42 protein-coding genes, 3 tRNA genes and 1 pseudogene (1 of these 46 cut by a window edge) are annotated in these 57671 nt (G+C 48.2%); 23 read left to right on the top strand and 23 right to left on the bottom strand.

The features are described from left to right. From C3V43_RS06170 to folE, 5 genes are all read left to right on the top strand, one after another. A protein-coding gene (locus C3V43_RS06170; RefSeq protein WP_106069056.1) for a DUF1599 domain-containing protein crosses the window boundary here: on the top strand, positions 1 to 512 show its 3' portion. It extends 31 nt beyond the left edge of the window; the window shows 512 of its 543 coding nt (coding positions 32-543); its start codon lies beyond the left edge, outside the window; it ends in the stop codon at positions 510 to 512. Then, positions 502 to 1836, top strand: a complete 1335-nt coding sequence (locus C3V43_RS14905; RefSeq protein ID WP_106069055.1) for a BT_3928 family protein — start codon at positions 502 to 504, stop codon at positions 1834 to 1836. Before C3V43_RS06170 ends, C3V43_RS14905 begins: the two co-directional genes overlap by 11 nt. Before the next feature lie 45 nt (positions 1837 to 1881). Continuing rightward, entirely contained in the window at positions 1882 to 2637 is a 756-nt protein-coding gene (gene tpiA / locus C3V43_RS14900; RefSeq protein ID WP_106069054.1) for a triose-phosphate isomerase, read from the top strand. A gap of 145 nt (positions 2638 to 2782) precedes the next feature. After that, positions 2783 to 3244, top strand: coding sequence for an SPOR domain-containing protein (locus C3V43_RS06155; protein ID WP_106069053.1), 462 nt, complete (start codon positions 2783 to 2785; stop codon positions 3242 to 3244). A 10-nt stretch (positions 3245 to 3254) separates the two neighbouring features. Beyond that, entirely contained in the window at positions 3255 to 3842 is a 588-nt protein-coding gene (folE, locus tag C3V43_RS06150) for a GTP cyclohydrolase I FolE (protein ID WP_106069052.1), read from the top strand. 63 nt (positions 3843 to 3905) lie between these two features. On the opposite strand, the gene dnaG is transcribed toward folE, so the two are convergent. The 8 genes from dnaG to recJ all read right to left on the bottom strand — a co-directional run bounded on the left by dnaG (position 3906) and on the right by recJ (position 15640). Further along, on the bottom strand, positions 3906 to 6023 hold the full coding sequence (gene dnaG, locus C3V43_RS06145; RefSeq protein WP_106069051.1) for a DNA primase: 2118 nt from the start codon (positions 6021 to 6023) through the stop codon (positions 3906 to 3908). Positions 6024 to 6508: 485 nt separating this feature from the next. Further along, positions 6509 to 7282 (bottom strand): prephenate dehydrogenase/arogenate dehydrogenase family protein, encoded by a 774-nt coding sequence (locus C3V43_RS06140; RefSeq protein WP_106069050.1) that lies wholly within the window; start codon positions 7280 to 7282, stop codon positions 6509 to 6511. A 55-nt stretch (positions 7283 to 7337) separates the two neighbouring features. Further along, complete coding sequence (locus C3V43_RS06135; protein ID WP_106069049.1) at positions 7338 to 8405, bottom strand: bifunctional 3-deoxy-7-phosphoheptulonate synthase/chorismate mutase type II; 1068 nt, start codon at positions 8403 to 8405, stop codon at positions 7338 to 7340. A 17-nt stretch (positions 8406 to 8422) separates the two neighbouring features. Then, entirely contained in the window at positions 8423 to 9607 is a 1185-nt protein-coding gene (locus tag C3V43_RS06130; RefSeq protein ID WP_106069048.1) for a pyridoxal phosphate-dependent aminotransferase, read from the bottom strand. Continuing rightward, the gene (locus tag C3V43_RS06125) at positions 9582 to 10430 is read right to left on the bottom strand and encodes a prephenate dehydratase (RefSeq protein ID WP_106070485.1); all 849 of its coding nucleotides are present in this window, start codon (positions 10428 to 10430) and stop codon (positions 9582 to 9584) included. Before C3V43_RS06125 ends, C3V43_RS06130 begins: the two co-directional genes overlap by 26 nt. 368 nt (positions 10431 to 10798) lie before the next feature. Beyond that, entirely contained in the window at positions 10799 to 11758 is a 960-nt protein-coding gene (locus tag C3V43_RS06120) for a tetratricopeptide repeat protein (protein ID WP_106069047.1), read from the bottom strand. Between the two features lie 77 nt (positions 11759 to 11835). Continuing rightward, a complete protein-coding gene (locus C3V43_RS06115) occupies positions 11836 to 13839 on the bottom strand; it encodes a RecQ family ATP-dependent DNA helicase (protein WP_106069046.1) in 2004 nt (667 codons plus the stop codon). A 61-nt stretch (positions 13840 to 13900) separates the two neighbouring features. Beyond that, a complete protein-coding gene (gene recJ, locus C3V43_RS06110; RefSeq protein ID WP_106070484.1) occupies positions 13901 to 15640 on the bottom strand; it encodes a single-stranded-DNA-specific exonuclease RecJ in 1740 nt (579 codons plus the stop codon). 223 nt (positions 15641 to 15863) lie between these two features. On the opposite strand from recJ, the gene C3V43_RS06105 reads away from it, so the two are divergent. The 11 genes and pseudogenes from C3V43_RS06105 to C3V43_RS06055 all read left to right on the top strand — a co-directional run bounded on the left by C3V43_RS06105 (position 15864) and on the right by C3V43_RS06055 (position 34213). Further along, a complete protein-coding gene (locus C3V43_RS06105; protein ID WP_106069045.1) occupies positions 15864 to 16631 on the top strand; it encodes a YaaA family protein in 768 nt (255 codons plus the stop codon). Positions 16632 to 17077: 446 nt separating this feature from the next. Further along, on the top strand, positions 17078 to 18043 hold the full coding sequence (locus C3V43_RS06100) for a phosphatidylinositol-specific phospholipase C (RefSeq protein ID WP_106069044.1): 966 nt from the start codon (positions 17078 to 17080) through the stop codon (positions 18041 to 18043). 192 nt (positions 18044 to 18235) lie between these two features. Further along, positions 18236 to 19087, top strand: a complete 852-nt coding sequence (locus tag C3V43_RS06095; RefSeq protein WP_106069043.1) for an ROK family protein — start codon at positions 18236 to 18238, stop codon at positions 19085 to 19087. A gap of 111 nt (positions 19088 to 19198) precedes the next feature. After that, entirely contained in the window at positions 19199 to 22342 is a 3144-nt protein-coding gene (locus C3V43_RS06090; protein ID WP_106069042.1) for a SusC/RagA family TonB-linked outer membrane protein, read from the top strand. 21 nt (positions 22343 to 22363) lie between these two features. Continuing rightward, positions 22364 to 24004 (top strand): RagB/SusD family nutrient uptake outer membrane protein, encoded by a 1641-nt coding sequence (locus C3V43_RS06085; protein ID WP_106069041.1) that lies wholly within the window; start codon positions 22364 to 22366, stop codon positions 24002 to 24004. Positions 24005 to 24337: 333 nt separating this feature from the next. Next, the gene (locus C3V43_RS06080; RefSeq protein ID WP_106069040.1) at positions 24338 to 27271 is read left to right on the top strand and encodes a GH92 family glycosyl hydrolase; all 2934 of its coding nucleotides are present in this window, start codon (positions 24338 to 24340) and stop codon (positions 27269 to 27271) included. 12 nt (positions 27272 to 27283) lie between these two features. Continuing rightward, a complete protein-coding gene (locus C3V43_RS06075) occupies positions 27284 to 28147 on the top strand; it encodes an endonuclease/exonuclease/phosphatase family protein (RefSeq protein ID WP_106069039.1) in 864 nt (287 codons plus the stop codon). A 65-nt stretch (positions 28148 to 28212) separates the two neighbouring features. Then, entirely contained in the window at positions 28213 to 29349 is a 1137-nt protein-coding gene (locus C3V43_RS06070) for an alkaline phosphatase (protein ID WP_373722200.1), read from the top strand. A 16-nt stretch (positions 29350 to 29365) separates the two neighbouring features. Further along, positions 29366 to 30967, top strand: a pseudogene (locus C3V43_RS06065) (MGH1-like glycoside hydrolase domain-containing protein); the annotation flags it as partial. Positions 30968 to 31294: 327 nt separating this feature from the next. Then, the gene (locus C3V43_RS06060) at positions 31295 to 32746 is read left to right on the top strand and encodes a glycoside hydrolase family 125 protein (protein ID WP_106069036.1); all 1452 of its coding nucleotides are present in this window, start codon (positions 31295 to 31297) and stop codon (positions 32744 to 32746) included. An 18-nt stretch (positions 32747 to 32764) separates the two neighbouring features. After that, complete coding sequence (locus C3V43_RS06055) at positions 32765 to 34213, top strand: PA14 domain-containing metallophosphoesterase (RefSeq protein WP_106069035.1); 1449 nt, start codon at positions 32765 to 32767, stop codon at positions 34211 to 34213. Positions 34214 to 34227: 14 nt separating this feature from the next. On the opposite strand, the gene C3V43_RS06050 is transcribed toward C3V43_RS06055, so the two are convergent. Continuing rightward, entirely contained in the window at positions 34228 to 35406 is a 1179-nt protein-coding gene (locus C3V43_RS06050) for an AraC family transcriptional regulator (protein ID WP_106069034.1), read from the bottom strand. Positions 35407 to 35462: 56 nt separating this feature from the next. Then, on the bottom strand, positions 35463 to 35903 hold the full coding sequence (locus tag C3V43_RS06045) for an acyl-CoA thioesterase (RefSeq protein ID WP_106069033.1): 441 nt from the start codon (positions 35901 to 35903) through the stop codon (positions 35463 to 35465). An 80-nt stretch (positions 35904 to 35983) separates the two neighbouring features. Here C3V43_RS06045 and C3V43_RS06040 point away from each other — a divergent pair, with 80 nt between their 5' ends. From C3V43_RS06040 to fmt, 3 genes are read left to right on the top strand one after another with little or no spacing between them, the layout of a single operon-like run. Further along, entirely contained in the window at positions 35984 to 36547 is a 564-nt protein-coding gene (locus tag C3V43_RS06040; RefSeq protein WP_106043416.1) for an L-threonylcarbamoyladenylate synthase, read from the top strand. A 12-nt stretch (positions 36548 to 36559) separates the two neighbouring features. Beyond that, on the top strand, positions 36560 to 38350 hold the full coding sequence (locus C3V43_RS06035; protein WP_106069032.1) for a chloride channel protein: 1791 nt from the start codon (positions 36560 to 36562) through the stop codon (positions 38348 to 38350). Between the two features lie 22 nt (positions 38351 to 38372). Beyond that, complete coding sequence (gene fmt, locus C3V43_RS06030; protein WP_106069031.1) at positions 38373 to 39344, top strand: methionyl-tRNA formyltransferase; 972 nt, start codon at positions 38373 to 38375, stop codon at positions 39342 to 39344. 395 nt (positions 39345 to 39739) lie between these two features. Here the strand turns inward: fmt and C3V43_RS06025 are convergent, their stop codons facing one another. Both C3V43_RS06025 and C3V43_RS06020 read right to left on the bottom strand, forming a co-directional pair. Next, positions 39740 to 40987 carry a 3-phosphoshikimate 1-carboxyvinyltransferase gene (locus tag C3V43_RS06025; protein ID WP_106069030.1) on the bottom strand — a complete coding sequence of 416 codons (1248 nt, stop codon included), beginning with the start codon at positions 40985 to 40987 and terminating at the stop codon, positions 39740 to 39742. Between the two features lie 18 nt (positions 40988 to 41005). Further along, on the bottom strand, positions 41006 to 41392 hold the full coding sequence (locus C3V43_RS06020) for an A1S_2505 family phage non-structural protein (RefSeq protein WP_106069029.1): 387 nt from the start codon (positions 41390 to 41392) through the stop codon (positions 41006 to 41008). 140 nt (positions 41393 to 41532) lie between these two features. Between C3V43_RS06020 and C3V43_RS06015 the strand changes: the two genes are divergently transcribed. Further along, positions 41533 to 41928, top strand: coding sequence for a DUF2721 domain-containing protein (locus C3V43_RS06015; RefSeq protein ID WP_106043418.1), 396 nt, complete (start codon positions 41533 to 41535; stop codon positions 41926 to 41928). A 72-nt stretch (positions 41929 to 42000) separates the two neighbouring features. On the opposite strand, the gene C3V43_RS06010 is transcribed toward C3V43_RS06015, so the two are convergent. The 5 genes from C3V43_RS06010 to C3V43_RS05990 all read right to left on the bottom strand — a co-directional run bounded on the left by C3V43_RS06010 (position 42001) and on the right by C3V43_RS05990 (position 48185). After that, positions 42001 to 42594, bottom strand: coding sequence for an aminotransferase class IV family protein (locus C3V43_RS06010; protein ID WP_106069028.1), 594 nt, complete (start codon positions 42592 to 42594; stop codon positions 42001 to 42003). After that, complete coding sequence (locus C3V43_RS06005; protein WP_106069027.1) at positions 42578 to 43564, bottom strand: aminodeoxychorismate synthase component I; 987 nt, start codon at positions 43562 to 43564, stop codon at positions 42578 to 42580. Before C3V43_RS06005 ends, C3V43_RS06010 begins: the two co-directional genes overlap by 17 nt. After that, positions 43561 to 46833, bottom strand: coding sequence for a S41 family peptidase (locus tag C3V43_RS06000; protein ID WP_106069026.1), 3273 nt, complete (start codon positions 46831 to 46833; stop codon positions 43561 to 43563). The genes C3V43_RS06005 and C3V43_RS06000 overlap by 4 nt, the downstream gene beginning before the upstream one ends. An 82-nt stretch (positions 46834 to 46915) precedes the next feature. After that, positions 46916 to 47698, bottom strand: coding sequence for a DnaJ domain-containing protein (locus C3V43_RS05995; protein ID WP_106069025.1), 783 nt, complete (start codon positions 47696 to 47698; stop codon positions 46916 to 46918). A gap of 94 nt (positions 47699 to 47792) precedes the next feature. Beyond that, on the bottom strand, positions 47793 to 48185 hold the full coding sequence (locus tag C3V43_RS05990; RefSeq protein ID WP_106069024.1) for a hypothetical protein: 393 nt from the start codon (positions 48183 to 48185) through the stop codon (positions 47793 to 47795). A gap of 233 nt (positions 48186 to 48418) precedes the next feature. Here C3V43_RS05990 and C3V43_RS05985 point away from each other — a divergent pair. Next, a tRNA-Pro gene (locus tag C3V43_RS05985) sits at positions 48419 to 48493 on the top strand. A 163-nt stretch (positions 48494 to 48656) separates the two neighbouring features. On the opposite strand, the gene C3V43_RS05980 is transcribed toward C3V43_RS05985, so the two are convergent. Continuing rightward, positions 48657 to 48729: transfer RNA gene (locus C3V43_RS05980), tRNA-Pro, on the bottom strand. Between the two features lie 10 nt (positions 48730 to 48739). Further along, a tRNA-Phe gene (locus tag C3V43_RS05975) sits at positions 48740 to 48812 on the bottom strand. A 1000-nt stretch (positions 48813 to 49812) separates the two neighbouring features. On the opposite strand from C3V43_RS05975, the gene C3V43_RS05970 reads away from it, so the two are divergent. After that, a complete protein-coding gene (locus C3V43_RS05970) occupies positions 49813 to 50649 on the top strand; it encodes a CvfB family protein (RefSeq protein ID WP_106069023.1) in 837 nt (278 codons plus the stop codon). A 543-nt stretch (positions 50650 to 51192) separates the two neighbouring features. Next, positions 51193 to 52371 (top strand): MalY/PatB family protein, encoded by a 1179-nt coding sequence (locus C3V43_RS05965; RefSeq protein ID WP_174704383.1) that lies wholly within the window; start codon positions 51193 to 51195, stop codon positions 52369 to 52371. A 147-nt stretch (positions 52372 to 52518) separates the two neighbouring features. Here C3V43_RS05965 and C3V43_RS05960 read toward each other — a convergent pair whose 3' ends face one another. The 4 genes from C3V43_RS05960 to C3V43_RS05945 form a co-directional block, all read right to left on the bottom strand. After that, positions 52519 to 53850 carry a TolC family protein gene (locus C3V43_RS05960; protein WP_106069021.1) on the bottom strand — a complete coding sequence of 444 codons (1332 nt, stop codon included), beginning with the start codon at positions 53848 to 53850 and terminating at the stop codon, positions 52519 to 52521. A 28-nt stretch (positions 53851 to 53878) separates the two neighbouring features. Further along, positions 53879 to 54985 carry an efflux RND transporter periplasmic adaptor subunit gene (locus C3V43_RS05955; RefSeq protein ID WP_106069020.1) on the bottom strand — a complete coding sequence of 369 codons (1107 nt, stop codon included), beginning with the start codon at positions 54983 to 54985 and terminating at the stop codon, positions 53879 to 53881. Positions 54986 to 55084: 99 nt separating this feature from the next. Further along, positions 55085 to 56329: an ABC transporter permease gene (locus C3V43_RS05950; RefSeq protein ID WP_106069019.1), complete on the bottom strand. Its 1245-nt coding sequence runs from the start codon at positions 56327 to 56329 to the stop codon at positions 55085 to 55087. 41 nt (positions 56330 to 56370) lie between these two features. Next, positions 56371 to 57624 carry an ABC transporter permease gene (locus tag C3V43_RS05945; protein WP_106069018.1) on the bottom strand — a complete coding sequence of 418 codons (1254 nt, stop codon included), beginning with the start codon at positions 57622 to 57624 and terminating at the stop codon, positions 56371 to 56373. Between the last annotated feature and the right edge of the window lie 47 nt (positions 57625 to 57671).

Below are 57671 nucleotides of genomic sequence, written 5' to 3'. Positions count from 1 at the left end.
TCATAGCGGTGTGTCGTGATTTGTTCTCTAAGAAACTTCATGATTATGGTCCGGCGTGGCGTATTCTCCGTCCTTCTTCTGTGACAGATCAGATATTCATTAAAGCCAATCGCATTAGAAGCATTGAAACAAAAGGGGTCACTCTGATTGACGAAGATATCCGTGCAGAGTTCATTGCTATCGTCAATTATGGAATAATCGGCTTGATACAATTGGAATTGGGCTATGCCGAAAAGGCTGACATAACGAATGAAGAGGCTTTGGTATTGTATGATAAATATGCCGGAAGGTCATTGGATTTGATGCTTGCCAAAAATCATGATTATGATGAAGCGTGGCGTAGTATGCGTATTAGCTCGTACACCGATTTGATTTTAATGAAGATTGGACGAACCAAGCAAATTGAGAGCCTTTCCGGGCAAACTTTGGTTTCAGAAGGGATTGACGCCAACTATATGGATATGATTAACTATTCCGTCTTCGGCTTAATTAAGATTGAATTTGGAGATTGACAAGACACATATTGTCGAGAAGATATGGGTTAACTTCTGCCGTTTGCTGCTTGGAGCCTTGTTTGTATTTTCCGGTTTTGTAAAAGCGGTCGACCCATTAGGTTTCTACTATAAGATTGAGGACTATCTGGCTGCTTTCGGCATGACTTCTTGGATTTCGCCCGGGTTCTCCTTGCTGATGGGAATAGTATTGCCTGCTATGGAATTCGGCATCGGTGTTTTCTTACTTTTGGGCATACGGCGTAAGATGGCAGCCGCCTTGGTATTGCTGTTCATGCTTGTAGCTACTCCCTTGACATTCTATCTGGCCTTGACTAATCCGGTTTCTGATTGCGGATGTTTCGGTGATGCTTGGGTTTTGACCAATTGGCAGACTTTCGGTAAGAATGCAGTGCTATTGATGGCGGCAATCTCAGTATTCAAATGGCAGGAGCTGCAGGTACGTTTTATCACTCCCAAGATAGAGTGGATGATTTCCATGTATACGTTTCTGTTTGTGTTTTTCTTATCTTTTTATTGTTTGCAGAACTTGCCGATACTGGATTTTCGTCCTTATAAGATCGGAAAGAATATCAGGACAGGCATGGAGATTCCGGAAGGAGCCAAACCAAGCGTCTTTGAGAGTCGGTTCGTTTTAGAAAAGAATGGCGAACGTCGGGAGTTTACATTGGAGGATTATCCTGATAGTACATGGACTTTTATAAAGGCGCGCACCATACTGAAAGAGAAAGGATATGAGCCTTCCATTCATGACTTTTCGATGACAAGTCTGGATACATGGGAAGATATAACAGACAGTGTCTTGTCCGATAAAGGATATACGTTTTTGCTGATTGCACATCGCATAGAAGAAGCTGACGATAGCAATATCGACCTTATCAACGAGATATATGATTACAGTGTGGAGCATGGTTACGGCTTCTATGCCCTGACTTCTTCGCCGGCGGATGAGATAGATGTGTGGCGTGATAAAACCGGAGCGGAATACCCGTTCTGTCAGATGGACGACATTACATTGAAAACCATTATCCGTTCCAATCCGGGGTTGTTGCTGATAAAAGATGGAACGGTATTGAACAAATGGGCCGACGATTATCTGCCGGATGAATATGTTCTGACCGACCGTTTGGAGAACCTCCCTTTAGGGGAACAGAAACAGGAAAGCGATGTACGCACCATAGGCTATGTGTTGTTGTGGTTCATCATCCCTTTGCTGATGGTGATCGGTCTTGATATCTTGGTTGTGAAGCGACGGGAAAGAAAAAGAATGAGAAAAGGTAATATAAATGCCGATTCATCCGGCAACTCTTTAAATCATAAATAGTAATTCAAACAAGAAATATATTAACCCTTTTAATAAATAAACAAGATGAGAAAAAACATTGTTGCAGGAAACTGGAAAATGAACAAAACCCTTCAAGAGGGTGTTGCTCTTGCAAAAGAACTGGATGAAGCATTGGCTAATGAAAAGCCCAATTGTGATGTAATCATTTGTACTCCATTTATTCATTTGGCGTCTGTTACTCCTTTGGTAGACGCCGCCAAAATCAGTGTAGGTGCAGAAAACTGTGCAGACAAGGCATCGGGTGCATATACGGGTGAGGTTTCTGCCTCTATGGTTGCTTCTACCGGAGCAAAGTATGTGATTTTGGGACACTCGGAACGTCGTGCATACTATGGCGAAACTGTTGCCATTCTCGAAGAAAAGGTAAAACTGGCTTTGGCCAACGGCTTGACTCCGATATTCTGTATCGGCGAGGTGTTGGAAGAGCGCGAAGCCGACAAACAGAATGAGGTTGTGGCTTCGCAATTGACTTCCGTTTTCTCTCTGCCTGCCGAAGATTTTTCTAAGATTGTTTTGGCATACGAACCGGTTTGGGCTATCGGTACCGGTAAGACTGCCACTCCGGCTCAGGCTCAGGAAATCCATGCTTTCATCCGTTCGGCAGTGACTGCGAAGTACGGCAAGGAAATAGCGGAAAATTGTTCTATTCTTTATGGCGGCAGTTGCAAGCCTTCTAATGCGAAGGAGTTGTTTGCCAATCCGGATGTAGACGGCGGTTTGATTGGCGGTGCTGCCTTGAGTGTTGCTGACTTCAAGGGCATTATCGATGCTTTCAAGTAAAAAAACTTTTGCATTATGATATAATGTTCTGGTGCGGATTTCACGGGTTATCTGAGTTTTTTATTCAATCCGTGAAATCCGCCCAATTCGAGCCAACGATAGGCCATTGGCTGCGTTATTTATAATTATCATTTAATCAACTGTTATGAAGAAGTCTGGTTTGCTTTTGATTGTATGTTTTGTTTTTGCAACCTTTTCTATTGCGCAGAATAATATTGTGAAAAGCTTGGAGCGCAATGTGCCGGGACAAGGCAAGGTGACCATTCATCAAGATGCCCGTATTGCGGCTTTGATAGGTATGGAGGCTGTTCCCGCTGTCGGTACGGATGAACCGAGAACGATTAAGAGTTCGGGCTATCGCATACAGGTTTATGCCGGTAACAATACCCGTCAGGCCAAGAACGAGGCTTATGCGGTAGCTGCCCGCATCAAAGAATATTTCCCGGACCTTACGGTATATACTTCTTTCAATCCTCCCCGTTGGTTGTGCCGTGCAGGAGACTATCGCAGCATTGAAGAGGCAGATGCCATGATGCGTCGGTTGCGTGCTACCGGTGTGTTTAAAGAAGTATCGATTGTAAGAGAGCAGATAAACATTCTTCTATAAAAAAAGAATCATGTTAGGAAAAGAAGAAATCGTATCTCCTTCATTGGACGAGCTGAAGGAACATTATCATCGCATCCTCACTTTGTTGGGCGAAGATGCCGAGCGTGAAGGTTTGCAGAAAACACCCGAACGTGTGGCAAAAGCCATGCTGTCGTTGACGAAAGGGTATTATATGGATCCGCATGAAGTACTCCGTTCGGCCAAGTTTCAGGAAGAGTACAGTCAGATGGTTATTGTGAAAGACATTGATTTCTTCTCGCTTTGCGAGCATCACATGCTTCCATTTTATGGCAGGGCGCATGTGGCATATATTCCTAACGGCTACATTACGGGGCTGAGCAAGATAGCCCGTGTGGTAGACATCTTTTCTCATCGCTTGCAGGTGCAGGAACGCATGACGCTGCAAATCAAGGAATGCATTCAGGATACTCTTAATCCACTGGGCGTAATGGTAGTAGTAGAGGCCAAGCATATGTGTATGCAGATGCGTGGTGTTGAGAAGCAGAATTCCATTACCACCACTTCCGATTTTACCGGAGCCTTCAATCAGGCCAAAACCCGTGAAGAGTTTATGAATTTAATTCGGAATAACTCGTAAAAGGACTCTTTTATTCTCGGTCTTATCTCTTTTACTTGTCTATTCTGCTTGAATTTCTTGGAATCAGAAACTTATCACGACTCTGTCTCCCAATCGTTTGGCCATGAGGCTTTTCACTTCGCGCAATTCGTTGTAGCGCTTCATGGTGCTGTCGCAACGTGCTTCGTCCTTGATGACGGCAGGGTCTTGCAGGGCACGCATGATGTGCTTCAGTTCCTCGCTGACGATGGCATATTTGAAGTTTACCATCAGCAAAGGGACCAATTCGTAGAGGCGTTCTTCGTCCGTTACAATCTTCTGGCTTTTCGAGTGGTATTTGCTTAGATGATAGCGATTGCTGATAAGCTCCACGCTCAGTTTGCTGATAGTGGGGTCGGGATGCGACATGAAGTACCGTTCGGCAATGAATCCTTCGCTGTGGATGTGGGCGGCCGCTTCGGCCAGCAGTTGCCGATGAAGCGGATTGTGAAAGGCAAGGTCGTCTTCTTTCAGGTCGTCGACGATGTATTCGATTACGGTGATGGGGACTTCCTGTCCCTCTTCATTGCTGACATTGCACATCACTCTCTCTCCGTAGCGCACCACCATTTGGAGAATCAACCGTTCGTACTTATAAAACTCCTGTCCTTCTTTTCCTTCCTGCGGAATGAAAGATACGTACGCTTCTTCCTGCTGCGAAAAAGGAGGTGGAGCCACACCGGGAAAATCGGAAGGCGGAACGTTTTCGGGAGGATAATCACTTCCCTGCTGCGAAGTCGGTTCGGAAGGAGGCATATCGGCATTATTGCCGTTGCTGCCTGCCTCTGCATTTCCTCTTGCGGCATTGGCTGCCCGCCGTTCGCGTTCGGCACGCTCCGCTTGTTGTTCGGCCTGCTTTTCGCGCCGTTTGGCAACTTCAGAAACCAGGAGTTTGTCCTCCACATGCAGCAGTTGGGCGCATTCCTTGATGTAGACATCGCGCACAATGGCCTCGGGGATGATGGAGATGCTTTGCACAAGGCTTCCTATGAGTTCGGCACGCTTGATGGGGTCTGTCCCTGCGCTTCCCAGCAACAGATTGGTCTTGAAGCGGATGAAGTCCGTTTCGTTTTCTTGTATGAAAGCCTGAAACTCCGTCGCATTGTGCTTGCGGGCAAACGAGTCGGGGTCATCGCCGTCGGGCAGCAGGCAGACTTTGATGTTCATGCCTTCTTCGAGCAGCATGTCTATGCCTCGCAGGGAGGCATGTATGCCCGCTTCGTCGCCATCGTAAAGGATGGTCATGTTGTTGGTGAAGCGATGAATCATGCGGATTTGTCCGGGAGTAAGCGCGGTTCCCGAAGAGGCCACCACGTTCTCTACTCCCGACTGGTGCATGGAGATGACGTCCGTATAGCCCTCGACCAGAAAACAGCGGTCTTGCTTCACGATGGCTTGCTTGGCGAAGTAGATGCCATAAAGCTCATTGCTTTTGTGATAGATTTCCGATTCGGGAGAGTTGACGTACTTCACTTTTACGCCTTTCGTGGCACCGGCCAGCACACGCCCGCCGAAGGCCACCACTTTGCCCGAGAGTGTGTGTACGGGAAAAATGACCCGTCCCCAGAAGCGGTCGCGCAGACGGTGGTCGTCCGTTTCGTAGCAAAGGCCGGTCTTGACGAGGAAGTCTTTCTTATATCCTTTCTTCAGTGCCTCTTGCGCAAGGGCATCGTGGCTTTCGGTGGAGTAGCCTAATTGGAATTTTTCGATGATGTCGTCGCGGAAGCCGCGGCTGCGGAAATAGGCCATGCCGATGCTCCGTCCGTCCGCATGGTTTTTCAGGATGTTCTGAAAATAGTCGCGGGCAAAGTTGTTGACGATGAACAGGCTTTCGCGCTCGCTCTGCGCCTGCTTCTCTTCGTTGGTGAGTTCCCGTTCCTTGATCTCGATGCCGTATTTCCTGGCAAGATACCTCAACGCTTCAGGGTAGGACATCTGTTCGTGCTCCATGATGAAGTGAACGGCGTTTCCGCCCTTGCCGCAACTGAAGCATTTGCACAGTCCTTTGGAAGGAGACACGCTGAAAGAGGGCGTCTTCTCGTTGTGGAAGGGACAGAGCCCTACATAGTTCACACCGCGTTTGCGCAGGGTGACGAAGTCCGATACGACATCTACAATCTGAGCCGCATCCAAAATCCGGTCTATGGTGGCTTGGTCTATCATGCCTGCAAAGGTACATATAAAATCGACCCTTGCAAAGAAAAAAATGCAAGGGCCGGAGTACGGGCAGGATTTCAGAGCCTGTCTGCTTTTGAATTTCTTGAATAAGGGCCTGCCTGGGGGGCTTGTCTGAATGCGGGTTCGACAGTCGGAGAAGAAGTTTGCGGGATGCCTTCCGAAAGTTGACGGCTCCTGCACGAAAACATCCGCTTCTAACGGAAGTGTTCTCCATCGCAGGGCTTGCGTTGTACATCTTGCGCCCTGCGATGTACATCTTAGCGCTTGCGATGTACAACGCAAGCCCTGCGATGGAGTTTTCTCCCCGTTCTCTTCCTATTTTAGATAAGGGCGCGCCGGACTTTACTTGCAGGCGACAGGATTTTCTTGTACGTACGACGCCCACCCCTCAAGCCTTGTGCCGGGACTCGGGTCCTTTCGGCTTTCTTTCGCGCGTTTCAGCAACGGCTGATGCGGCAGCTTTCCGCCGCTTACTTGATGTTCGCCCTGATTTTTGTCAGATACTTCTTCATGCCTTCGGCATCTTTGTTGCTGATGATGGTGAGCAGATTCTTCAGCTCCAGACGGATGTTCTCCACCTGCGAGGGGGTGCGGGGGTTGAAAAGAATCTCCTGCAACAGGTAGTCGTCTTCGTTCAGCAGGCCTTTGGCAATGGCCATGTGCTTTTTGAAGGTGGTTCCCGGCGCTTCCTGATGCTTCATCACCGCCGCAAACACGAAGGTGGAGACGAACGGGATGGACAGGGAGTATGCCACGGTTTCGTCGTGCCCGTCGAAGGTATATTCGAAGATGTTCAGCTTCATGGTCTGATACAGGTCTTTGAAGAAGATTTTGCCCAAGTGGTCGCCTTCGCTGATGATGATGGCATTTTCGGTATTCAGGTTGTTGAGGCTGGCAAAGGTGGGGCCGAACATGGGGTGGGTAGACACGTAGCGGAAACCGCTCTCTTCGTAGAATTTCTTCAGTCCGGTCTTCACCGAGGCAATGTCGCTGATGATGCAGTCTTTGGGCAGCACGGGCAGCACTTGGCGGAAGGCGTCGAGCGTGTACTTCACCGTGACGGCATTGATGACCAGCTCCGGCTCGAAATCTTTTATTTCCTCCGGCGTGGTGAAGCGGTAGGTGTTGTAGACGAAGCGCAGCTGATGCGGGTTGACGTCGAACACGGCCGTCTCGTGCTGAAAGCTCAGGATGTCTGTGAAGAAAGAGCCCATTTTTCCGGCTCCAAGTATAAGTATTCGCATAACTTCTTCTATAGGGGGTGGATGCGGTTGGCCGCCTTGCGGCGGCAACCGGCCTTTATTTGTTGATGATTTCCATTTGCTGTCTCACGCTCTCTTCGTGTATGGCCTCGAATACTTTCTTTATGAATTCGGAGTCCATGCCGCAGAGCGCACCTTGCGAACCGCGCTTTTCAAGAATCTCGTTGTAACGTCCGGTCTGCAGGATGGTCATGTCGTGCTCTTTCTTGTAAGTACCTATTTCGCGGGCGATGCGCATGCGCTTGGCCAGCTCCTGTATGAGGTTGTTGTCGCATTCGTCGATCTGCTTGCGCAGCTCGTTGAGGTTCTCCGTGCTTTGCGTCTCCTTGCGGATGACGAGCAGGTTCAGGATATAGTCCAGCACGTCCGGTGTCACCTGCTGGGCGGCATCGCTCCATGCGCAGTCGGGGTTGCAGTGGGTTTCCACAATCAGACCGTTGAACCCCAAGTCCATGGCTTGCTGGCAAAGGGGAGCTATCAGCTCGCGTTTCCCGCCGATATGGCTGGGGTCGCAGATGATGGGCAGGTTGGGGATGCGGCGGCGCAACTCGATGGGGATGTGCCATTGCGGCAGGTTGCGGTATATCTTCTTATCGTAGCTGCTGAAGCCGCGGTGAATGGCGCCCAGCCGCTTCAGACCGGCATTGCCGATTCGCTCCAAAGCTCCGATCCATAACTCAAGGTCGGGGTTTACGGGATTTTTCACCAGTACGGGGATGTCTACGCCTTTCAATGCGTCTGCTATTTCCTGCACGGCAAAGGGGTTGGCAGTGGTGCGCGCACCCACCCAAAGGATGTCTATGCCTGCTTTCAGGCACTCGTACACATGCTTGGCGGTGGCCACCTCGGTGGATACGTACATGCCTGTCTCTTTCTTTACCTCTTTCAGCCAAGGCAGACCTTCCACACCGATGCCTTCGAATCCGCCCGGTTTGGTGCGCGGCTTCCATATTCCGGCACGGAATATCTTGATACCTTTGTCGGCCAACTGCTTGGCGGTGGTCATTACTTGCTCTTCGGTTTCGGCACTGCACGGGCCGGCTATTACCAGCGGCCGTTTGTTTTCTACGCCGGACAGTGTGATGGGTTCTAATTCAAGTTCCATATCTTTCTTTATAAATATTATTCGTTTATTTTCCTGATTCTTTCCAATGCTTCGGCCAGTTTATCGTCTTTGCAGCAAAGCGAAATGCGGATAAACCTTTTCCCGTTGCTTCCGAAGATAAAACCGGGTGTGATGAATACCCGGGCTTTGTGAAGCACGCGCTCCGTCAGTTCTTCCACATCCGTGCAACTCTCCGGAATCTTTCCCCAGAGAAACATTCCCGTCTGGTCGGGGTTGTAGGTGCATCCCAAGGCATGCATGATTTTTCCTGCCAGCCGGCGGCGGTTGCGATAGTTGGCGTTGTTGCCGTCATACCACTCTTTTTCTGCTTCCAGCGCGGTGGCCGCAGCCAGTTGCATGGCGCGGAACATGCCGCTGTCTATGTTGCTCTTCACCTTCAGTATCCATTGAACGAAGTCGGCGTTCGAGGCCAACATGCCGATGCGCCATCCCGGCATGTTGTGGCTTTTGCTCATGGAGTTGAGCTCGATGCAGCAGCCCTTGGCTCCCGGCACGCTGAGTATGCTGATGGGGTGTTCGTTCAGGATGAAGCTGTACGGATTGTCGTTTACGATGACGATGTCCTTTCGGCGGGCAAAGTCTACCAGTTTTTCATAAAGTTCAGGGGTGGCGTTAGCTCCCGTCGGCATGTTGGGGTAGTTGGTCCACATCAGTTTTACACGGCTTGTGTCCATCTTTTCCAGCTCATCGAAGTCGGGCATCCAGCCGTTTTCTTCTTTCAAGTCGTAGTTCACCACCTCGGCGCCAAGTATCTTGCTGAGCGACGTGTAAGTGGGGTAGCCGGGATTGGGAATCAATACCTGTTCGCCCGGATTGACAAAGGCCAGCGTGACATGCAGGATACCTTCTTTTGAACCGATGAGCGGTTGTATCTCCGTATCGGGATTCAGTTCCACGCCATACCATTTCTTATACCAGCCGGCAAATGCCCGGCGCAGTTCGGGAATGCCCGTATAAGGCATGTAGCCGTGTCCGTCCGGATTCTTGGCCGCTTCGCAAAGGGCTTGCACGGTTCTTTCGGCAGGCGGCATGTCGGGACTTCCTATGCCCAGACTGATGACATCCTTTCCTTCGGCATTCATCTGTGCCACTTCTTTCAGCTTCTTCGAGAAGTAGTATTCGCTTACGCTTGCCAGACGGTGGGCCGGCTTTATTTTAGATGCTTGATTTTCCATCTTCATATTCTCCTAATATTTTGAGTTCTTTCGTCAGGGGGGTGATAGCCGTAATGGACTGTTTGTATCTGAGTACATTGTCGAAAACGATATCCACATAGAATTGATATTCCCATTCGCGCCCGATGATGGGCAGAGACTGTATCTTGGTCAGGTTGATGTTGTAGAAAGAGAGGATGGACAATACCTGCGAGAGGCTTCCTTCCGTATGCGGCAACGTGAATACCATGCTCGCTTTGTCGACTTCCTTCTTGCGGTGGCGGTTCAGCTCGTCTGCCTGCCAAGGGTCGGCCACCACCAGAAAGCGGGTGAAGTTGTGCTTGTTTGTCTCTATTCCCTCTTGCAGGATTTTCATTCCATAACGCTCGGCTGCCGTTTTGGAACAGATGGCGGCATGCCCTTTCAGGTTCTTTTTCCTGATGATTTCAGCGCTCAGCGCGGTGTCTTCGGCCTCCACCACTTTGATTTCGGGATGTTTGCTCAGAAATTCGCGGCACTGCATCAGGGCAATGGGGTGGGAGTTGACTTCCGTGATGTCTCTCCAGTCTTCTTCGGGCAGGCATACGAAACTGTGCGAGATGCGCAGTTTATGCTCTCCCACGATTTGCGCTCCGCTTTGTCGCAGCAGTTCGTTGTTGTACAGCAGACTTCCTGCGATGGTATTCTCTATGGCCAGCATGCCTATCACTTTGCTGTCTTTCTTGACGGCGGCAAACACCTCTTCGAAGCTTGCGCAACAAATCAGCTCTATTTCTTCTCCTTCGAAGTATTTGTGGGCGGCTATGTCGTGAAAAGAGCCTGCTGTTCCTTGAATGGCAACCTTTTTCATTCTTTTTATTTCTTCGGGTTCTTTATTGCTATAAAAAAATCCCGCTTCCATACGGATGGAGCGGGATTCAGTATTTTTACTTGTTCTCTCTGTTCAGTTCTTAAGCATCACTGTCACTTGACACATACAAACTCCCGCTCTACTTTCCGACCAAAGTAAAAGTAAAAAAAGAAGTAATATGCGTAAGCAAATGATTTCATACTTATTATTCTCTGTTTTTTCTGAATTATGCGGCAAAAGTAATGCTTTTCTTTTACATACAAATAAAAAAGGATGTTTTTTATTTCAGACCGGTATCTTTTTTAGAAGGCGGCATGTTTTTGCAAACCTTGCAGATTTGCTTTCCGGCATCTCTCTCATCCTCTTTTCTATAATCCCAATATGTCCGTCTGTTGTCCGCCCGGCTGCCCGTTATATTGCCCGGTGATGTTCTTTACCTCTTTGGGATTAAGCTCCAAACCTTTCTTCATATCTTCCGTAGCGCCTTCCTTATCTCCGTTCAACAGCTTGGCACGTCCGCGTTCGTGATAGGCTGTCGAGAAATCCGGATTCAGCTCAATGGCTTCGGTGAAGAGTTCAATGGCTTCTGTCAGCCTCTTGCGGTTGATGTAAAGCTGGCCCAGATACAAGAATGCTTGTTCGTTGAAGGGGTTCAGCTCTGTCACGAGGCGATAATCGGCTTCCGCCGCATCTTCGTCTTCGGTGGCTTCTCTGATTTTTCCGCGCAGCAACAGCGCAGCTTCTTCTTCGGGGTCTTGTGCCAGAATGGCGTCGATATCCTCCATCGCCTCCTTGTATTGTTTCATCCTGGTCAATGCTTCGGCACGCAGCAAGCGGGCTTCCGTGAAATCCTCTTTCAACACGATGGCTTTTGTGAGGTGGGCAACGCACATTATCCCGTCTCCCCGGCTGTCGTCGGCCTTGCCAAGCAGGTAATGGGCCATGGCATTGCCTTCTTCTATCTCGATGGCTTTTGTTGCCGCTTCGGCCATGGCTGTATAATCTTCCAGCATGTAGCACACGTTGGCAAGGCTGATGTAGGTAGCTGTATGTTCCGGTTCTATCCGGGTCATCTGCTCCAGCAATTTGCGCGCATTGTCCGCTTCTCCGGTCTGAATATAGACTTGTGCCAGATAGCCCATTGTCTCGAAGTCTTCATAAATGGCAAGGGCTTCCGTGAAACATTTCACGGCATAGTCTGCGCGGCCCATGCGCTGTGCACGCATACCGTCGTACTTGAATATTTCAAAATTCTTCCGGTCGCTTTTCTGTTTCTCATCTGCCGGGCTTTCTGTTTTGCCTGAGAAGAAAGATGTAAAGAATCCCATATTTTAAAGTCTTAAAAGGATAAAATATAATAGAGTGAGAAGGAGGGATACCTCCTTTTTGCGGCAAAAGTAATGATTTATTTCTTAACTTCCAGCATCCCGTTGACGGCAATTACTCGTCCTTCGTCCAATAGCCCGTGCAGAACACGGGTTAGTGTTTCCTTGTCCGTGGATAACCGTTCGGACAAAGCAGCGGGTGTCATGGCTTGTTCGGAAAGTGCCCGGAGTACATCCTCGACGAGTTCCTTTGCAAGGTCGTCTTTATGTGCCCCTTCTTTTTTCAGGCTGATGCAGGTGTCGCATTGTCCGCAGTTATGCTCGTTCTTCTCATCGAAGTAGCGCAACAACATGCGGCTACGGCATGCCGTAGCGTTGCCGGCGTAATCGAGCATGGCGGAGATGCGCTTTTCGTAGCGTGCCTTTCGCTCTTCATATACCGAAGGAGGAATTTGCAGATGATGTTTCTCTACTCGTTCGCGCGCGTATATTATATAAGGTGTCTTTTTTCGGGGAATATAACTGACGATACGGAGCTTGGCAAGATGGATTAGCAGCTCGTACACTTGCCGCCTCATGAGTCCGCTACGTGTGGCAAGCGAATCTTCATTAATGAAAGCATAATCGGTGAATATACCGGTGTAGGAGCGCAATATGATTTGAATGAGCTTGTCCGTCTCCTCGTCCATCTCTTTCAGTTTGTAGAGTTCGTCTCTTCGGATGGTGAACAGCAGTCGGGAAGCGTTGTCCTGTTCGTCCGTGTATTCCAAGTAGCCGGCCTGTGTCAGTATCTTCAAGGCACTGTCTACGGGGACGGGGAAATATTTGAATTTCCTGCAAAAATCCTCTATGTTGAACTCGCGTACGCAACCTTGCCCGTCTCCCATTGCCATTTGATAATAGTATTGGAGGTGCTCGTACACGTCCTTGATGTATTCTTTCTCCGGAAAGGTGTCGGGAATGCGTTTATGGAGAGTTGCATGATCTGATTTGGCATACAGGATGACGGCATAGGCTTTTTCCCCATCCCTTCCTGCCCGACCGGCTTCTTGAAAATAGGCTTCTATGGAGTCGGGCAGATCCATGTGGACAACAATGCGCACGTCGGGTTTGTCGATGCCCATGCCGAAAGCATTGGTGGCAACCATGACTCGACTCTCACCTGTTTGCCAGCGTTGTTGGCGGATGTCTTTGGTGGCATCGTCCAGTCCGGCATGATAGAAGTCGGCAGTGATGTGTTCGTTATGCAGCAGTTCGGTGATTTCCTTTGTGCGGCGGCGGTTTCGCACATAGATGATGGCGCTGCCTGACATGCGGCGCAGTATATGCAACAACTCTCCTGTCTTGTTTTCCGTTTTCCGGACGATGTAGGCAAGGTTTTGGCGCTCGAAGCTCATGCGGAACACGTTTTCTTCGCGGAAGTTCAGGCGCTTTTGAATGTCCTTGATTACCTCAGGGGTGGCGGTGGCTGTCAGTGCAAGTACCGGTATGCCGGGCAGTAACTTCCGTATTTCGGCTATTTTCAGGTAGGCGGGACGGAAGTCATACCCCCATTGCGAGATGCAGTGGCTCTCGTCTACCGTAATCATGCTGATTTTCATCTTCTGCACCTTGCTACGGAAAATATCGGTATCCAGTCGTTCGGGTGAGATGTAGAGAAACTTGAAATTACCGAAGATGCAGTTCTCCAATGCGACGATGATTTCCTGCCGACTCATGCCGGAATAAATGGCAAGTGCTTTAATTCCTCGCTTTTTCAGGTTTTGCACCTGATCCTTCATCAAGGCAATCAAGGGAGTGATGACCAAGCACAGCCCTTCTTGGGCGAGTGCCGGAACTTGAAATGTGATGGATTTGCCTCCGCCCGTAGGCATCAGTCCCAAGGTGTCCTTACCGGCAAGAATGCTGTTGATGATGTCTTCCTGAATGCCACGGAAAGAGGTGTAGCCCCAATATTGCCGGAGGAGAAACCTCGGCTCTGAAGCCTCTTCCCTCTGTTCCCCTCCTCCGCAGGGAGGGGGAGAAGATACCTCCTCTTGTCTTTTTTCCCATAGGGAACGGGAAGCAAAGTTACTTTTATTCATAGCAATCGGTCTGTCTGCTCCCCTCCCTACGGAGGAAAGGGTAGGGGGAGAGGCTTTCAGTCTATTGGATGGAATCGGGAGAAGAGGCTTCCGGCCTTATATCCTCAATCTGCAACTGTATTTCTCCTCGTTTATGGGTATTCTCCTCGATGGTATAACAGATGTCGAACGACCGCTTGGTTTTGATGAAACGCACGTGCGAACTTTGTCCGAAAGCAATGCCGTTCATCACGTTGTTCGATTTGTTGTCCACCAATTCTAATTTGATGTGCTCCTGATCGCGACCCACTACTTTGCTGGTGCCGTAGTCGTAGACATTGTGCGTGCAGAATACGGGTTTGGTATTGTCCGGTCCGAAGGGATTGAACTTCTTCAAATCGTTGCAGAATTTGGGAGTGATGTCTTTGAAGTCGATTTCTGCATTGATGTCGATGACGGCACAAGTCTGTTCGGGCAGGATGTTCTGCGACACAAATTCCTCGAAGCGTTCCATAAAAGCCGGCACGTTTTCCACTTTCATGGAGAGGCCGGCCGCGTAGGTATGTCCACCGAAGTTTTCCAACAGGTCTCGACAATATTCGATGGCTTTATATACGTCGAAGCCCGATACGGAGCGGGCCGACCCGGTGGCCATGTCGTCCGTGCGTGTCAACACTACGGCCGGGCGATAATAAATCTCCGTCAGGCGGGAAGCCACAATGCCTATGACACCTTTGTGCCAGTCTTCGTTATACAGCACGATGGAACGGCGGTCGGCCAGTCCGTCCAGACCAGCCACGATTTGGTTGGCCTCTTCGGTCATGGTCTTGTCCAAGTCTTTGCGGGTTTCGTTGTACTGGTTGATTTGGCCGGCTTTCTCCAGAGCCACGGAGAAATCTTTCTCCGTGAGCAGGTCGACAGCCTCTTTCCCGTTCTGAATGCGTCCGGAAGCATTGATTCGGGGACCTATCTTGAATACGATGTCGCCCACGGTGATGTCCTTATCCGTCAGTCCGCAAACGTCGATGATTGCTTTCAGTCCTACGCTGGGGTTGCTGTTCAACTGCTTCAGCCCGTGGTAGGCCAAGATACGGTTTTCGCCCATGATGGGCACGATGTCCGATGCGATGCTGACAGCACAGAGATCCAGCAAAGGTATCAGGTGGTGAAATTCGATGCCGTTGCTGATGGCGAATGCCTGCATGAACTTAAACCCTACGCCGCATCCCGATAGGTGCTCGTAGGGATAGGTGTTGTCTTCCCGTTTGGCATTCAGGATGGCTACGGCGGGGGGCAACACTTCGTCGGGTACGTGGTGGTCGCAAATGATGAAATCGATGCCTTTCGCCTTGGCGTATGTGATTTCCTCTACGGCCTTGATGCCGCAATCCAGAACGATAATCAGGCCTACGCCACTTTCTGCGGCATAGTCCACCCCTTTGAACGAAACTCCGTATCCCTCGTTGTAGCGGTCGGGAATGTAATAGTCGATGTTCGAATAGAATTGTTGAATAAACTTGTAGACCAGCGCCACGGCCGTAGTGCCGTCTACGTCATAATCTCCATAAATCAGAATACGCTCTTTTTTCCCCATTGCCTTGTTCAGACGTTCCACGGCCACATCCATGTCCTTCATCAGGAACGGGTCGTATAGGTCGGGCAGTTGCGGGCGGAAAAACTTCCGGGCATCCGATGCCGTTGTTATTCCCCGCTCCACCAACAATCGTCCGAGTATCGGGCTAATCCCCAATTCTTGGGCCAACTGCCGGCTTGCTTCTGTCTGTTCGGGTGTAATGGGTTGATAATTCCATTTGTGAGTCATTTTATATATTATTTTTTCTTTTTCTTGTCTCAGGCACACAGCTTTCCGGCCATGTGGGGAATAACGGGCTTTTCCGCCCTGAATGGGCACGCTATACTCCTGCAAGCTGTAAAGGTATGAAAAACTCTTGAAACTAAGACTAATTCTAAAGAAAATATTGAGAGCTTTTGTATTCTTTGTTGAAAAGGCTTTATTTTGCACGAAAAACCAAAGAGGCTTCCTTATGCTTAGTTTTATATCTTGTGCAAAGACCATGACACCGTCGTGCGGTTCCATAGCCGTGCCCCGTGTCACTGTTCCCCGGTTTGAGGCGGAGGCTGTGCTACATGCGCTGGAGATGTCGCAGTATTCGGCATCGGAGTTGGCGAAACTTTTGCGGGTGAATGCCAAGATTGCCGCTGAGAACAGCCTGCGCTTCCATGATTTCTGTTCGGCGGACAACCTTCCTGTTCCCGCCATTTGTGCTTATACGGGCGCTGTGTTCAAGCGTATCTTGCCGGAAGATTTTACGGAAGACGATTTTTGTTACGCCCAAGACCATCTGCTTATCACCTCTTTTCTCTACGGATTGCTTCGCCCTTTGGATGGCATCAGGCTCTATCGTATGGAGGGCGATGTACGGCTGCCGGAAAAGGGAGGCATCTCTATGTTCGACTACTGGAAGCCTTTGCTGACGGATTATTTCATTGCCGAAATCAAGCATCGGGGCGGAGTGCTTGTCAATCTGGCAAGCGGCGAGATGAAGGACTTGTTCGACTGGAAACGGGTGGAGCAAGAGGTGCGTGTGATTACGCCCGATTTTCAGGTGATGAAAGGCGGCAAGCGGAAGACGGTGGTCGTCTATGCCAAGATGTGCCGTGGCGAGATGGTGCACTATATCATCAAGAACCGTATCGATTGCCCGGAAGAACTGAGGACTTTCGCATGGGAAGGCTTTGCTTTGGACGAGGAGCAGAGCACGGATAATCATTTGCAGTTTGTTTTGGGATGAGGCTCCGTTGGAGCCACCGAACCCGCTATGAAGCCTTTTCCGCCCGTTTTTTTTGACCGATTGTTTGGTGGCCAATAAAGCGCCACTCGCAGGGTTTCACCCCGTCAGAAGTGTTTCCTGACGATTGAAACCTTATTTCCCACCTGTATGTGTATGATAGGGAAGCGATTTCCCAATACAACTTAGGATACCTCCCAATACGACTGAAGTACCCCTAAGTCGTATTGGGAGGTATCCTAAGTTGTATTGGGAGGTGAGTTCCATCCCGAAGACGGAGGGTGAAACTTTTAGTTTCAGGGCGGGAAGAACAGTGGCACTCATCCCAAATCTGGATAAGAGACATCGCATTGATTTGCGCAAAATGAGGATTTATATGCGTTTTTCGGACCGAAATCGATGAATGGATTTTCTATATTTGTGAAAGTAAAGCATTTATAAGAAACACCATGAGACAGAACTGGAAGCGAATCTTTGCTATATGGATGCTGGCTGTATGGATGGCTGTTCCTTGCATCTGTGCCGTAAGTGCAGGCTTTTTGACCGAAACCGGAAAGGAGGAATGGATGAAAGCACTCCATGACACATTGCCGATGTGCAAACTGTCTGTCCCCGGCACGCACGACAGTGGGAGCACGAGAGGGGGACGTACGTTGAGAACGCAAACCCTGAGCATCGCCGGACAGTTGCAACAAGGCATACGTGCTTTTGATATCCGTCTGCGGAAAAGGAAGAATAAGCTGGGCATATTCCACAGCCATGCCTTTCAGGGCATCTATTGGGAAGAAGACGTGCTACTCGCTTTCATCGCCTTTTTGCAGGCACATCCTTCTGAAACGCTGGTTGTGTCGCTGAAGAAAGAAGGGGGTGCGTCGGAAGACTACGCATCTCTTTTATCCTCTTCTTTGCTTATCCCTGCCCATCAACGCTATTTCGTGACGGATTTCCATCCGGGGCTGACGCTCGGAGAGTGTCGCGGCAAAATCCTCTTTTTGCATAGAGACTTTGTCATGGAACGCTATCCGGGAGCTGCCTGCATCGGGTGGGCTGACAATGCGTCCTGCCTGCTTACGCTTCGCGGTAAAGATGGGGTGGAGGGTAAAGTCCTGCTTCAGGATGAATATCAATACGAATCGGATAAGGAAGCGGATAAAAAAATTGCGTCCTGCATCCGCCACTTCGATAAGGTGGTTGCCGAGCCGGCCGCCTCGCGTCGTTGGGCAATCTCTTTCACCAGTGCCACCGGTCTGCCTTCGGGCACGCCTTTGGCCTTTGCCAACCGCATAAACCAACCGGTGGCGGCTTGTCTGGCGAAAGGCCGTAAGCGGAAATGCGGCATCGTCTTCATCGACTTTACAGACTTGCAAGGCGGGAAAGCGTTGGCAGATTATTTGATTCGCTGCAACAGCTATTGAAATGTTTTTGAATTAAGCCGTAAAACGAGGCAAAACATTCGGCATCTTTCTTGCCGCTCTTTGAAGGCAACTTTTGGGGAACACGTCTTTATTTTTGCGCAAAATGAAGATTTATATGCGCAATTGGCGGCATGGAAGAAAAAGAGTGTTCTTATTTTTGCAAATACCAAAACCGTTTAAACCTAATATACAATGAAATTATCAATCGATTTGGGAGGTACGAATATAAGGATAGCCCAAGTGGAAAACGGGCGCTGCCTGAAAAAAGTGTCGGTGGCCTGTCTTGCACAGCAAGAGGCTACGGTGGTGCTCGGCCAACTGGTTCGGCTCATCAAAGACATGATGAACACGCAGGTAGACGGCATCGGCATAGGAGTTCCTTCCATCGTCCATCCCCAAAAAGGTATTGTATATAATGTGGCGAACATCCCTTCGTGGACAGAAGTTCACTTAAAAGAAGCTTTGGAGAAGGAGTTCGGACTGCCGGTTGCCGTCAACAACGATTCCAACTGCTTTGCCTTGGGCGAGAGCCGGTTCGGTAAGGGGAAGCCCTATGCTGATATGGTGGGCGTGACTATCGGAACCGGCATAGGTGCGGGAGTCATTGTCAATCATCGCTTGTACGGAGGTCAATACATGGGAGCCGGTGAAATAGGCTCGTTCCCCTATCTGGATGCCGATTTCGAGCACTATTGCAGCAGTTTCTTTTTCAAGCGGCACGGCACCACGAGCGTGGAAGTTGCCGGCAAAGCACAACAAGGCGACGCCGCCTCGCTGAAGCTGTGGCACGATTTCGGCTTTCATCTGAGCCATCTGATGAAAGTCATTCTCTATGCCTATGCACCTCAGGCGATTGTGTTGGGAGGAGGCATTGCATCGGCTTTCCCCCTTTTTGAAGGGGCAATGAGAGAGGGTATGCGCGATTTTCCCTATAAAGTAATATCGGAAAGTGTGGAGATAATACCCTCGCAGGAGGAAGACGCAAGCTTGTTGGGAGCTTCTGTGCTGACGGATGCTTGGGGCGTAGGACAAGTCGAAATATAAAATAAATGATAAACCTTTGTCATGCAGTTGCAACATGGTTTTAAGAATTTTGCTTCATTTTTCTAAACCATTGTGCAATTGTACGTAATTATAAACTTAAAACTTAAATGCATGAAACGAACAAATCTTAGAATCTATCGGACGATTCTTCCCTTAGTTTTGGGGCTGCTCTTGTCGGTTGGTGCCGTTGCGCAGCAAATGTCAGTGAAGGGAACAGTGAAAGACCAGACGGGCGAACCGATTATCGGCGCCAATGTGCTGGTGAAGGGGACAACGACAGGCGTTGTCACCGATCCTGACGGGAAATTCGAAGTACCGGCGGCAAAGAATGCCGTATTGCTCATCAGCTACGTCGGTTTCCAAATTCAGGAAGTTACGGTTACGGGCAAGCCTTTGGTGATTGTCTTGAAAGAAGACACCGAGCTGCTGGACGAAGTTGTGGTCTTAGGCTACGGAGCCAGTGCGCGCAAGCAAGACTTGTCGGCTTCCGTCGGTGTGGTGAGTAATACCGACGAGTTGGCTGTGCGCCCTGTGACCTCTACCGAGGGTATGTTGCAAGGCCAGTTGCCCGGTGTCACCATCCAGGCAGACGGTGGCGACCCGACTTCTTCTCCCAGCATTGTCATCCGCGGTCAAGGCTCGGCTAAAGACGATGTATTGTGGGTAGTAGACGGTGTTCCCGGCGCTCCCATTGCTTCCGTAAACGATATAGAGAGTATTGTTGTGTTGAAAGATGCGGCTTCGGCGGCCATCTATGGAGCACAATCCGGTGCAGGTGGTGTGGTTTTGGTTACCACAAAGAAAGCTAAAGAAGGTATGCCGGCTTTGACTTACGACGGCACGTTCGGTCTTCGTCAAGCCACCAACCTGATTGACCCTCTGAATGCGGAACAGCAAATCGAAATGCGTAAACGCTCTTATGCCAATGCCGGTATGACACTGCCTACCGGTTGGGATGTCTCCAAGAATCCGTGGGTAGGTACTACCCGCACCGATTGGATGGATGCCATTTTCCGCACAGCTTTCTATCAACGCCACAACGTGGCCTTGAATGTAGGTACGGATAATTATAGCAGCCGCATCTCTTTTGCTTACGACAATGATGAGGGAGTGCTCATCAACACCTTTAACAAAAACCTTTCTTTGCGCTACAACGGCAAGATAAAACTGAACAAGTGGGTCACCGTCAGCGAAGATTTTGTTTGGAAGAATACGGAGTCGCGTTCTAAAAATACGGATAACGACGGTTATACAGGTCCCATCATTTCGGCTATCTACATGCCTGCCAGCGCTTCTATATATAATGCGTTGGATGGAAGCTACGGAGGAACCACTACCGAAGACCCTGCTTATATCGCCCAATACGGCTCGAATTTCGCCGACATTCATGGCGATGCGGTGAATCCGGTTCGCTTGCTGGAAGCTGAAAATCGATACAACAAAACCAGTGACATCTGGAGCACAACCAGTCTGGAGATTGCGAATGTGATTCCGGGACTGAAGTTTACCAGCCGTTTCACCTATAACCTGAACAGCAATCTTTATAAGAACTTCAATCCCATTCGCGATGAGGTAGGCAAACCGGCTCTGTCCAACTCCTTGACGGAAACGACCTATCGCGCCGATGCGTGGAAAACGGAAAATACATTGACCTACGACCATACCTTTGGCGAACACACTGTCGGTGCCTTGTTCTCTACTACTGCCGACCGTTATAGCCGTCGCGGGTTGGAGGTTACCGGTAGAGATTTTGCCGATGAATCGGAGTTTCTGCAATACTTGGCTTATGCCGGAACCACCCAAGCCATTGATTATCTGGTCGGTCCTGATGCCAATGTCTCATTGATTGCCCGTTTGGCTTATTCCTACAACGACCGTTACTTCGCCACAGCTTCATGGCGTCGCGACTATGCAGGCCGCTTGCCCAAAGCGAATAATCATGGCGACTTCCCGGCTGTGACATTAGGTTGGAAAATATCTAACGAGAAATTCTTCAAGAAGAGTAACTTTATCAGCTTATTGAAATTGCGTGCATCTTGGGGACGTATAGGAAATTTAAGCTCTATTCCTTTCAATTACAAATCGCCTTTGCTCGAAAAAACGTCATGGTCGGAACAAGCGCAATATGGTGTGGAATCAGGCAAAGTATGGGGTAACTTTGTTTATAACAGCAGGGCCTTGAATCCGGAGTTGACTTGGGAGACTTCCGAACAATACGACTTGGGTGTGGATATGGAACTGTTTAGAAACCGCTTGTCGCTCTCTTTGGATTATTTCGACAAACGCACCTACAATCTGATTCAGACACGCGAAATGGAATGGCCCACCACCATCGGTTTGGATCCTCTGTACGTCAACCAGGGCGAAGTGCGCAACCGTGGTTTCGAAGCGCAATTCAGTTGGAGGGACAGAATCAATAAAGATTTCTCTTATTTTGTAACAGGCAATTTCTCGTACTTGAATAATAAGGTTACGGATATCGGTTTGAAGAATGCGGATGGCACGCCGGGAGTATGGACCAACAGCAAGCGTTTCCGTGGCGGTTCTTACATTTATCAGACCGCCGAAGGAGAACCTCTGAATTCTTATTATCTGATTAAGACGGATGGTATTTTCCAAACCGATGCCGATGCAGCTGCTTATGTAGATAAAAACGGTAACCGTATTCAGCCCAATGCTGTGGCAGGCGATTTGAAATTCGTTGATGCCAACGGCGACGGCAAGATTACAGATGCTGACCGTCAGTATATGGGCAATGCCACACCCGAAACGACATTTGCGTTGACACTGGGCTTCAACTACAAGAAGCTCTCCTTCAGTGCCATGTTGCAAGGAGTAGGCGGTGCACAAGCAGCTTACATCGGTAAGTATATGTTGTTGGGCGATGTGGAGGGCAACTTTAATCGTTCCAGTGAAATCCTGAATGCATGGAGTCCTTCGAACACAGGTTCCGATATACCCCGCTTGTCAAAAAATGACCCGAACGGAAACTTCAGTACCGCTTCCGATTGGTACTTGGAAGATGCCTCTTATCTCCGTTTGAAGAATATTACAATCTCTTATGATTTGACGGATATGCTCCGCAAGTGGTCTCATCTCAATGAGCGCAACAGCCGTATGTCTGTGTATTTCAGTGGAGAAAATCTGGCAACCTTTACCGGCTATTCGGGTATGGATCCCGAATGCGGTGGATGGGACGCCATGAAATATCCTGTATCAAGGGTGTTTTCTGTTGGTGTGAAATTGACTTACTAACATTATGAAAGGAAAGAAATTATGAAAAGAAATATTTTTTATATCGTAATCTCCTCGACATTGCTTTTGAGTTCATGCAGCGAGTTTCTGGATGTACAGCCGGAAGGAGATGCTACCATTAATACATATTTTACGAGCGATCAGCAGGCTGTTGACGCTGTGGATGCCTTGTATGAGAGATTCCATCAGGAAGCCGTGTATGGTCGTGAATTGTTTTGGGAGCAGGGCGCTGCTTGCGACGTTGTCTGGGGAAAGACCCGCGGCTATCCCACTCTCGCTACATTGAAATACACAGGAGACGAATCTCCTTTAAGGACCGTTTTTGACAGGATGTACACCATTATGGCGCGTTCCAACTATGTTATTAAGCAATTGCTTACGAAGGCGGATTCCAAAACCTTGTCCGATATCGAGCGTCGTAGTTTGGGTGAGGCCTATTTTACTCGTGGATGGGCGCATTTCCTGATAGCTTACCGCTATGGTACAGACAAACAGGGTGTACCGTTCATTCGCTATGAAGATTATGACAACCAAAACGACTACTATTCCATTCCGCCTCAGCGGGAGTCTGTCATAGACAACTACCAATATATCATTTCGGACATGGATAAAGCCTTTGAATACTTGCCCAGATTTGAAGAATATGACGTTGATGACAGAGGACGTGCGCACGATGCGGCTGCGGTAGCTTTTAAAGCCAAAGTGTATGCCTATTGGGCAACGTGGGATGCTACGCAATGGGAGAAAGTCATTGCTATGGTAAATGAGCTGGAAGGTACGTATGGTCGTGATTTGGCGGATACGTATGCCCAAGTATTCTCTTCCGAATTCACTGATTTTTGGAATAAGGAATATTTGTGGACTATTCCGGGCAATGGTGGCTCTACCGGTGGTGGCTCCGAGTTTCCGGGCGTCATCCTCGAGAATAAGGCTTGGGGAAAATACAACGGCTGGGGGCAGAATAAGCCTTCTTATGATATCTATGCCGAGTTGTTGAAAGACGGAGAAGGCAATGACCGCCTGATACGTACCCTCTTGGAATATGGACAGGAATTCCGGTTGTTTGGCGAAACCCGTAAATTCTGGTCTACCTCTGATATAGAATCCGGTTTCATGATTAACAAGTATATGGATCCGTTCAAACATGAAGACGCAGCAAACAAAGGCTACATCAATACAAACGGCGACTGGCCTACGGCTCGTATCAACTTCCCAATCATCCGTTTTGCAGAGATGCTGTTGTTCCGTGCCGAAGCTTACTTGATGACTAACAGGGCCGACAAAGCAACAGCCGACTTGAATCGCATTCGTCAGCGTGCCAAATTAGCTCCGTTGGCTGCTACCGCCATTATGTCCGACTTGTATCATGAACGTCGTTGCGAACTTGCTTTTGAGTTTACAGACCATTTGTTCGATTTGAAACGCTGGCATCGTTCCGGTAATGCTGAAATCAAGGCATTGGCAGCAGCCGAACTGAATACCCATCCGAGAGTGCGCCATTATAAAGATCGCCAGAATCCGGATTCCGAATACACGGTCGGTGCTTATGAGGATTATAAAGACAAGGCTACATATAAAGACCATATGATTGTCTTTCCTTATCCGTCCCAACAAGTGGTGAACTCGAATGGTAAGCTGAAGCAAAACGAAGGTTACAATTAAGGTTGTTCACTAAGAGTTGAACATAGATTAAAAAAACAGAAAACAGATCATTGCCATTGGTCTTGTCTGCAAGGGTCGGTATTCATATTTGGTATTGGCTCTTGCAGATTTTCTCTTTTAATGCCATTGACACTTTTACACAGAGAGAGGATTAGTCCGGTAAATCCGTCAATACACTCTATTCTTATCTTTGAAAAGACATCATTCTTGGGATGGTCTCTGCGGTTATGCCACTGATTTTTGTGCTTTTTTGACAGGACATAATATACTAAATAGTATCTTTGACTTACAAGAGAAAAAATGCCCCCTGTCCTCCTTTAATATCTTGAACTGATGAAACAAAAAAAACTGTTATTCTCCGCTGCCGTATTTCTAATCTGCGGTTCTTGTACGACCGGTATGCTGTCGCCGACAGACTACGTAGATCCTTTTATAGGAACAAGCTTTCACGGGCATACTTATCCGGGGGCTACAATGCCGTTCGGTGCGGTACAGTTAAGTCCGGATACTCGTGCCGGGAACTGGGATGCCTGTGCGGGATACCACTATGACGATACTTCTTTGAAAGGATTTTCGCATACCCACCTGAGCGGAACGGGCTGTATTGACTTGGGGGATATTTTGTTGCGCCCCACAACGACAAACCCTGAGCCGGACGCAGAAGGAAACATCTGCCACCCTGCAACTTTCTCACATAGGGATGAAGAGGCTACACCCGGATATTATTCGGTGATATTGAAAGACGAGAAAATAAAAGCCGAACTGACGGCAACGGCGCATGTGGGTATGCATCGTTATACTTTTCTTTCGGATAAACCGGCTTTTGTGATTATTGACTTGGAACACCTTCTTGACAATGAGCGGATTTATGAGGCGAGCATAAAGCAAACGGCTGCCGATGAAATAGCCGGTATGCGGAGAACAGGCGGATGGACGGATAATCAATATGTCTATTTCGCAGCCCGATTCTCCAAGCCGGTTCAGAATATCCGTTTTTTGAAGGATAAAAAAGAGATTCGTGTTGAAGATAAATTGGAAGGTGAACATCTTCAAGCTGTGCTTACATTTGATAATACAGACAAAATGCCTCTTGTGGTAAAAGTGGGATTGTCGCAAGTCAGTGTGGAAAATGCACGCGAGAATCTGGAGCACGAAGTGAAAGATTTCGATTTTGATGCAGTGTGCGCTGCTGCCCGGAGCGAATGGGGGCGGGTTTTGTCGTCCATCACCGTGGAAGGGGGCCGTACAGGCGATTTGAAAAACTTCTATACTGCCATGTATCATGTCATGGTAGTACCCAATACCGTGAGCGATGTCAACGGCCGGTATCGCCGTCACAACATGCAGATAGGGCAACTTCCTAAAGGCAAAGTGCGCTATTCCACATTCTCCCTTTGGGATACTTTCCGTGCTTGGAATCCGTTGATGACACTGATTGACACAACATTAGTCAATGATATGATCCACTCCTTTCTGGATATCTACGACGCTTCGGGCGAACTTCCCATTTGGCCGCTTGCTTCAGGAGAGACTGGCACAATGATTGGCTATCATTCGGCTTCCGTTATTGCCGATGCCTATCTGAAAGGGATAAGAGGATTCGATGCGGAGAAAGCGCTGGAAGCCATGATGGTTTCTTCCGAGAAGAATAAGAAAGGGGCGGATTATTACATCAAATACGGTTTTATACCTTCGAATATCAAAAGAGAATCAGTCTCTTGTTTATTGGAATTTGCTTATGACGATTGGTGCATTGCGCGCATGGCGCGGGAGATGGGGCGGGAAGATGTCTATGAAAAATACATCGGGCGTTCTCAAAACTACATCAATGTGTTCGACGGTTCTACTAAATTTTTCCGTGGCAAACGGTTGGATGGCAATTGGGAAACACCTTTCAATCCGTTCGAAGTAGGGCGTGCTTATACTGAAGCTACCGCATGGCAATATCGTTTTTTTGTTCCTCACGATGTGAACGGAATGGTACAACTGTTCGGAGGTAAAGAAGCGTTTGTTGCAGCACTCGATTCCATATTTACTGTTGACTCTAAAGTAGATGGCGAGCTTTCCGATATTACCGGATTGATAGGGCAGTATGCTCACGGCAATGAGCCGAGCCACCACATTGCTTATTTGTATGATTACGTAGGACAACCTTGGAAAACGCAGGAGATGACACGCCGTCTGCTGCATGAAATGTATCAACCTCTGCCAAGTGGTATCAGTGGCAACGAAGACTGCGGACAGATGTCGGCATGGTACATACTTTCTTGTTTGGGATTATATTCAGTTTGTCCCGGAAGCAATGAGTTTGCCTTGACCACTCCTTTATTCGAGAAGGCAGTTGTTAAGTTGGCAAACGGAAAGGCGCTGACAATTCTTGCCAATAATCCTGCCAATAATGTATATATCAGTAAGGTAGAATTAAACGGTAAACGGATAGATGTCAACTTCATTACTTATGCGCAACTGATGGAAGGGGGAGAATTGCGTTTTACCTTATCCGACCGGCCGGATAAAACCAGAGGAATTTCCGAAGATGCTTCTCCCTACTCCTATACGGACAAACACACAGTCTCTATCCTTTATGTAAATAAAGACTTGAATTTGTTTGCGGACAAAATAACGGTGCGCCTTGCTACGGCAACCGAGGGGGCGGTAATCAGATATACGTTGGATGGAAATGAATCGACTGAAAACTCCCTGCTGTATGAGAAACCTTTTGAGCTGGATAAGACACGGCATATTAAGGCAAAAGGGTTTAAAGAGGGGTTCTGTCCAAGCAATACTTTGTCCATAACGGCTGTCAAAGCTGAATTGAAGCCCTCGCTTCCGGTGTGTCCGACGAAGAATGGTACGGCTTATAAATATTTTGAAGGAAATTACCGGGTGGTGGCAGATATTGAGAAAACGCCGCTGATAAAGACGGGTGTCATGCCTGAACCCTCCATTAAGGATGCCGGTCAAGAGGATCATTTCGGATACATCTTTTCAGGTCTGATTCATGTGCCCGAAGACGGTGTTTACACTTTTCAGACGCGTTCGGATGACGGCAGTGTTTTATATATAGGCAGCGAACCGGTAGTGAACAACGATGGTTCGCATGCAGCTATCTCGGCCACCGGACAGATTGCTTTGAAAAAAGGATTTCACGCATACAAGCTTTATTATTTTGAAGATTATGAAGGAGAGCACTTTAGTTGGGCATGGAAGCTCCCTTCTGCAAAAGAGTTGGCTCCTATTCCAGCTTCGGTGTTGTTTGTGAATTAATTATAGATTGTCATGAAAAAAATAGTTTTATTGCTTTTACCATTCTTGGCTGCATCATGCGGACAAGTAAAGAAACCGGTTGCCGCGTCGGAACCTGTAAATGTGATGTCTTTCAATATCCGTTATGATAATCCGGAAGATAGCATGAACAACTGGAAATTCAGAAAGGAACGGGTAGCGAACGCAGTCCGTTTTTATGATGTGGATATAGTGGGGATGCAGGAAGTGCTCCGTAATCAGTTGGAAGACCTTCGGCAACGCTTGCCGGAGTATGGCGTGGTAGGAGTAGGCCGTGAAGATGGCAAAGAAAAAGGGGAATACAGTGCACTTTGGTATAGAAAAAGTCGTTTTACTTTGCTTGATTCGGGCAACTTTTGGTTGAGCGAAACCCCCGAAGTGGCTGGTTCTAAGGGTTGGGACGGTGCTTGCGAACGCATTGCTTCATGGGCGAAACTGAAGGACGCTGTTTCAGGTAAAGAGTATTTGGCATTAAACACTCACTTGGATCATGTCGGGGTGGTGGCACGCCGTGAAGGAGTAAATCTTATACTGGAGAAGCTGAATGAATTGGGCGGTGAGTTGCCGGTAATCGTTACCGGCGACTTTAATTCGGAACCGGAGTCGGATGTAATCAAGAATATAACCGACCCGAACAATCCGAAGCATTTGACAGATACTCGTCTGGCGTCGCCTGTTGTATATGGTCCATCATGGACTTTCCATGATTTTGATAAGATTCCTTATGATAAACGTCCGTTGATTGATTATGTGTTTGTTCGTAATGGATTGCGCGTGTTGAGGTACGGTGTTTTAGCCGAAACCGAGAACGAGTCTCTTCTATCAGACCACGCCCCTGTGTTGGTGACGGTAGAGTGATTATCGGTAGAGATACAAAATCTGAGTTATGTTGTTGAATTAAGAAAAAAGAGATAATGGGAAAAATGATATTGAGAAGCTGGTTACTTGCAGTCTTGGCAATCGGATTATTGTCTGCTGATGCGTTGGCACAAAGCCGTCGTGATAAAGAGCAAACTTATGTGCTGGAACAACCTTATGAAGTAAACAGGATAACGCCGCCTCAGGGGAAGAAGGTAAAAAATGTCATCCTGATGATTGGCGACGGCATGAGCCTTATGCATGTGTATTCGGCATGGACGGCCAATCGCGGCAAACTATTTTTAGACAATTGTCAGGCAGTAGGGCTCTCTAAAACCTACTGTGCCGATAGATTGATTACTGATTCAGGTGCGGGTGGCACGGCTATGGCGGTAGGGCAGAAGACGAATTACCACAGCGTGGGTGTGGATACGTTGGGGCGTCCTGTACCATCGTTGATAGACTTGGCTGCGGCCAAGGGCAAAGCTACGGGCATTGCTGTGACTTGCCGGCTTTGGGATGCTACTCCTGCCGATTTTTGTTGTCATAACAAAGATCGTGATGCAGAAGCCGAGATTGTGGCTGATTATGTGAATAGTCCCGTGGATTATGTATTCGGAGGAGGTTCCAAACTTTTTGAGAATCGTGCGGACGGACGGGACTTGTTCAAGGAGCTGCGTGCCAAAGGATTCAAGACAGCCCGCAGTTGGGAAGAGTTGGAAGGAGTGAAAGAAGGCAAGGTGTTTGCTGTGACCGATACGGTAGATACTCCGCTTCCAGCCGAACGCGGTGATCTTCTGGCACGTGCTTCACTAAAAGGGATTGAACTGCTGAGCCGGAACAAGAACGGTTTTTTTATGATGATTGAAGGCTCACAGCTGGATGATTATGGACACTTCAACGACCTTGACTTGTTGATGCAGGAAACCCATGATTTTGATCGTACCATTGGTGCAGTCTACGAATGGGCAGCCAAAGACGGCGAAACGCTGGTGATTGTTACGGCCGACCATGAAACCGGAGGCCTCACATTGGTGGACGGTGATTTGAAAAGCGGCAAGATTGTTTGTAAATTCTCCACGGGAGGACATAGCGGTGTGATGGTACCGGTATATGCTTTCGGGCCCGGTTCGCAAGATTTTACCGGCATTTATGAGAATACGGCTATTTTTGATAAGATAAAGAAGTTGCTCGATTTATAAACTAAAAGAACTGTTTATGTTGAAACGCATATTATTTACATGCTTGCTTTCCTTTGCGGTGTTTCCTCTGCTGAAAGCTCAAAGTTACGGTAATGATGAGAAATATCATCTGCCTTATAAAAATACGTATGTAAAAGAGCCTTTGGTTACGGAAAATGAGTATCGCGTTGCCAAGCCCGAAAGCCTTGAGCCGAAAAGCTTCGAGGAGGCACGGTATATACTTCCGAATCCTATTTGGGACGGGCATGAGAAGGAGATTGAGATGTATTGGAGGGCATGGGAAATCGCTGTGGGAAATATCCGGAAGCCTCAGCCGGGTTCAGGCTTTGTTTCAAGCTATCTGGACACGGCCTATAACGGCAATATTTTCATGTGGGATTCTTCGTTCATTTTGATGTTTGCCCGGTATGGTACGCGATTCTTTCCTTTTCAGCGTACGCTGGATAATTTCTATGCCAAACAGCATCCGGACGGTTTCATCTGCCGTGAAATAAAGGCGGACGGAGCCGACTGTTTTGAACGCTATGATCCGGTCAGCACCGGACCTAATCTGATGCCTTGGTGTGAAATGGTTTATTATCATCAGTTCGGAGATACGGAGCGTCTGCACAAAATATTCCCGGTGCTTTGCGCCTATTACAAATGGCTGAAGAAGAACCGTACGTGGCGGAACGGTACATACTGGTCCAGCGGATGGGGGACGGGCATGGACAATATGCCCCGTGTGCCGGCAGAATACAGCCCTATTTACAGTCATGGACATATGATTTGGCTGGATACGAATCTTCAGCAGCTGTTTACTGCTAACTTGCTGCTTGAAATGGGATTCTATCTGGAGCGTTGGCAAGAGATTGAAGAGTTTGAAGATGAGGCAAAGATGTTAGGGAAGTATATTCAGGAAAATCTCTGGGATGAAAAGAGCGGCTTCCTTTACGACCAATATGCCGACGGCTCTCTTTGCCGGACAAAAGGGATAGGTGCTTATTGGGCGCTTTACACGGATGTGTTGAGCGATAAACAACTCGACCGTATGGTGAAGGAGTTGGATAATCCGGCCACGTTTAACCGGAAATTCAGGATTCCTTCCTTGTCGGCAGACAACCCTAAATATAAGGAGAACGGACGCTATTGGCAAGGTGGAATATGGCCGGGCACTAACTACATGGTGATGCAAGGCCTCGTGAGGAAAGGCTATCGGAAGCTGGCGCGGGAAATTGCGCTGAATCATTATGCCGAGGTGCTGGAGGTATATAAGAATACGGGTACTTTCTGGGAATATTATTCTCCTGAGAAGGCTGAAGCCGGATTCATGGCGAGAAAAGACTTTGTGGGATGGGCAGGGCTTCCTCCTATTGCCGAACTGATAGAATTTGTCCTCGGCATTCAGGGTGATTACGTCAATCAACGTATTGTTTGGGACATGAATCTGACGGAAGCCAACGGAATTGAGCGTTATCCTTTCGGTCCGGATGGTGTTGTCAGCCTGAAAGCCGAATCCCGTCGTTCCGTAAAGGACGAACCGAGCATTGTGGTAGACACGAATATCGGTTTCGAGTTGGTGGTACTCTATGGCGGTAAGGAGAAAAAAATCAATGTAACTCCGGGTAAACATATCTATTGCCTGAGTTCGGGACAGGCGGTTGCTTTGGCTGAAATGAGGGCTGCATTCTGCCGGACGGATATTTCCTGAATGCCCCGGTTTACAGCAGTCAGGCAGAAGAGAGCCTTTCAGGCCGGCCGCCCTCGCCCTGTTTTGACAGCTGCAATCCTTTGTCTTGACAGACACAAGTGTCTGACGTGACAGACACAAGTGTCTGACAGAGCAGATGTAAATGTATGATAACCAATAGGGCTTGATTTTAAAATACAAACCTTCGGGTGAGGTTATCGGCCTGCTTCTTATCCCGAACCCAGATACCTATTAAAAAACACAGTTGTATCAACGATGAAAAAATACATGTCGCGACGTAGCTTTCTGAAGACCGGAGGGCTCGCTTTGGCTGCGGTAGTTGCCAATCCTTCTCAGGCTTTTGCTTCATCCGGAATGCCGGAGCCGAAGTACATATCTCAGCGTCCTCCAAAGGACAAGAGGGCTTTTGTGTCCAAAGCCGTGGAGAAGGCCATTGAAGAGAACAAAAAGAAGATTAAGGATGAAAAGCTTCGCTGGATGTTCGAGAACTGTTTTCCCAATACGCTCGATACCACTGTCAGATATAAAACGAAGAACGGCAGACCTGATACATTTGTCATAACCGGTGATATTGATGCCATGTGGTTGCGCGACTCTTCGGCGCAAGTGTGGCCTTATCTGCCATTAATGAAAGAAGATAAAGATTTGCAACTTCTGATAGCGGGGCTTATCAACCGACAGGCAGAGTGCATTCGGATAGACCCTTATGCCAACGCGTTCAACGATGGCCCGTTGGGCAGTTATTGGGAAACAGACCATACGCAGCACATGGTGAAGGAATTGCATGAACGCAAATGGGAAATCGATTCTTTGTGCTATCCCATCCGGCTGGCCTATCGCTATTGGCTGTTGACTGAGGATACTTCCGTATTCAATGCCGGTTGGCATGAGGCAATGAAACTGGTTCTCCGTACCTTTAAGGAGCAGCAACGTAAACAAGGTTTGGGGCCATACAGCTTTACACGCGATTGTGACCGTCCCACCGATTCGCAGATAAATGGCGGATGGGGAGCACCCGTTAAACCGGTCGGACTGATTGTCTCTTCTTTCCGTCCTTCGGACGATGCCACTCAATACGGCTTTCTTATACCTTCCAATATGTTCGCGGTGGTTTCGTTGAGGCAACTGGCAGAGATAGAGCATAAAGTGTATGGTGATGACGGTTTTGCCGGAGAATGTACGGCTTTGGCGGATGAGGTGGATGCCGCCATCCGCAGGTATGGCACATTCAACCATCCTGTATGCGGACGCATTTATGCTTTTGAGGTCGACGGTTTCGGCAATGCCCTTTGTATGGACGATGCCAATGTGCCCAGCCTTTTGGCTGCTCCCTATCTTGGTTATTGTTCTTTCAAGGATGCCCTCTATCAGAATACCCGTAAGATGATATGGAGCGACAATAATCCTTATTTCTTCAGCGGGAAGGCCGGTGAAGGTGTGGGAGGCCCGCATGTAGGTTTAAACTACATTTGGCCGATGAGCATCATCATGAAAGCTTTGACGACAGATGATGCGGAAGAGATAAACGCTTGTCTGAAACTGCTGCGCGATTCGGACGGAGGAACAGGCTTCATGCACGAATCCTTCCATTCTGAAAACGCCTCCGATTTTACCCGTTCTTGGTTTGCATGGGCCAATACGTTGTTCGGCGAACTTATCCTCAAGATTATCAAAGACTATCCGGGACTTTTGTCTCAAACATTATGAACCTGAAAAAGAAAGAGTATGAAGAAAATCGTTCTCCTTTTAGTTGTATGGTGCGGTTGCTTTTCGGCAACGGTTTTTGCCCAAAGGCAATTTGCATTTAGAAACGGAAAGTTCAAAATAGCTCAGTTTACAGATCTGCATTGGACGCCACAGTCGCTGAAGTGCGGAGAGACAGAGGCCACCATTCGTTCGGTTTTACATGCAGAACATCCTGATATTGCCATATTGAGTGGAGATGTAGTTACCGAGGCTCCTGCCATTGACGGATGGAAAGCCATCGCCGGTATTTTCAATGAGCATAAAGTGCCTTTTGTCGTGACCATGGGAAACCATGACGCTGAATATATGGCAAAAGACGATATCTATGACTTTCTGCTGCAATCTCCCTATTATGCAGGAGCGAAAGGTCCTGAAGGCATTACGGGATGCGGCAACTGCGTTGTTCCTGTTTACGGAACGAAAAAGAAAGATAAAGTAGAGGCGTTGCTCTATTGTATGGATTCGAATGACTATCAATCCAATAAACTGTATGGCGCTTATGATTGGATTCATTTCGACCAGATTGACTGGTATCGCAGACAAAGCGCCCGTTTTACCGAGGGAAACAATGGAAATCCGCTCCCGGCTTTGGCGTTCTTCCACATTCCTCTTATTGAATATAATGAGATTAGAGGCGACGGCAAGACTTATGGAAATGACAGAGAGGGCGGAGTCGCCTCATCAAAAATAAACTCCGGAATGTTTGCCTCCTTTGTTGACATGAAAGATGTGATGGGAGTTTTTGCCGGGCATGATCACGATAATGACTATATCGGGATAAACAAGGGCATAGCGCTTGGCTATGGCAGGGTGACCGGAGCGGATGCTTACGGCTCATTGAAACGAGGAGCACGCATCATTGAATTGCTTGAAGGAGAATTCAGGTTTGAAACATGGATTTCCACACCTTCGGGACGAGAAGCTTCCTATTATTATCCATCGGGATTGAATTCCGAGGAAGAACAAACCATGGCCTACTTGCCGGTATTGAAAAAGACTCCCGGCAAGCACGGAACGGCATACGTTTATTATGAAGGAAAGTGTAAGCGCATTGCCGATATTGCCTCATGCAAAAAAGTCAAGGAGGGGGTAATGAAGAACTTCTCAATCAAAGAAGCCTCTGCTGCCGACCATTTTGCTTATGAATTCCGTACATTAATGAATGTGCCCGAAAAAAGCATATATCGTTTCTATACGTTTTCTGACGACGGGTCTGCGCTTTATGTGGACGGACAGTTGGTGGTTGACAATGACGGCGGGCATAGCGGACGCCGTTCCGAAGGCAAGGTTGCTCTTGAGAAAGGGCTTCATGAACTGCGTCTGCTTTACTTTGAAGATTACATGGGGCAGGAATTGGAAGTCGGCTATTCCGGGAAGAATATTCCGGAGACTCTTTTGTCGGATGATGTATTGTTTCTACCGGAATAAGCGGATAAGCCCTCTTAAGGGCGGTTCATCATTTGGTGCTCTTTCCTGTATTCATTGGGAGAGACTTTCTTTAAGATTTTAAATTGGCGGGACAGGTTTTTGAGATTGTTTATTCCAACCTGTTCCGCCACGTCTGCAATAGGTGCATCGCTGGCCAATAATAATTGTGCAAAGCGTTCCATCCTCAGATTGAAGATGTATTTGTGGATGGATTGTTGCGTGACTTGCTTAAAACGGATTTCCAATAGGCGGCGCGACAAGGGCACTTGTTTAACTATGTCTGATACCGTGATGTCGGAGGCAATGTTCTGGTGAATATATTTCAAGGCCGTATGGATGTGCATGTCGGTGGTGGAATAGAAATCTGTGGAAAGGCGGTTCACTATATTGATAGGCTGGATTACCACATCCTGCATATCCTGCCGGTTGTTTTCCTCGTCATTCAATAAACGGTCTATCAGTTCGGCCGCTTCAAAACCGCCCCGCACGATATTGTGGCTGATGCTGGATAAGGGAGGGTCGGACAGGTTGCAGATTATTTCGTCATTATCCACACCTAATATGGCTATCTTATCAGGAACTTTGATGTTGTTGACTTTACAGATTTCCGTGATGCGGTTTCCTTGGTTGTCGTCGCAGGCCATAAGAGCCGTGGGGTGGGGCAAAGACTTGAGCCACGAGAGCAAAGGAGGAGCTTCGTAAAACCATAAGTCGTCGAGCGATTGTTCCTGATAGGCATGGAAGTTATTGCCAAATCCCCGTTCAGCTATGCATTCGTAAAAACCTTCGCAACGTTCTTGCGACCATACCGTGTCGCGATAGCCGTAAAAAGCAAAATGCTGGAATCCTTTGTTTAAGAAAAACTCGGCAGCCATTTTCCCTGTTTTCCGGTAATCGCCGGTAATGTTGGGTATATTCTCGAATCTCGCCTTATAGTCTTGCGCTATTGCAATGATTCCATGTTGTCGGAATAACTCTACATTGTCTTCGTTGTCGAATCGGCCTATGATGGCGTCCGCCTGCCAGGTTTTTGCCCATTTCAGAACTCCCTCTATCCCATAAGTGAGTTTGTAGGAAGGAGGCATCCGGCATACTACCCATGGCTCGTGGCTTTTTGAGTAGGCCAATACACCTTTCAGCAAATTGTATGAGAAAGATTCCGTAAAGTCTGACAGTAATATCAATCGAATCATGGTGGGCAATAGGGGCTGTTTCAGTTATTCGCACAAATATAAAAAGAGTTTTTTTATTATCCCAATTTCTTCTTTCTCAAATCCTTACCTTCAAATTTACATATTGCTTCAATCCATTCGTCCGTCAAAGGTTTGGAAGTGTGCTCGGTGATGTCAAAAGCTACCATGACGGAAGTGCATGTACATTTCACTTCTGACGTTTTCGTATCGATGACCCTTTGTACAAGGTGAAAGCTTTTGGTTCCGATTTCCGTTACTGCGGTCTGCACGGCAATGTGGTCGGAACCATATATCTGCGAAAGGAAGTCTGCTTCGATGTGCACAACGACGATTCCGTCTTTCTCCCAATCCACCTCCGGGCATACGGAGGCAAAATATTCAGTCTTTCCTAAGTCGTAGAAAGAGAAATAAACAGTGTTGTTTACGTGTCCAAACTTATCGACATCATTGAAGCGTAGTTGTATGGGCAGGGTGTGGTTAAATTCTATTTCTTCCATTGTTTTCTCTTAAACTTTGTTTATTATCACAGCAAAAATACTACTTTTGCGTGTCAATCTGCGAGTTTATGCATCAAGAAATGATAGAAGACATAAAAAAAGCCTGCCGGGTGATGAACGAAGGCGGGGTGATTTTGTATCCCACCGATACTATTTGGGGGATAGGGTGCGACGCTACCAATGAGGAAGCGGTGCGCCGTGTATATGAAATCAAGCAACGCTCTGACAGCAAGGCGATGCTGGTATTGGTCGATTCTTCGGTGAAGGTGGACTTTTATGTGCAGGATGTGCCGGAGATTGCTTGGGACTTGATTGAAATGGCCGACAAACCTCTGACCGTTATCTATTCGGGGGCACGTAATTTAGCTCCGAATCTGTTGGCGGAAGATGGCAGTGTAGGCATACGGGTGACAAACGAGGAGTTTTCGAAGAGACTTTGTCAACAATTCCGTAAGGCGATTGTATCTACCTCTGCCAATATCAGCGGTCAGCCCTCGCCGGGCAATTTCAGCGAAATCAGTGAAGAGATAAAATCGGCAGTCGATTATATCGTGGAATGCCGCAGGGAAGAGACAGGGCGTCCGAAACCTTCCGGTATCATCAAGCTGGAGAAAGGCGGAGTCATTAAAATTATTCGCGAATAAAAAAGGGGCGTGATGGCGGGAGAAAAGAGAAGTCTGTTGCAGCGTTTCATTATATGGCGCGAAAAGAAGATAAAAGAGAAACAGTTTATCCTGATACTGAGTTTTCTGGTCGGTATCTGTACGGCACTTGCCGCATTGATACTGAAGATGCTGATACACTGGATACAGGATTTCCTGACAGACAACTTCAACGTAACGGAGGCCAATTATCTTTATCTGGTTTATCCGGTGGTGGGCATTTTCTTTGCAGGTTTGTTTGTGCGTCGTGTCGTGAAGGATGATATCAGCCACGGGGTCACTAAGATTCTGTATGCCATTTCGCGTCGGCAGGGGCGCATCAAACCGCATAATACGTGGTCGTCCATCATTGCCAGTTCCATAACCATCGGTTTCGGCGGTTCGGTAGGAGCGGAGGCGCCGATTGTGCTGACGGGGTCGGCCATCGGTTCAAATCTGGGCAGCATGTTCAAGATGGAGCATCGCACGCTGATGCTTTTGGTGGGTTGTGGCGCTGCCGGTGCCGTTGCCGGCATTTTCAAGGCGCCTATTGCCGGATTGGTGTTTACGTTGGAGGTTTTGATGATAGACCTGACGATGTCTTCTTTGCTTCCGTTGCTGATTTCCGCAGTGACGGCGGCCACTGTTTCTTATATCATGACGGGCACGGACGCTATGTTTAAATTCCATCTGGACCAGCCTTTCGAGCTGGAACGTATTCCGTACGTCATCATGTTGGGCATTTTCTGCGGATTGGTGTCGCTTTATTTCACCCGTGCCATGAGTTCCGTAGAAGGAATATTCGGCAAGTTGAAGACGCCCTACAGTAAACTGGCAGTGGGGGGGGCGATGCTGAGTGTGCTCATATTCCTTTTTCCGCCCCTCTATGGCGAAGGTTACGACACGATAGAGTTGCTGCTGAACGGTACCGACAATGCCCAGTGGGATACGGTGATGAACAACTCCTTTTTCTATGGCAGCGGAAGCTTGTTGTTGCTCTATCTGATGCTGATTATCCTGTTCAAGGTATTCGCTTCGAGTGCAACGAACGGTGGCGGTGGCTGCGGCGGTATCTTCGCACCTTCGCTCTATTTGGGATGTATCGCCGGTTTTGTATTTTCGCATTTCAGCAATGAGTTTGAGATAACCGCTTTTCTGCCCGAAAAGAATTTTGCCTTGATGGGCATGGCGGGGGTGATGAGTGGTGTGATGCATGCTCCACTGACGGGCGTCTTCCTGATTGCCGAGCTTACGGGAGGTTATGACCTCTTTCTGCCTTTACTGATTGTTTCGGTCAGCTCCTACCTCACTATTATCATGTTCGAGCCTCACAGCCTGTACTCTATGCGCTTGGCCAAAAAAGGCGAGTTGCTGACACACCACAAGGACAAAGCGGTACTCACGCTGATGAAGATGGAGAATGTGGTGGAGAAGGATTTTGTACCCGTACGTCCCGATATGGACTTGGGTGAGATGGTGAAGGCCATTTCTGCTTCTCACCGCAATATCTTTCCGGTGGTCGATAAAGAAGGCGTGTTGTTGGGCATTGTTTCGCTGGATGCCATTCGCAACATCATGTTCCGTCAGGAGCTTTACCATCGTTTTACGGTAGGCAGGTTCATGACCTCCACGCCTGCCCGCCTCTATGATACGGACAGCATGGAGCAGGTGATGCGTACGTTCGATGATACCGGGGCATGGAACTTGCCGGTAGTGGATGCGGGCGGCAAATATCTGGGCTTTGTGTCCAAGTCGAAGATATTCAATTCGTATCGTGAGGTGTTGGTGCATTTCTCGGAAGATTAAAGACTTATAGGCTTTGAATGAAATGATGAAGAAAGAAGACTTACGAATAGTTTATATGGGTACTCCCGATTTTGCAGTGGAGGCTCTTCGCTGTCTGGTGGAAGGCGGCTACAATGTAGTGGGTGTCGTTACGATGCCGGACAAGCCGGCCGGGCGCGGACATAAGATTCAATATTCGCCTGTGAAGCAGTATGCGCTGGAACATGGGCTTCCGCTTCTTCAGCCGGAGAAGTTGAAGGATGAGGGCTTTGTAGAGGTGTTGCGCAGTTGGAAAGCCGATTTGCAAATCGTTGTGGCTTTCCGCATGTTGCCCGAAGTGGTGTGGAACATGCCCCGGCTCGGAACTTTCAACCTGCATGCTTCCTTGCTGCCGCAGTATCGGGGTGCGGCTCCCATCAATTGGGCGGTCATCAATGGAGATACGGAGACGGGCATCACCACTTTCTTCCTGAAACACGAAATAGATACGGGCGAGGTTATACAGCAAGTGCGCGTACCCATTGCCGATACGGATGATGTGGGCATTATCCATGATAAGCTGATGCTGCTGGGAGGACGTTTGGTGACAGAAACGGTGGATGCCATTCTTGACGGCACGGTGAGAACTATTCCGCAGGAGGAGATGGCGGTTGTCGGTGAACTGCGTCCGGCACCGAAGATTTTCAAAGAGACTTGCCGGATTGACTGGAACCGGCCTGTGAAACGTATCTATGATTTCGTGCGCGGCCTTTCTCCCTATCCGGCGGCATGGACGGAGTTGCACCGGCCCGATGGGGAGGCAGTTGCAGTAAAGGTATTTGAAACGGAAAAGATTGAAACCCGCCATACGCTCTCTCCCGGCACATTGCTGACGGATGGCAAGACTTATATCCGCGTTGCCGCCACAGACGGCTTTATCGGCATTCGCTCTCTTCAGCTTCCGGGCAAGAAACGTTTGGACACTGATGAACTGTTGCGCGGCTTTCGGCTGACGGAAGGGTGCAGGATGCAATAGATGCACATTTGTAAGCCCACACTTTAGCATTTGCAAGCCCACACCTTAGCAGTCGCAAGCCCACACTTCAGCAGGCATAAGCTTGCACTTTAAGGGAGGTAAGCCCACACTTTAAGGATGATAAGCCCGCACATAAGAAAAGACCGGATGTGAGGGTAGAATGAAGCGCTCGTCGGCATGCCGGGTCTACCCCCGTTTTACACTCCTACAAGCGGAGGCTTGCGGTTGTACAAGCGAGAGCTTACGGTTGTATAAGTGAGAGGCGTTACTTGTACAAGTGTAAGATGTTGATTATCAATGGGCCGGAAAGAAGTGTTTCTTCTTATTTCCTCATCTTGTATCCGTGATGTTTTCTCCTCAAATCCTCTTCTTGAACAACTGTTATTGCTTCTTTTTTATTGCGTAATCTTGAATCCGGCTTTTTGCAAATCATTCCAGTAAGCCGGATATGACTTGGATACCACTTGCGGCTCGTCAATCTCTATCCGGGGCATAGTGAGGCAGGCGGGAGCAAATGCCATTGCCATCCGGTGGTCTTCATAGGTGGCTATGGCAGGATTTTCTTCGGCCGGACAGCGTTCACCGTTCCACGACAAGATGCTGTCTTGCTCAGAATGCACCGCATAACCCAGCTTGCGCAGTTCGACGATAAGCGCATTGATGCGGTCTGTCTCCTTGATTTTAAGACTTTGCAGTCCGGTGAAGCGGAAAGGTATGTTCATCAGGCAGCAGGTGACGACGAAAGTCTGTGCCAAATCCGGGATGTCTATCAGGTTTTCTTCGAGACGGGCTACTGAAGGTTCGGTCTTGGTCAGCCTTACCCCTCGTTCTGTATATTCCGTTCGGACGCCGAGGCGGGCAAAGAGCTCTGCACCGCGACTGTCTCCCTGATAGCTGTGTGGAAGAAGTCCCGGCAGTTCCACTTCGGGATTCGTTGCTCCTCCATTCTTTGTGCTTGGAGAGAGGGCCATTATCTGATACCAATAGGAAGCGGCACTCCAATCGCTTTCCACAGTGAACGGCACGTCACGATAGTCGCCGGGATGAACGGTGATGCTGCTTTCGCTCGTCCAATCGGCCTGTGCGCCGAAGTCACGCATCAGTTGCAACGTCAGGTTGATGTAGGGGCGGGAGATGATGTCGCCTGTCAAATGCAGGCGTAATCCTTTGGGAAGTACGGCGCCTATCATCAGCAGGGCGGAGATGTATTGGGAACTGACATTACCGGCAAGAGAGAGTTCTTCGCCTTTCAACTCCGTTCCCGTGATGCGCAGTGGCGGAAAGCCGTCGTTGCCGACATATTCTATTTGTGCGCCGAGTTGGCGTAAGGCATCCACCAATAGGCGGATGGGGCGTTGCTGCATGCGCGGTGTGCCTGTGATGATGCGGCTTCCCGGCGTCACGCTGAGATAAGCGGTGAGAAAGCGCATGGCAGTTCCGGCAGCAAGTATGTCGATGTGTTCGGGGGCATCTTCCAAAGCACGTACCATTACTTGCGTATCGTCGCAATCGCTCAGATTGCAGGGTGTGATGTTGCCATGGGCAAGAGCGTGCAGAATGAGTGCCCGATTACTGATACTTTTGGATGCCGGCAGTTGTATGTCGGCATCCAATGCGGCGGGGGCGGAAACGATATATCGCATGGTTGTATTTAGTTGAGTTTATAGCAGAACCTCCCAAAACCGTCGGGGCAGGCAGATGTTGGTAATCTCTGTGGCCTCTTTAAACAGTGGGGCAATCTCGGCCGGTGTGAATCCGGCAATGCCGCAGCCTATTTCCGTGACGAGGAAAGTCATTTCGGGATGCATTTCGGCAAACTTGATGAATTCGTCCACATAGGGTTTGATGTCTTCCGGGCCGCCGTGCATGGTAGGGATGCCGTAAGTCTGTCCCTGCAACCCGCTGCCTTGTCCCCAAACGGCGCCCCATTTGCGCCATGCAAGCAGTGCGGCACCTCCGCCGTGCTCTCCGGCAAGGTTACTGCCGAAGACAAAGATTTCTCCGGGTTTTAATTCGGTGATTCGGTCGGATGTTGTTCTTGCTTCCATATTGCTTTCGTTTTTTGGATTGACCGGCACAAAGATAAGCAGAAATCTGCCAATCTCTATTTTCTTTTGTATTTTTGCAGTGTCAAAAAGAGGTGCAACCGCGTTTGACGCTTGTAGATTGTTTTTGGAATGAAATGCTTATGGAAATAGATTTAACCACTCCCGCATTGTTGTTTTCGGCCATATCTTTGATTATGCTGGCATATACCAACCGTTTTCTTTCATACGCCCAATTGGTGCGTACTTTGAAGGAACAGTATATGGAAAACCGTTCGTCGGTGAAGGCCGCTCAGATTGCCAATTTGCGGAAACGCCTTTATCTGACACGCGCCATGCAGGTGACGGGCATCGGCAGCCTGTTGCTGTGCGTGGTGAGCATGTTCTTTATTTATATACAGTTGCATCTTGTTTCCGTCTATATCTTCGGCTTGGCGTTGTTGTTGCTGATAATCTCTCTCACCATTTCCATCTACGAGATTTATATCTCCGTCAAAGCATTGGAATTACATCTCAACGACATGTATAAGAGGGATTGACACATTCCGTAATAGACGACAGTTTTGCCTATAAACACGCTAACACGTTCCATCAGTATGAACGAGTGAACCTCAGGTGATAATGTTCTGCACCGGAAGTTCCGATTCTCCCCATTCTATCATTGCATTGAAAAGCCGGATGGTGGAGAAGGCTGGGAGGTCTTCGCATCTAAGCTCCTTTTCTGCAAGAATACCTTTGTTCAACAGTGAAGCCCGTTTTGTGCCTTTCAATAGCGGTTGCCGGGGCGTGTACCAATGAGTACCGTCGAAAAGAGCGATGTTGGCAATGGATGTGTCTGTCAGTAGTTCGCGCTTCACTATCAGGATATCGTCGCATGTTCCCCGCTCGGAAAAAAGATGATTCAATGTCTCGCGTCGGGCGCTTTTGTAGGTATAGTCCACCGTGTCGCAATGAATCAATGCCAGAGATTGTATGCGGCGCAGCAGATAGGGGGTATAGTCTATCTCCTCAATTCCGTTTTCGCCGTACACCACACGTGCCTTGACAATTCCGGAGACTGCGGGAGGTTGTAAATAATCTGCCAATTGTATAGGCCGGCTTGCCGGCCAGAAGTGTATGCGGGTGGCATTCAATCTCCGGTCGTGGTAGGAGAGGTTGCAGGCCTCTCCGTTGCAGATGCGTATGGTTTCAATAAATCGGCACATATATTTTCTGTTTCACTTCGTTGTATTCGCTTTCCCATCGGCTTTTGGCGGTGATGCCTCCTCCTGCTTTAAAATAGAGTTGCTCTTCGTTTTCCTGTTCGATGAAGCGTATCATGACAGCGCTGTCCAGTTTCCCGTCTGCATAATATCCCATGATGCCTGTATAGAAGTTCCGCTCGAAGTCTTCCGCCTCCGCAATGATTTGCATGGTTTTGGGCTTGGGAGCACCGGTGATGGAACCGGCCGGCAACAGGCGGAAAAGGATATCTCCGATGTGTTCCTTGTAGTCGGGAGGCAATGTTCCGCAGATTTCGGAACTGGTTTGCAGAATAGGCCCTTTATTGGTTTGCAGGCGGTCGATGTAGCGGTAAGAGGTCACTCTGACGTGGTCTGAAACCATACTCAGGTCGTTGCGTATCAGGTCTACGATGGTGGCGTGTTCGGCAGCCTCCTTGACATCCTGCATCAGCGTCTGCTCGGCGTCCGGCAGCGTGGCGTCTATCGTTCCTTTCATCGGGAAAGATTTGATTTCTCCGGCTTCGATACGGATAAATATTTCAGGGGAGAAACAGACGAACTTGTCCTTCAGCCACAGCTTGTATAATGCCCTTGAATGCAGGAAAATCTCTTTCAGTGTCAGGTTGGTGTTTATGGGAATTCTGCATGTCAGGTTTGTCAGGTAACTGTTGCCTGCCAGCAGATTCTGTTTCACAATGTCGAAAGCATGCCTGTATCCGGCAGGAGAGGGAGGAATATATTGCCAGTCTACTGTTCCGTCATATCGGGGAATATCTGCGGCGATATTTCCTTTTCCTCTGAAGAGGTAAAGACAAGAGGAGGCGTCTATCTTGTCTGCCTCCTCGATGTACGAGTGTTCCTGCTTGTAGTCTATGATAAAGAGGAAGGGCGTTCCGGCCTTTGCCAGCACGTTCATCTTCTCTATGGCTTCTTTTCTACCGTATGACTTCATTGCTTGTTGTCAATCTCTTTCAGCAACTCCTCCACTGCTGTTTTCAGTTGCGTGTCTTCTCCTCTCACGATTGTTTCGGGTGAGTTGGCCACTTTGATATCCGGTTCCAGTTGCAGGTTTTCCAGATACCTGCCGTCCGGCAGACGGTAGCCAACAATGGGAATGCCGAAAACCAACGACGGGTCTTGCAGTGTTTCCCACGATACGCTGGTCATGGTGCCCGGCACCGGCATGCCTACCAGTTTGCCTAACTTCTGATGACTGTAAACCCACGGTGTGCCGTGTGCATTGGAGTAATTGGCTTCGCATGTCAGCATAATGGATGGCTTGTTCCAGCGACGGCTGGGCATGTCGCAGGCCTCACGGCCGCGAACCACTTGAGTGAAATATTGTTTACCGCTGAACAATATCTCTATGTCTTCGTGTAGACGTCCGCCACCGTTGAAGCGTGTGTCTACGACAATACCTTCACGGTTGTTGTATTTCCCCAAGATGTCAGAATAAATAGAACGGAAGCTGCCGTCGCCCATCGACTCGATATGTACGTAGCCCAAACGTCCGCCTGACCATCTGTCCACATCTGCCGCACGCTGTTTCACCCAACGGGCATAAAGCAGATTGCCGGCTGCTCCGTTGCTGATGGGTATTACCACTTCGTCCCAGCGTTCTCCGTTCTGCGGGTTGTACAATGATACGAGCGTCTTTTTCTTGGCCTTGTTGTTGAGCAGTGTGTAATAATCCATTTCAGGGGTTATCTCCATGCCGTCTATTTTTTCGATGACCGTGCCGGCTTTCACTTTGGTATTTGCCGTGTCGAACGGGCCTTTTTCCATCACTTCGGCGATGCGCATGCCTTGTTCCCGATAACTCCAGTCGAAGAGCAAGCCCAAGCTGGCGGTCGGCTCGGTTTGTCCTTTAGGGCGGAAGCGTCCTCCGGTGTGCGATACGTTCAATTCGCCCAGCCATTCGCTCAGCAATTCGGCAAAGTCGTAGTTATTATTTATATGGGGTAGGAACTTGCGATAGGCTGCTGTCATGGCATCCCAATCCACTCCGTGCATGTTTGTGTTGTAGAAACGCTTTTGCTGCTGCTTGTATACATGGTCGAACATGTATTCTCGTTCGGCAGCCAAGTCCATCTTCACATTAGCTTGATAGGTGATTGTTTTCAATGCGTCCGAAGATACATCCATCTTTTGCATGGCTTTGCTACCCAGCAGGAAAAGGGTCTTCCCTTCTTTATCCAGTTCCATAGATGCCCATCCGGCATCCATCTTGTGAAGCAGTTTGGTTTCCTTCTTGCGCAGATCCATTTTCCAAAGGTCGTAGCCTTTCTCAAAAGACGACAGATAATAAAGCGTTTCGCCGTCTTGCGAGATGATGGCGCTGCCCATGTTCGAAGAATTGGGAGTGAGACGTATGATACGGTCTTCGATGTTCGTCAGCTCTACGACAATATCTTTTACCTTTTCTTTTTTCTCCTCTTTGTCATCTGTGGTTTTGCCGTCTTTCTTTTGGCCTTTTGCCTTACTTGTTTCCTTTTCTTTTTTCTCTTTCTTTTGTTCTTTCTCCAACTCTTTGCGGAGTTCGTAGTCTTCTTTGCTCAAGCAATATTTGTCGTAGGCATCCCTGTTAAGGAATACGAGCATGGCATCATCTTGCGACCCCCACGAGGCATGGGCGCGCATACCGTAACGCTCGGTGGTGAAGAGAATGGCATTGCCTTCGAGTACAAAGCGAGGTGAGCCGCTTGTATAGCCGCTATTGGTCAGGTTGATGATATTGCTTCCTCCCTGTGCACTGACAAGGCCGATGTCTGAGTATGGGTCGTGCTTGTTTCCGATAAATTCAAGCGTGAACCATTTGCCGTCGGGCGACCAATAGTAATCGAAACCACCTCCGGTGTTGTACCACGTAGAACCATCGGTGATTTGGCGTACTCTCTTAGTCTCCAGATTGATTACCATCAAGCGGTTGCGGTCTTCAATGAAAGCCAGTTCCTTGCCATCGGGCGAGAATTGAGGATGGGCACGCTCTATGGTGGAGGAGGGGAGTAATGCCTCTTCTTTAATCAAGGTTGCATTAGGGAAATTGGGATCTTCTTTGCGTGTAATCTTGGCGAGGTAGAGCTGCCAGTTGCCGTCACGCTCGCTGGCATAGGCCAGTGTGCGGTTATCCGGTGCAAAGGTCAGTCCGGCTTCGCGTGCCGGGGTATGGGTAATCTGTTTCGTCGTGGCATATTCGGTAGCTGTTACGAACACTTCTCCACGTACGATGAAGGCTACTTGCTTCCCGTCGGGCGAGACAATGGCGGAAGTAGCTCCGTCGGAGAACTTCAGGTTGTCCAACTGCGGTTGGTCATCGCGCACAATCTCTATGTCGACTTTCTGCGGAGCGGATTCGTTTCGCTGGGTATAGATTTCACCATCGTAGCCATAACATAAGATTCCGTCGTTGCTCATGGACAGGAAACGTACGGGATGGGTCTTGAAAGCGGTAATCTCTTTGACCGATTGCGGTTGTGCGAGCGGAAATGAATAGACATTGAAAGAACCGCCGTTGCGTTCGCTCAGGAAGTAGACGTTTTGTCCGTCGGGCGACAATACCGGATTACGGTCTTCCCCTTCCCGTCGGGTGAGGTTGGTGTGCTTTCCCGTTTGGGTGTCATACATCCAAATGTCGCGGGTGACGGAAGAGGTATGATGTTTTCTCCATTCGTTTTCAGAACCTTTTTTATCTTGGTAGAAGAGTTGTTTGCCGGACTTGTCGAAGCAGACAGCTTCGGCAGGAGTGCCCAGCACCTGTTCGGTACGTCCTCCTGCCACCGGCACTTTATAAAGTTCCGTCATGGCGGAAGAAGGGAAAAGGGCACTGCTTGCAGGGTCTTGGATGGATGCGGAAAACAAAATGTACCGGCCGTCGGGGGTGAAAGCTGAAGGCAGTTCACCGGCAGAATTTGTAGTCAGCCGTCGGGCAGCTCCTCCATTGGCCGGCATCACGAAAACGTCGAAATTACCATACCGGTCGCAGGCAAAAGCTATCTGCTTTCCGTCGGGCGACCAAACAGGGTTGCATTCGTACGTCTCTCGCGTGGTGAGTTGTGTGGCGGTTCCACCTTTGGCAGACACTTTGTAAATGTCTCCTTTATAGCAGAATACGATTTCTGTTCCATCCGGAGAGATTTGAGCGTCGCGCATCCAGAGAGGAGCGACGGCATGGCCGGCTATCGCCGTAAAACCCAATGCAATGGTTGCAAGAATTTTCTTCATAATTAGTAGGATTAAATTAGATTTAGATGATCGTTGCATGTAAACGCCGGTCAAGACCGGGGACGATAAAGTGTGCATGCTGTCATTTCATGCCTCTTGCCTTGTAGATCTGCTCTTTGGCATTATTGATGCTTTGAAACTTCTCTTCTGCTGCTTTCTTTATATCTTCTCCCAGTGTCGCAACCTTGTCGGGGTGATGTTTCAATGCCAATCGGCGATAGGCAGCACGCACTTCTTCATTCGTGGCTGTCGGGCTTATTTCCAACACTTTATAAGCCCCTTCCAATGAATTGCCACCCAAGTTGAGCATGGACTCCACTTCTTTTATTGAAAGCCCCATGTAGGTCGCTACCTCTTTCAGCGCCTCTATTTCTTCGTTACAAACATGCCCGTCGCTTTTGGCTATTTCTACCAGAAAAACGAGTAGTTGCAGTCTTTGTTCATAAGTCAGATTGGTGGCGATTTGCTTGCCGCAATCCCGGATGGTGTTTTTAAAAGCCATAGGATTCCGTTCATCCATTTGTTTGCGCTGCTCGAAGAGGTTGAGCAGGATTTGTTGTCCTTCACCGGCGGCTGCTTCGCCGAAAGTCCTTCGCAAGAAATTTCGCACAAACTCCATCTCGCTGTGCATGATGCGTCCGTCCGCCCGAATGATGTATGAAGCCATTACAAGCATGGAGAAAAGAAAACTGTTTCGTTGTCCGTCATACGTGGCTTTTTCTCTTGTTGTGTCTTCATAAGAGCCTTTTGAACTTTCTGTCGGGTCTATATCAAACAAATATCCCAAGGCGTATCCTGCCAAGGCACCTAATGGCCCTCCGGCCATAAAGCCGATGATACCACCTATCCATTTTGTTACTCCCATAATCTGTTTTTTATGTTTTAGAATACAAAAATAGAAATTTTGGATGAGAATTCCGGTCGTCAAGTCGGATATTCATCCACAACGTGGCGTGAAGTCAGTTGTTCGTTTCCAATAGTTTAATGAGATATTCCCGTTGGAGCGAATAAGCGTTTGCCTCTTTTTGTACATATTTCAGCAGTTGGAGGCCGTCTTGGCGAAGCCGGGATTTCAGCAAAATGTTGTCTTCTATCTCTTCAGACAGCCGCAGCATGTTTATACCTGCCAATTCTATTTTATCTGTCCGGTCTGTTTCTTCCTTATATTTTTCGATAAGCTCCTGTATGTCTATGTTCAACAGTTCTTTAGAGGAAAGGCCCAATACTTGTTCCGCCATAGCATCATATTCTTTCCACTCTTTCTGTTGGATTCTCTTTTTATTCAGAATGGCGTTTACGACCAGGGTTATAATTTCCTGAATCATTCGTATCAGATAGTCTTGTTTTATCATGAAAGTACGTTTTTGAGAATGTTTTGTTATAGGTGATTGGCAAATATACTGATTGTTTTTCAAAGGATAAAGCTCTTTCTGCTATCTTTTATTGGAGTTTGACTATGTGCTATTATGCACTCTATCACGCTCTTATTCTTGTATGGGTTCTATGGTCTCTCAAAGTTATCCAATAAAAAATGAACAAAAGATTTGCTGTTTTAAAATAAAGCATTACTTTTGCATCCGCAATTCGGGGTGTAGCTCAGCCCGGTTAGAGTACGCGTCTGGGGGGCGTGTGGTCGCTGGTTCGAATCCAGTCACCCCGACTGGTGAAAATGAAGGAGTTAAGTATTATACTTAGCTCCTTTTTCTTTATCTCGATTATTGTTTGATTACTCCTAAAATATTGCCTATGTATTTCTCTTGGCATTATAAAGAAAAAGAGATTAACGGATTGAGTGTCCAATCTGTTAATCTCTTTTTCTTTTGTCGGAATGAGGCGACTCGAACGCCCGACCCCTACGTCCCGAACGTAGTGCGCTACCAACTGCGCTACATTCCGCCTTTGAAAGTGGTGTCACCAGGAATCGAACCGGGGACACAAGGATTTTCAGTCCTTTGCTCTACCAACTGAGCTATGACACCATTTCTCGGTTTGCGGGTGCAAAGATAAATAGTTTTTTTTATACCACAAGGCTTTTCAAGAAAAATATCTAAAAAAGGAGGAAGCTCTCTTGGCGGAGTGCTCATAAAGAATTATTCCTGTCCGATAAAATTTTTGCCCCATAATGTTATTTTCCATAAAGCCGATTATATGAAATATACCCTATGTACTTCCAGATTCGGAATCTTTAGGAAAGGAAAAACATTTACCTCTTGGGGAACTCTCCTCCTCGCCCTGGCTCGCTATATAGATGCCTTCGGCTGTAAGTATAGATGCAGCACGCTCGGCATATAGATGCAGTATGGTGGAGATATATCCCCACCAAAGCCAGCCTGCAGATATCTCTCGCAAGGGATACTTCTCGACAAACGATTAGTGTTAATTCTTGACAGTATGACTTCCCGATTGAACAGAACACGGAAAAACCGACTTTTTCTCCGTTTCCGAGGTTTATCGGACAGTTGCCATTGCCGATGAGCAAACAAAATGAAGATGTAACAAAGCACACAGCCCCAAAGTGTGTTCCGTGGAAGCAATAATGATATCTGAATTCGGAATAGGCGGTTGCTTTTTCTAAAGACGAGGGGCTGCATCCTATCGGCCGGATATTTCTTGAATGCACCGGTTTACAGCGGTCAGGCAGAAGAGAGCCTTTTATGCCGACCGCCTTCCCCTTGTTTGACAGCTGCAAGCCTTTGTCGTGACAGAGGCAAGTGTTCAAGCCGACAGACACTTGTGTTTGACGTGGCAGACACAAGTGTTTGAGCCGTCAGACAGAAGTATCTGACAGGTCAGAGGTAAACGTCTGATAAACACTGGGATTTGATTTTAAAATACAAACTGCCGGATGAGGTTATCGACCAGCTTCTTATCCCGAACTTAGGTATAATGATGACTCTTTTAGGGTGAAAGTTTTTTCTTTTGTAGAGGATTGGCTGCATGTTCACAATTTGTTTATCTTTGCAAGAAAAGCATAGAACTATGAGTATAGAGTTAGGAAAATTCAATAAGCTGGAAGTGGTGAAAGAGGTTGAGTTCGGCATGTATCTGGATGGTGGAGAGGAGGGGGAAATCCTGCTCCCATTGCGCTATGTCCCCGAAGAGTGTAAGGTAGGGGATAAGTTGAACGTTTTTATATATCTGGATAATGAAGAGCGCTTGGTGGCCACTACATTGACACCATTGGTACAGGTGGGACAGTTCGCTTGTCTGGAGGTGGCCTGGGTAAATCAATACGGTGCCTTCCTTGACTGGGGCTTGATGAAAGACCTCTTTGTTCCTTTTCGGGAGCAGAAGATGAAAATGCAGGTAGGAAAGAAATACGTGGTTCATGCTCATCTGGATGACGAGAGTTACCGCATTGTAGCTTCGGCGAAAGTGGAGCGTTATCTTTCCAAGGAGCGAGCGGCTTATCAACCGGGAGAAGAAGTCGAAATCTTGATCTGGCAGAAAACGGATTTGGGTTTCAAGGCTATTATTGAACATCAATACGGCGGTCTGCTTTACGAAAGCGAGATCTTCCGACCGTTGCAAGCGGGCATGACGCTAAAAGCATACGTGAAGCAGGTGCGTGAAGATGGCAAGATAGACTTGATGTTGCAGAAGCCGGGAGTCGGAAAAGTGGAAGATTTTGCGGTTACCCTTTTGGAGTACATCCGCGAACAAGGTGGTACTACCTCGCTGAATGATAAAAGTCCCGCAGAAGATATCTATGCCGTTTTCGGTGTTAGCAAGAAAACATTCAAGAAGGCAGTGGGGGATTTATACAAGAAACAGTTGGTAGTACTGGAAGAAAACAAAATAAAGATTAGGATTTAGTCTTTTATCTTTATGAATTCCCCTATCTATAAATAGAGACAATCATTAGGGAGAGGGACTTTCTCTTCCTACTTTTGTCGTACAATCAAAAAGAGTAAATCGTGATATGACAATCCATAGGGAATCGTATCATGAGATAAATTGCTAAAAAAAGGAGGGGGGTATGAAACGGATAATATTTGGTTTTGTTGCAACGATGTTGAGTTTCACTGTTTGCAATGCCGCTATGAGCAACAGCCGGGTGCGTAAGGAAAGATAAATCCTATCATGTCAACCGTCGTTCTGATTTTGAATCGGTGAATGTGCGGTCCAACTCTCGCAGACGTCCTGCCGATGGAGACGATGTTTATACGACAAGGCGCAGCAGTAGGGAAATAAATACCGATACCCGTCGCGATAGCGCTAACGGCAGGAATATGGAGATGCGCCGCAACAAAGGCAATGATAAGAATAGTAATACTGACAGTCGGCGATTGTTCTGAAGATATTCAGTAAGCTTTGGGTGAGTAATGAACAGAACGATAGCAAAAAAGAACAAACGTGATGGGAAAATATGATTTTGACAAAGTGATAGATCGTCGGGGCACCGGTGCCTTGAAGCTGGATATGTTGCAGGAATATTACGGTGACCCCGACTTGCTACCCTTGTGGGTGGCAGATATGGACTTTGAGACGCCCGCTTTCATCACCGAAGCATTGCGTAAGAGATTGGAGCATTCCTTATTCGGCTATACAGTGCCACCGGAGGAGTATTGGCCTACGGTCATTCGCTGGATTTCCACACACCACGATTGGGAGGTGCGGCGAGAATGGCTGACCTATATCCCGGGGATTGTGAAGGGCATCGGTATGGCTGTCAATGTGTTTGTAAAAGAAGACGAGGAGGTGATCATACAACCTCCCGTCTATCATCCTTTCCGCCTTACACCTTTGGCCAACGGGCGCAGAGTGGTATATAATCCGCTTCGTATGAACGAGGATGGTTCTTACAGTATGGACTTCGAGAATCTTGAGGCTGTGACCGGAGAGAAGTGCCGGATGTTGCTCCTCTCCAATCCGCACAATCCGGCAGGTATTGTATGGGATAGGGAAACGTTGGTACGTCTGGCCGATTTCTGCTATCAGCGCAATATCCTTGTTGTTTCCGATGAGATACATTGTGACATGGCACTTTGGAATAATAAACACATTCCCTTTGCCTCTGTTTCGGAAGCCGCTGCCGCTTGCAGCATTACGTTCGGCGCACCTTCCAAAACGTTCAATATCGCAGGTATTGTCAGCTCCTATGCCATTGTGCCGAATTCCATTATCCGGCAGCGTTTCTTCGATTGGCTGAAGGCAAATGAACTGGACGCACCCACGGTTTTTGCACCCATAGCCACGATTGCTGCTTTCCGGGATGGGGAACCTTGGCGCAGAGAGATGTTGAAATATGTGGAAGGGAACATCGATTTGGTAATGGACTATTGCTCTGCCTGTCTGCCTCAAATCAAGCCCTTGCGTCCTCAGGCGTCATTCTTGGTATGGCTAAACTGCCGTGGGCTGGGGTTGAATCACGATGAACTGGTGGATTTTTTTGTGAAGAAAGCTCGATTGGCTTTGAACGACGGCGAGATATTCGGGCAGGGTGGCGAAGGCTTTATGCGGCTGAATGTGGCTTCTCCCCGCTCTGTGATACGAAGGGCATTGGAACAACTCCGCCAAGCTGTGGCAGAGTTGTAGAATCACTATTGTTGCCACTTGTTACAAAGAAAATCCCCTCTTTCCCGGTGTATGAAAAGGAAAGAGGGGAGAAATTAAACACAACAACTAAAATTGCATTATTCACTTTTCAGTGATGGTTTTAATGGTTTTCGTTCGTATATCTTCTCATTCGATGGCTTTCCCTTTGTAGAAATCCAATATCTTGGTACGGAACAGATAGTCATATTTGGCTTGTAGTTCGTCCGATTGCGTTTTCATAAGATTCTGTTTGGCTTCATTGTATTCCACGGCATTGGCTTTTCCGTTTTCGTACTTCTCGCTCATCAGCTTGAACGATTCCTCACCGGCAATGGTGGCGGCGTGGCTGCTGGTGTACTTGCTCTCGGCTGCTGCGGCATTATACCACGCCTGCTGAATTTCTTTGTAAAGCACCTTTTTGGCATTGTCCAGTTGCAAGGCATGGTTTTCGTGTTCCAAACGTGCTGTGCGCACACGGTTACGGGTAGCCAGACGGTTGAAAATAGGTATGTTGAGGCTGAGTCCTACATATTTGTTGAAGTTGTCGTTCGTCTGCTGGCTGAATGTACGGTCGATGGTGGAGTAATAGTTCGTGCCAAGGCTTCCGTTCAGGCTCAATTGCGGGTAATAGTTGCTTTGGGCAATGCGGATATTGTGTTTGCTGCCTTCCAGACGGAACTGTGCGGCTTGAATGGAAGCTTTGCTCGCCATCGCTGTCTGAAAGATTTCGTCCGGAGGAGTGAGCGGTATCAAGTCCGGATTCACGGTTGGAGATTCCAACCTGAAGCCTTCCGGAGTCTCCAACTCGATAAGCTGACTGAGGTCGAGCAGTGCCAGTTTGTAGCTATTGTCGGTCTGCACCACATTCATTTCATCCTGCGCCACACGTGCTTTGGCTTCGGCCAGTTCGGCGGGAGAGGCTTTGCCCAGTTCTGCCAGCCGACCGATGCGGGCATATTGCTCTTTGCTTAATTGAGCCTGCCCCAAAGCTACCTGATGCAACTCTTCGTTGAACAACACTTGCAGATAGGCCGAAGCTATGTTGATTGCGATATCTTCTTTGGCCTTGTCCAAGTCGGCCATGGCGGCTTTGAGGTTCAGTTTTGCCAGTGCATACCTGTTGGGAATTTCCAGACCGGTAAAGATGGGAATATTGGTATTGACGGAGAAGTTGGTGCCGTGGCTGCTGGTATTTACGTACACGGTGGAATAATTTCCGGTGTCTTCGTTCTTGATGGCCGTTTGTGTGCGCCCCCAGTTCCAGCTTTGACCGGCATTGGCATTCAGATTCGGCAGTCGTGCCCATTTGGCCGTATTTACTTCTACGGCACTTTGTTTAGCGGCATTGGCCGTTTGGCGGATGCCGATGTTATGTTCGATGGCATAGTCTATGCATTGGCGCAAAGTCCACCGCTCCTGCGCTTGCACCGAGATGCAGCCCAATATCACGAGGGATAGGAATATCTTTTTACGTTTCATATTATATCTGTTGTTAGGCTATTACAGTTTATTTATCCTTTTTCTCTGCTCCGCGAATTTTGTCTTTGGCGGTAATCCCACTCTTGATGGCAATTTTGATGCCGTCGCTCATACCCACTTTAATGGGGCGGCGTTCAAATTTTTGCGCCGGTATGCTATCCGTCATCACATATACAAACGTGCTGTCTCCGCTGAATTCCACAGTGCTTTCCGGCAGAGCCAGTACCTTTTGCGCACGTTCCAGTACGATTTCTGCGTTTGCGGAATAGCCCGAACGAATCTGTACGCTGTCAGGAGCCGATATGGCTGCTTTGATTTCAAACTGGTTGGCACCGTTCTGTTCCACGCCTTTCGGAGATATATATTCCAATATGGCGTTGAACGATAGATTCTGCAAGGCACCGATGGTAAGTTTCACCGACATGCCTTCGTGTACGCGTCCCACTTCCGTCTCGTCGATGTTGCCACGGAAAATCAGGTCGTTCATATTGGCTACGCTGGCTATCGTGGTTCCGTCATTAAGAGTGTTGCTCATGATGACCGAGTTTCCCACTTTGATGGGAACATCCAGAATCAGTCCGTCAATCGTGGAACGGATGAGTGTGCTGCTGAAAGAGGCGCTGTTCTTGGTGATACCTTCCTTCACGATTTCCAGATTGTCTTTGGCTGTCTGCAACTCTTCGCGTGCCTGCCTTACGGCCACTTCTCCTTTTTCATACTCTTCGGCACTGATAAGTTTGTCTTTATATAATTTCTGTGTACGTGCAAAGTCTGTTTCGGCCTGTGTCGCATTGATTCCGGCCAGCCGCACGCGGCTTTCAGCAGAGTTCAATGTCCCTAATTCCGGAATTACTTTCACTTTGGCTATGACCTCGTTTTTCTTGATGCTTTGCCCTGCCACTTTGTATATTTCGGAGATAATGCCCGAAATCTGCGGCTTGATTAGAACTTCATCTCTCGGCTCTACCTTGCCGGTAGCCACGGTGGTTTTTTCAAGGTCTGTCACTTCCGGAATTACGGTTTCGTACACCACTACCTTAGGCCGGGACTTTTGGTACAGGAATACAAACGTCCAAATAAACAAGGCAGCTACTACTACCAACAATGCGATTTTCAGATACTTTTTAGTTTTCATCTTATTCTTATATTATTGTTTTATTTTACAATATTGAGATTTTGCTGTATTGGGAATCTTGTTTTTATTAATGGGAATAAACCTGTACGTGTAAGATATTTACTCGTCCCTTATGGCTTCGATGGGCTTGATGTTCATGGCCCGATAGGCCGGTGCAATGCCGGCGGTGATTCCCAGCGCCATTACCATGATGGCAGCGCCTATCGCCATTCCGAAACTTACTTGGAAATCGGCCGGCAGATTAGAGGATTCCATGCCCATATTCATCATTTGCAATATAAATACGGAAAACGAGATGCCTGCCATGCCGGCAATCAGCGTCAGCACCATGCTTTCGGTCAGAATCTGCTCCATGATGGTACGCGGTGTGGCTCCAATGGCACGGCGGATACCTATCTCCGTGGTGCGTTCCTTTACGGTCACCATCATGATGTTCGACACGCCGATGACTCCGCTTATCAGTGTGCCCAAACCAATCATCCATATCAGCAGGTTGATGCTCTTGAATAGTGAATCGACCATTGAGAACAAAGCTTCGGCATTTAGAAACTGCATGCACTGCGTGTCGTCCGGATGCAGCAGATGGTATTGCTTGACGACACTTTCTATGTGCGGTTGCACTTCCGTCACTTTATATCCCGGTTTCATGGTGAGGCACATCAGCCCGATATCACCCCCGATGTTGTAGGTTGCGGCATAGGTGCTGAAGGGAATGGCGATGCTTTCGTCCGCGCTGCCGCTTATCTGTATGTTGCCGCTTGTATCGCCTGCCATGCCAATCACCTGATAGTAAATGCCGTCTGCTTTTATCAGTTTTCCGCAAGGGTCGACATCCTTTCCGAATAATTCTTCGCTGACCTTTTTCCCGATGAAGCATACTTTGCGTTTCTCCAGAATGTCAATATCGTTAATGAAGCGGCCGTATTTTACCTTCTGCTTTTCTATAAAGTCGTATTCGGGATAAAGCCCTTTGATAACCACGCTTTCACTCTTCTTGTCTTGATAGACGGCAGTCGCACCCCATCGGTTCTGTAAGCAGGTCACGATGTCGACACCTTCTATCTGACGCACTCGCTGTATGTCTGTCTGTTCCAGATTCCACCAGCGACCTTTGCGGAATCCTTTGTAGGCTTCTCCGGTGCGTTGCGGCCAGACGAAAGCCGAGTTTTGTGCGAATCCCTCGAAGTTGCTGCTCATCAATGCTTTGAATCCGTTTCCTCCACCCATCAGGGTCACCAGCATGAAAATGCCCCAGAATACGCCGAAAGCAGTCAGTAAGCTGCGCGTTTTATTACGCGTGATGGTAAGTAGGATTTCGTTAAATGTATCTAAGTCGAATTTCATAATTTTCCGTATAGTCTGATAATTTTTTAGGATGCGGCTTTTTAATCGGCTCTCAATGCCTCTATCGGACGGGTCTTTACGGCCTTTAGCGCAGGAAACAGGCCTGCCAGAGTGCCTGCCACAATCAGGGTCATTGTAGCGCGGATGGCAATTCCTAAGTCCACGGTAGGATTCAGAAACATGGTTTGCTGTTGTACTCCTATATCCATTACGGCCTTTCCTGCCGTCATGTTCATGTATTCCGTCACTCCTACTCCCGCCACCATTCCTATGTAGCCGAAAAAAGCCGTGATAACCACACTCTCCACGATGACCAGCTTCAGGATAGACCAAGGACGTGCTCCCAAGGCTTTGCGTATGCCGAATTCTCTTGTCCGTTCCTTTACGGTAATCAGCATGATGTTCGATACGCCGACAATGCCGCTCAACAAAGTGAAGAGCCCGATAATCCAGATGGCTGTCCGCATGTAGTCGGCCCCCTTGTTCATCTGCGTCATTTGGGTGAAGCGATTCCATATCCAGATGGCGCCGTCATCGGTCTTGTCGAAACGTTGGTGAGCGCCGATGGCAGCCCGGTAGTCCGCTTCGAAAACCTTGTTTTCTTCTTCCGTATTCAGGTCTTTAATACTCATCAGGATGTTGTTCAACTTGTCTCCTTTGTTATATACCGTCTGTAAGGTGCTGAAAGGAACGAATACGTCTTGTCCGCCACTGTTTCCCTTATCCTTATAGACACCTACCACTTGAAACATCACACCTCCCATATTCAGCATTTTTCCAAGCGGCTTCGCTCCATGTTTGAAAAGTGTTTTCACCGAGCGTTCGTTGAGGATAGTCACTTTCCTTTTCTCACGGATATCCAATTGATTGATAAACCGTCCTTCGACCACGGTGGGGCGTTCTATCTCCAGAAAGTTGGGATGTACGCCCATCAGTCGCTCGTTGATGTACTCGTTGCCATAGCTGATGTTCATGCCGCTTTGGTATATCACAGCCCCCGCATTTTCCACATGCTTCCGCATGTTTCGGGTGATGGTGAGGTCGCCGTTGTTCAGTTGGATTCTCCTTCCCTGACTCAGTCCGTCATAAGGTTTGCTGGTCCATCCGGCGCCCACTTTTATCGAATTCATGGCCAACGAAGCCATTTGTTCGTTTTGTGCATTCATCACCCCGTTGCCTGCTCCCAACAGCAGAATAAGGATGAAGATGCCCCATGCCACAGCAAAACCTGTGAGGGCGGTACGCAGTTTGTTGCGTTTGATGGTTCCGTATATTTCCTGCCAAAGGTCTATCATCTGTTCAATTTATTATTTCCTTATTTACAATTTTCAATTTACCAGGC

The organism is Prevotella heparinolytica (genome assembly GCF_002998535.1).
In the GTDB taxonomy this organism is placed as follows: Bacteria; Bacteroidota; Bacteroidia; order Bacteroidales; family Bacteroidaceae; genus Bacteroides; species Bacteroides heparinolyticus.
The sequence above is the reverse complement of the archived record's forward strand: the minus strand, read 5'-3'. Positions and strand labels throughout refer to the sequence as shown.

Bases quoted from the DNA above. Each gene is read 5' to 3' on its own strand.
- tpiA (WP_106069054.1), top strand. From the start codon at position 1,882: ATGAGAAAAAACATTGTTGCAGGAAACTGGAAAATGAACAAAACCCTT.
- C3V43_RS06155 (WP_106069053.1), top strand. From the start codon at position 2,783: ATGAAGAAGTCTGGTTTGCTTTTGATTGTATGTTTTGTTTTTGCAACC.
- folE (WP_106069052.1), top strand. From the start codon at position 3,255: ATGTTAGGAAAAGAAGAAATCGTATCTCCTTCATTGGACGAGCTGAAG.
- dnaG (WP_106069051.1), bottom strand. From the start codon at position 6,023: ATGATAGACCAAGCCACCATAGACCGGATTTTGGATGCGGCTCAGATT.
- C3V43_RS06140 (WP_106069050.1), bottom strand. From the start codon at position 7,282: ATGCGAATACTTATACTTGGAGCCGGAAAAATGGGCTCTTTCTTCACA.
- C3V43_RS06135 (WP_106069049.1), bottom strand. From the start codon at position 8,405: ATGGAACTTGAATTAGAACCCATCACACTGTCCGGCGTAGAAAACAAA.
- C3V43_RS06130 (WP_106069048.1), bottom strand. From the start codon at position 9,607: ATGAAGATGGAAAATCAAGCATCTAAAATAAAGCCGGCCCACCGTCTG.
- C3V43_RS06125 (WP_106070485.1), bottom strand. From the start codon at position 10,430: ATGAAAAAGGTTGCCATTCAAGGAACAGCAGGCTCTTTTCACGACATA.
- C3V43_RS06120 (WP_106069047.1), bottom strand. From the start codon at position 11,758: ATGGGATTCTTTACATCTTTCTTCTCAGGCAAAACAGAAAGCCCGGCA.
- C3V43_RS06115 (WP_106069046.1), bottom strand. From the start codon at position 13,839: ATGAATAAAAGTAACTTTGCTTCCCGTTCCCTATGGGAAAAAAGACAA.
- recJ (WP_106070484.1), bottom strand. From the start codon at position 15,640: ATGACTCACAAATGGAATTATCAACCCATTACACCCGAACAGACAGAA.
- C3V43_RS06105 (WP_106069045.1), top strand. From the start codon at position 15,864: ATGCTTAGTTTTATATCTTGTGCAAAGACCATGACACCGTCGTGCGGT.
- C3V43_RS06100 (WP_106069044.1), top strand. From the start codon at position 17,078: ATGAGACAGAACTGGAAGCGAATCTTTGCTATATGGATGCTGGCTGTA.
- C3V43_RS06095 (WP_106069043.1), top strand. From the start codon at position 18,236: ATGAAATTATCAATCGATTTGGGAGGTACGAATATAAGGATAGCCCAA.
- C3V43_RS06090 (WP_106069042.1), top strand. From the start codon at position 19,199: ATGAAACGAACAAATCTTAGAATCTATCGGACGATTCTTCCCTTAGTT.
- C3V43_RS06085 (WP_106069041.1), top strand. From the start codon at position 22,364: ATGAAAAGAAATATTTTTTATATCGTAATCTCCTCGACATTGCTTTTG.
- C3V43_RS06080 (WP_106069040.1), top strand. From the start codon at position 24,338: ATGAAACAAAAAAAACTGTTATTCTCCGCTGCCGTATTTCTAATCTGC.
- C3V43_RS06075 (WP_106069039.1), top strand. From the start codon at position 27,284: ATGAAAAAAATAGTTTTATTGCTTTTACCATTCTTGGCTGCATCATGC.
- C3V43_RS06070 (WP_373722200.1), top strand. From the start codon at position 28,213: ATGATATTGAGAAGCTGGTTACTTGCAGTCTTGGCAATCGGATTATTG.
- C3V43_RS06060 (WP_106069036.1), top strand. From the start codon at position 31,295: ATGAAAAAATACATGTCGCGACGTAGCTTTCTGAAGACCGGAGGGCTC.
- C3V43_RS06055 (WP_106069035.1), top strand. From the start codon at position 32,765: ATGAAGAAAATCGTTCTCCTTTTAGTTGTATGGTGCGGTTGCTTTTCG.
- C3V43_RS06050 (WP_106069034.1), bottom strand. From the start codon at position 35,406: ATGATTCGATTGATATTACTGTCAGACTTTACGGAATCTTTCTCATAC.
- C3V43_RS06045 (WP_106069033.1), bottom strand. From the start codon at position 35,903: ATGGAAGAAATAGAATTTAACCACACCCTGCCCATACAACTACGCTTC.
- C3V43_RS06040 (WP_106043416.1), top strand. From the start codon at position 35,984: ATGATAGAAGACATAAAAAAAGCCTGCCGGGTGATGAACGAAGGCGGG.
- C3V43_RS06035 (WP_106069032.1), top strand. From the start codon at position 36,560: ATGGCGGGAGAAAAGAGAAGTCTGTTGCAGCGTTTCATTATATGGCGC.
- fmt (WP_106069031.1), top strand. From the start codon at position 38,373: ATGATGAAGAAAGAAGACTTACGAATAGTTTATATGGGTACTCCCGAT.
- C3V43_RS06025 (WP_106069030.1), bottom strand. From the start codon at position 40,987: ATGCGATATATCGTTTCCGCCCCCGCCGCATTGGATGCCGACATACAA.
- C3V43_RS06020 (WP_106069029.1), bottom strand. From the start codon at position 41,392: ATGGAAGCAAGAACAACATCCGACCGAATCACCGAATTAAAACCCGGA.
- C3V43_RS06015 (WP_106043418.1), top strand. From the start codon at position 41,533: ATGGAAATAGATTTAACCACTCCCGCATTGTTGTTTTCGGCCATATCT.
- C3V43_RS06010 (WP_106069028.1), bottom strand. From the start codon at position 42,594: ATGTGCCGATTTATTGAAACCATACGCATCTGCAACGGAGAGGCCTGC.
- C3V43_RS06005 (WP_106069027.1), bottom strand. From the start codon at position 43,564: ATGAAGTCATACGGTAGAAAAGAAGCCATAGAGAAGATGAACGTGCTG.
- C3V43_RS06000 (WP_106069026.1), bottom strand. From the start codon at position 46,833: ATGAAGAAAATTCTTGCAACCATTGCATTGGGTTTTACGGCGATAGCC.
- C3V43_RS05995 (WP_106069025.1), bottom strand. From the start codon at position 47,698: ATGGGAGTAACAAAATGGATAGGTGGTATCATCGGCTTTATGGCCGGA.
- C3V43_RS05990 (WP_106069024.1), bottom strand. From the start codon at position 48,185: ATGATAAAACAAGACTATCTGATACGAATGATTCAGGAAATTATAACC.
- C3V43_RS05970 (WP_106069023.1), top strand. From the start codon at position 49,813: ATGAGTATAGAGTTAGGAAAATTCAATAAGCTGGAAGTGGTGAAAGAG.
- C3V43_RS05965 (WP_174704383.1), top strand. From the start codon at position 51,193: ATGGGAAAATATGATTTTGACAAAGTGATAGATCGTCGGGGCACCGGT.
- C3V43_RS05960 (WP_106069021.1), bottom strand. From the start codon at position 53,850: ATGAAACGTAAAAAGATATTCCTATCCCTCGTGATATTGGGCTGCATC.
- C3V43_RS05955 (WP_106069020.1), bottom strand. From the start codon at position 54,985: ATGAAAACTAAAAAGTATCTGAAAATCGCATTGTTGGTAGTAGTAGCT.
- C3V43_RS05950 (WP_106069019.1), bottom strand. From the start codon at position 56,329: ATGAAATTCGACTTAGATACATTTAACGAAATCCTACTTACCATCACG.
- C3V43_RS05945 (WP_106069018.1), bottom strand. From the start codon at position 57,624: ATGATAGACCTTTGGCAGGAAATATACGGAACCATCAAACGCAACAAA.